Below are 54,936 nucleotides of genomic sequence, written 5' to 3' on the forward strand. Positions count from 1 at the left end.
GTGCGGGTCGAGAACGACGCCCCGCAGGGCCCGTCCGGCACGGCACTGCCCAGCGGCGGCCGCGGGCTGGTCGGGCTGGGCGAACGCGTCGGCGCCCTCGGCGGCAGCTTCACGTCCGGGGGCCTGCCGGGCGGCGGATTCGCCATCGAGGCCACGGTCCCGCTCACCGGCCGCTGAGCGGGACCGCCCCGGGCGGTGCGGCTCAGCCTTCGGCGTCGTGCGCGGGGAAGTCCGCGAACACGGACGCCTGCGGGTGCGCACGGACCCATTCGCGCAGCTCGGGACCGATGTCCCCGTACAGCTCCGCGTGGACCAGCTCCGCGCACTGCGCCACGCGGGCCAGCAGGTCCGCCGCACGCTCCTGGTGCACCATGGCCGCCGCCGTGTCGGTGTACTCCTCCAGCACCAGGTAACTCCCGGCCCCGGCCGAGAACCAGCGGTAGGTCGGGGTGCCGGGCTCCTCCTGCGCCTGGTCGCGCAGGGCCACGGCCAATTCCTCGAATTCGGCGTGTCGTTGGTCTCGGACATCGAAGCGCGCGCGGACGAAAATGCTCATGCGCACACTCCAGCAGACCGCCCGGCCGCGCCCGCAGCCGGGTCCCGCAACCGGGACACGGGGTACGGCCGGCGGTGCGGTGGCGGCTGTGCGGGTTGCCGCGCGGTGCGGTGGCCACGGCGCGGTGGTGGGGCGTTGACAGCGCCCTGCCGGGCTTCTAGCGTCAGCCCTGCTCAGGCTACTAAGCGGTTGCTCACCCAGGGATCGGTGGGGCGGGCCGCTTGTCGAGGTTTCTAGGGTGAGGAGAACCCGCATGTCCACCACCGAGCAGCGCGTCGCCATCGTGACGGGCGCGGCCCGCGGCATCGGCGCGGCCACCGCCGTGCGCCTGGCCGCCGAGGGCCGTGCCGTCGCCGTACTCGACCTCGACGAGGCGGCCTGCAAGGACACCGTCAAGAAGATCACCGAGGCCGGCGGCAAGGCCGTCGCGATCGGCTGCGATGTCTCCGACGCGGAGCAGGTCGAGGCGGCGGTCGCCCGGGTCGCCGCCGAGCTGGGCGCGCCGACGGTCCTCGTCAACAACGCCGGTGTGCTGCGCGACAACCTGCTGTTCAAGATGAGCGAGACCGACTGGGACACGGTCATGAACGTGCATCTGCGCGGCGCGTTCCTGATGTCCCGCGCCTGTCAGAAGCACATGGTGGACGCGAAGTTCGGCCGGATCGTCAACCTCTCCTCCAGCTCGGCGCTCGGCAACCGCGGCCAGGTCAACTACTCGGCGGCGAAGGCCGGCCTCCAGGGCTTCACCAAGACCCTCGCCATCGAGCTCGGCAAGTTCGGGGTCACCGCCAACGCCGTCGCCCCCGGCTTCATCGTCACCGACATGACCGCCGCCACGGCCGAGCGCGTCGGCATGGGCTTCGAGGAGTTCCAGGCCGCGGCCGCCACGCAGATCCCGGTGCAGCGGGTCGGCCGCCCCGAGGACATCGCCAACGCCATCGCCTTCTTCACCGGTGAGGCGGCCGGCTTCGTCTCCGGCCAGGTCATGTACGTCGCCGGCGGCCCGCTCAACTGACCGCCCCACCGACTTCAGGAGTTCTGGACATGACCGAGCAGCACAGCGGCCCGCCCGCGCCGTCCGGCAAGGTGGCGCTGGTCACCGGCGCCAGCCGCGGCATCGGCTACGGCATCGCCGAGGCCCTGGTCGCCCGCGGCGACCGGGTCGTCATCACCGGCCGCAACGAGGACACCCTCAAGGAGGCCGCCGAGAAGCTGGGCGCCGACCGGGTGCTCTGCGTCGCCGGCAAGGCGCACGACGAGTCCCACCAGGCGGTGGCCGTCGAGCGCGCCATGGAGACCTTCGGGCGCGTCGACTACCTCGTCAACAACGCCGGGACCAACCCGGTGTTCGGCCCCATCGCCGACCTCGATCTGGGCGTCGCCCGCAAGGTGTTCGAGACCAATGTCGTCTCGGCGCTCGGCTTCGCCCAGCGCACCTGGCACGCCTGGCAGAAGGACAACGGCGGCGCGATCGTCAACATCGCCTCGATCGCCGGCCTCGCCCCCTCGCCCTTCATCGGGGCGTACGGGATCAGCAAGGCCGCGATGGTGAACCTCACCATCCAGCTCGCCCACGAGTTCGCGCCGGGCGTGCGGGTCAACTCCATCGCGCCCGCGGTGATCAAGACCAAGTTCGCCGCCGCGCTGTACGAGAACCGCGAGGAGGAGGCGGCGGCCGGCTACCCCATGGCGCGGCTGGGCGTCCCGGAGGACATCGGCGGGGCCGCGGCCTTCCTGCTGTCCGACGCCGCCGGCTGGATCACCGGCCAGAACCTGGTCGTCGACGGCGGGCTGTTCCTCAACGCCGGGGTCTGACGGCACCGGGGCGGGGCCGGGGAGGGCATGCCCCGGTCGGTGTGCGCTCTGGGACGCATCCGTGGTGCCGGCCCCGGCGGGGGGCCGGCACCACATGCGTCGGCGGGCCGGCCGGGGGCATGGGACGATGGCGGGCGCGTCTGCCGGCGCGGGGGCGTCCCACGGTGCCGGACCGGGAACGCCCGGCCGCCGGCGGGGGAGCGGTGAGCGGTCCGGGCCGGGGCCCGCGTTGTCAGTGGCCGCCGGTAGGTTCTGTGAGTGAGAACGCACCGCACACCGGAGGTTGTTGACGTGGAGACCGACATGCTGCCCGCATCCTGGCGCGAGGTCCTCGGCGAGGAGTGGGAGAAGCCCTATGTCAAGGAGCTTGCCGACTTCGTCGAGCAGGAGCGGGCGAGCGGCCCGGTCTACCCGCCCCGCGAGCAGGTCTTCGCGGCGCTGGAGGCGACCCCGTTCGACCAGGTGAAGGTGCTCATCCTGGGCCAGGACCCCTACCACGGCGCGGGCCAGGGCCACGGTCTGTGCTTCTCGGTGCAGCCCGGCGTCAAGACCCCGCCGTCGCTGCGGAACATCTACAAGGAGATGCGGGAGGAGCTGGGCCACCCGGTCCCGGACAACGGCTATCTGATGCCCTGGGCCCAGCAGGGCGTGCTGCTGCTGAACGCCGTCCTCACGGTCCGCGAGGGCGAGGCGAACTCCCACAAGGGCAAGGGCTGGGAGAAGATCACCGACGCGGTCATCCGCGCCGTGGCCGCCCGGCCCGATCCCGCGGTCTTCGTGCTGTGGGGCAACTACGCCAAGAAGAAGCTGCCGCTGATCGACGAGGAGCGGCATGCCGTGGTGCAGGGCGCGCACCCCTCCCCGCTGTCGGCGAAGAAGTTCTTCGGCTCCCGCCCCTTCACCCAGATCAACGCGGCCGTCGCCGCCCAGGGCCATGCCCCGATCGACTGGCGGATCCCCGACCTGGGCTGAGCCACCGCCGCCCGGCCGGGGCCGAGGCACCGGCACCGGCCGTCGGGCGGCGCCCGCCGCCCCGGCCCGCCGCCCGGGCGCGTCGCGCACACCGCGCGCGGGTCGCGCCCGGCGGTTAGCGTCGAGGCAACGACATGGCGGTGGTGAACCGATCCGGGAGTGCGCGGTGATGGAGAAGCGGCGGGAGGCGACGTCCGAGGACGGGGTGCTGACCCGGATCGGCCAGGCGATCATGCTGCACCGCGCCGGCGATCGGGAAGAGGCACGCAACCGCCTCACGGCCCTGTGGCACGAGATCGGGCCGCAGGGGGACGCCTTCCACCGCTGCACCCTCGCCCACTACATGGCCGACACCCAGGACGACCCCCGGGACGAACTCGACTGGGACCTCCGGGCCCTGGAGGCCGCCGAGGGCTTCGTCACCGAACGGCCCGGCTGCACCGCCGCCGCGTCCGCCGAGCCGAGGATCGCCGACGGCCCCGGGCCCCGCCACCCCCTCGTCGCGCTCCGGGCGTTCTTCCCCTCGCTCCATCTCAACATCGCCGCCGACTACGCCGCTCTGGACCGTCCGGCCGATGCCCGCGCCCAGCTGCGGCGGGCCAGGGCGTCGGTCAACGCCCTCGCCGACGGCGAGTACCGCCAGGGCCTCCGGGACGCCATCGACCGGCTCCAGCTGCGGATCGACCGCGCGGCCGGCCACCCGCGGTAGGCCCGATCGGGCACCGCGTGACCTCCACGGGAGCGCCGCCCGGTGGCCGAAGACCGGCACGTATGCTTCCGGCACGCCAGGCACCAGCAACGCGGCACAACCCAGGGAGCACGAGTGAAGGTCGGCTGCATCGGACTCGGCGACATCGCCCAGAAGGCGTACCTCCCCGTCCTGGGCACACAACCGGGCCTCCAACTGCATCTGTACACCCGCACCCCGGCCACCCTCCAACGCGTCGGCGATACCCTCCGGCTGCCTCCCGCGCAGCTCCACACCGACCTCGACGCACTGCTCGCCACCGGCCTGGACGCGGCCTTCGTGCACGCCGCCACCGCCGCGCACCCCGAGCTGGTGACCCGGTTGCTCGAAGCCGGCGTGCCGACCTATGTCGACAAGCCGCTCGCCTACGAGTTCGCCGACTCCCAGCGCCTCGTCGCGCTCGCCGAGGACCGCGGCGTGGGCCTGACCGTCGGCTTCAACCGCCGCTTCGCGCCCGCCTACGCCCAGTGCCGCGAGCACGCCCGCGATCTGATCCTGATGCAGAAGAACCGCATCGGCCTGCCCGAGGACCCGCGCACGCTGGTGCTGGACGACTTCATCCATGTCGTCGACACCCTGCGGTTCCTCGTCCCCGGCGAGGTCGACCACATCGATGTGCGCACCCGGATCCGGGACGGGCTGATGCAGCACGTGGTGCTCCAGCTGTCCGGCGACGGCTTCACCGCCGTGGGCACCATGAACCGCCTCAGCGGCTCGGCCGAGGAAGTCCTCGACGTCTCCGGACAGGACACCCGGCGGCAGGTCGTCAACCTCTCCGAGGTCATCGACCACAAGGGGCAGCCGAGCATCCGGCGCCGCGGCGACTGGGTGCCGGTGGCCCGCCAGCGCGGCATCGAGCAGATCGTCCTGGCGTTCCTGGACGAGGTGCGGGCCGGCCGGCAGCCGTCCGCCCGGGACGCGCTGCGCACCCACGAACTGTGCGAACGGGTGATCACCGACGCCCTGACGCAGGCCGCCTGCTGAGCGCCCGCAGCCCCGCGTACCCGCCGGCGAGCAGCAGCGCGCCGATCGCCCCGTAGACGGCCCAGTCACCGAACCGGGTGTACGGGCTGGTGCCCTCGGCCAGCGGCAGGTCGTAGACGGCCGCCGCGCTGCGGTCGGTGCCCAGCCGCTCGCCGATCTGCTCGCCGCGCGGGCCGTACGCCGCGCTGATGCCGGTGAGCGTGGCGTGCACCATCGGCCGCCAGGTCTCCGCGGCGCGCAGCGCGGCCAGCGAGGCGTGCTGCGCGGGCGCCCAGCTGTCCTGGAAGGTCGAGGTCGAGGACTGTGCGACCAGCACCCGCGCACCGTCGCGCGCCAGATGCCGGCTCATGTCGGGGAACGCGGTCTCGAAGCACACCAGCGGCCCGACGCGCAGCCCGCCCGCGGTGGCGACCGGCATCACGACCTGACGGGCGCCCCGCAGCCGGTCGGTGGTGGCCGCCTTGCCCACGTGGGTCGCCCAGCCCAGCACGGACCGGAAGGGTATGTACTCGCCGAAGGGCACCAGCCGCATCTTGGCGTAGCGCTCCCCGGTCGGCCCGTGCGGGCCGATCATGACGGCGCTCTTGTAGATCCCGGCCCGCCCGGCGCGCGGCGAGTCGGCGTTGACCAGCAGGTCCGCCCCGGTCTCCCGGGAGAGGGCGGCGAGGCGGGCGGCGAGCGCCGGACGGTCCGCCGGGTCCTGGTAGAGGCTGCTCTCGCCCCAGACGACCAGGCGCACCCCGCGGCCCGCCAGCGACCGGGTGAGCGCCTCGCTGCGGGCCAGCCGCGCCGAGGGGGTGCCCGTCGGGCCGGGCTGGACGACCGCGAACCGCACCGTGCCCGCAGGGCGGGGGACGGGCGCCCGGAACCATGCCGCGGTGATCGCTAGCGCGCACACCAGCAGCCCCGAGACGGCGGGCCGCCAGGCCGCGGGGCGGGCCAGCAGCTCCGCCACCGCGGTGTTCACCGCCACGATCAGCAGACTCAGCAGCCACACCCCGCCGATCGACGCCAGCCGCAGCGCGGGCGGCACCTGCCACTGGCCGGCGCCCAGCAGCCCCCAGGGGCCGCCCAAGTACTCCCAGGAGCGGACCAGTTCGACCATCAGCCAGCCCGACGGCACCAGCACCAGCGCGGCGGCGAACCGCCCGCCCGTCGCCCGCCGCCCCGCGCCGCCCGCCGCCTCCCGCGGGCCGGGGGACGCCTCGCCCAGCAGCGCACGCACCAGCAGCCCCCACGGCGCCCACAGCGCCCCCAGCAGCAGGGCGAGCACCAGGATGAAGACGTGCAGGCTCGGCAGCAGCCAGTGGTGGACGGCGAGCATGAACCCGGCGCCGCCCAGCCAGCCGTCCAGCGCCGCCCGCTGGTAGCTCGGCGCCGACCGGACCAGCAGCAGCCAGGGGACCAGGGCGACATACGACAGCCACCACCACGACGGCGCGGGAAACGTGAGGGCCGGTACCGCGCCGGCCAGGGCGGCGGCCGGCCCCCGCGTCCAGGGGGAGCCGAGCCACCGCGCCCGGTGGCCGAACGGTGTGCCCATGCCGCCTCCCTCGTCCCGGTGTCCGGCTCTCGGACGGCCAGTGTGCGCGGGTCGGCGGATCAAGGAAAGGGGGTGTCGCCGCAACGGCCGATTGCGGGCCGGCAGGGGCCGGGGGCGGTCAGTCGCCGGGCAGCTCCGCCCGGCGCCACTTCTCGTGGACCACGACCCCGGTCAGCCGCCAGCCGTCGGGGGTGCGGCGGGCGGCGAAGTCGTAGCGCCCGCCGCAGGTGTAATTGGGGGAGACTGCCTCCTCGTCGTCGGTCTCCGAGACAGGACCGGCGACCCGCATCGGGTTGAGGTAGTCGGCCCGGACCGTGGCGGTGTCGGCGGGTGTGCCGTCCGGCCGGGCGAGGCCGACCCGGCGGTTGACGATCAGATGCTGGCGCATCGCGAACTGCCCCAGCATCTGGGCGAGCCAGGCCGCGATGTCCTCGGCGCCGCCCTCGATGCCGCCCGCCGAGCGGTAGTCGGCCCGCCCGTCCGGGGTGAACAGGGCCAGATAGCCGGGCCAGTCCCCGTCGTCCACCGCACGGGCGTAGCCGGTGATCAGATCGTCGAGGGCCAGCCGGTCCATGATCGTGGAGTGTTCCGCGCGCTGCGTCATCGCCACAGTTTTCGGCATGGCGCGGGCCCCCGCCAAGAGGCAGGGGCCCAGGGCGTGTCCGCTACCGGCGGGGCGTCAGTTCGCCAGCGCCGCCAGCGGATCCTGCCCCGCGTCCGGGCGGCCGGCTTCCTCCCCGGTGGCAGGCCCGGCCTCCGGGTGCTCCGGCGCGTCGGTGAACTGGGTCCGGTACAGCTCCGCGTACCGCCCGCCGTCCGCCAGCAGCGCCTCGTGCGTACCGCGCTCGACGATCCGCCCGTCCTCGACGACGAGGATCACGTCCGCGGCCCGTACGGTCGACAGCCGGTGCGCGATGACCAGGGCGGTGCGGCCCTCCAGCGCCTCGGTGAGCGCCTCCTGGACGGCCGCCTCGGAGGTGTTGTCCAGATGGGCGGTCGCCTCGTCGAGGATCACCACCCGGGGGTGGGCGAGCAGCAGCCGGGCGATGGTCAGCCGCTGCCGTTCGCCGCCGGAGAGCCGGTAGCCGCGCTCGCCGACGACGGTGTCCAGGCCGTCGGGCAGCCGGTCGATCAGCTCCGCCAGCCGGGCCCGGCGCAGCGCGTCCCACAGCTCGGCCTCCGCCGCCTCCGGCCGGGCCAGCAGCAGGTTCTCGCGGATCGAGTCATGGAAGAGATGCCCGTCCTGGGTGACCATGCCCAGGACCTCGCGCAGCGAGGCGGCCGTCAGATCGCGCACGTCCACCCCGGCCAGCCGGACCGCCCCGGAGTCGGCGTCGTACAGCCGCGGCAGCAGCTGCGCCACGGTGGACTTGCCGGCCCCCGAGGAGCCGACCAGGGCGACCATCTGGCCCGGCTCGGCGCGGAAGGAGATGCCATGCAGGACCTCCTCGCCGCCGCGGGTGTCGAGGGCGGCGACCTCCTCCAGGGAGGCCAGCGAGACCTTGTCGGCCGCGGGGTAGCCGAAGCGGACGGAGTCGAACTCCACCGACACCGGCCCCTCGGGCACCGCGCGGGCGTCCGGCTTCTCGGTGATCAGCGGTTCGAGGTCGAGCACCTCGAAGACCCGCTCGAAGCTGACCAGCGCGCTCATCACCTCGATATGGGCGCCGGACAGCGCGGTCAGCGGGGCGTAGAGCCGGGTCAGCAGCAGGGCGAGCGAGACGATCGCGCCGGGCTCCAGCCGTCCGTGCAGGGCCAGGAAGCCGCCCAGTCCGTAGACGACGGCCAGCGCCAGGGCGGAGACCAGGGTGAGCGCGGTGACGAAGTACGTCTGGACCATCGCCGAGCGGACCCCGATGTCGCGCACCCGGCGGGCCCGGGTGGCGAATTCGGCCGACTCGCGGGCGGGCCGTCCCATCAGCTTGACGAGGGTGGCGCCGGGCGCGGAGAACCGCTCGGTCATCTGGGTGCCCATCGCCGCGTTGTGGTCGGCGCCCTCCCGGCGCAGGTCCGCCAGCCGGCGGCCGACGCGGCGGGCGGGCAGTACGAACACCGGCAGCAGCACCAGCGCGATCAGGGTGATCTGCCAGGACAGCCCGAGCATCACCACGAGGGTGAGCAGCAGCGTCACGATGTTGCTGACGACGCCGGACAGGGTGTCGCTGAACGCCCGCTGGGCGCCGATCACATCGTTGTTCAGCCGGCTGACCAGCGCGCCGGTGCGGGTGCGGGTGAAGAACGCGAGGGGCATCCGCTGGACGTGGTCGTACACCGTCGTCCGCAGATCGAGGATCAGCCCCTCCCCGATGCCCGCCGACAGCCAGCGGGTCAGCAGCCCCAGCCCCGCCTCCGCGACCGCGATGACGGCGATCAGCCCGGACAGGCCGACGACCACGTCCGGCGGATCGCCGCTCACGATCGCGTCCACCACCCGGCCCGCGAGCAGCGGGGTGGCCACCGCGAGCAGCGCGGTCAGCGAGCTGAGGACGAGGAACCACAGCAGCCGGCGGCGGTGCGGGCGGGCGAACGCCGTGATGCGGCGCAGGGTGGCGCGGGAGAAGCGGCGCCGCCCCTGCTGGGCGGTCATCGTGCTGTGCAGCGCATGCCAGGCGGTGACTTCCATGTCCATTCGTGGCCTCCGAGCCGTCGGGTCGTCACGGGATCGCCGTGCGTGACCGGCGACATGAGAAACCTAGAACCTCAAGCAATGTTGAGGTCAACCGAATCCGGCACGCTCACCCGCACGGGCCGCCACCCGGCCCCGTCGGGTTCCGGCCATGATCAGCGTTCGCCGGACAGTCGGCCCCACCGCCGGGCTACGTTTCCCCGGTGACGCAGACCAGCCCGCACCGTGACACCGCACCGCCGACCACCGACGCCGAGGAGCGGCCGACGCTGCTCGCGTTCCTGGACTACCTGCGGGAAGCGGTGATCGCGAAGGCGCGGGGGCTGACGGAGCAGCAGGCGCGCACTCCCGGGGTGCCTTCGGGCACCAGCATCCTCGGCCTCGTCAAGCACCTGACCGCGGCGGAGCGGTACTGGTTCGTCCGGTCCTTCGCGGGCGAGGACATCGGGCCGGTGGACCTCGGCATGGAACTCGGCGGCGACGACAGCGCCGATGACCTGATCGCCGCCTACCGTGCCGCCGTCGCCCGGTCCAACGCGCTCGTCGAGGCCTGCGACGACCTGCGCCGGCCGTGCGCCCGCCCGGCCGGCGCGGCGAACGTGGTGCGCTCGCTGCGCTGGGTGCTGGTGCACATGATCGAGGAGACCGCCCGGCACGCGGGCCACGCCGACATCCTCCGCGAGCAGGCCGCCGGCGCCGTCGGCAGATGACCCGCCGGCTCAGATCGGGCGTTCCCAGACCGTGGGCTCCTCGGCGCCGACGCCGCTGACCGTCAGCCGTACCGCGGACCGTCCGTCGGGGAGCGTGGCCAGGGCGTCCACGACGACCGTGACGCGGACCGGGCCGGCCGGCCGGGACGCCGACGCCCCGGCCAGCGCCTTGGCCAGCGTCGCCACCAGCTCCTGGCCGCCCTCCTCGTCGAGGCGGGCCTCGATCGGGCCCACGAACCGCACCGACGGCCGGCCGCCGAGCGCGGCGGTGGCGGCGTCGGCCTCCCGCAGCACGCGGGTGCGCAGCCCGGGCGCCGCGGCCGGCCCCTGCTGGAGCGCGATGATCGCCGACCTGATCTCCTGGATCGTCGCGTCCAGCTCGTCGACCGCCCGGCCGACCCCGTCCGCCACCTCCGGCAGCTGGGCCTTGCGCCGGGCGGTCTCCAGCAGCATCCCGGTGGCGAACAGCCGCTGGATGACCAGATCGTGCAGGTCGCGGGCGATGCGGTCGCGGTCCTCGAAGACGGCGAGCCGCTCACGGTCGCGGTGCCGGTCGGCGAGCACGAGGGCCACCGCGGCCTGCGAGGCGAACTGGGTCCCCAGGGTCCGCTCGGTATGGGTGAAGCGGCTCTCGCCGGGCTTGCGGCACAGCGCGAGGGCACCGAGCACCCGCCCGTTGCTGCGCAGCGGCACCAGCATCATCGGGCCGTAGTGGCGCGAGATCGGGGAGATCGAGCGGGGGTCGCCGGCGAAGTCGTCGGAGAACACCGCGAGGCCGGCGCGCACCTGGTGGACGACCGGGCTCTGCGCCGGGATCCGGGCGTGGTGGGCCTCCTCCCGTACCTCGTCGGGCAGCACCGTCGAGATCGCCACGATCTCCATGCCGCCCTCGTCGTCCGGCAGCAGCACCGCCCCGGTCGCCGCCTCGGCCAGCTCCCGGCCCCGCTCGGCGACGACGGTCAGCGCGTGGCTGGTGGTCGAGCCGGTCTCGGGTCCGGCCAGCAGCGCCGTGGTCACGGAGGCGGCCCCGTCGATCCAGCGCCTGCGCTGCCGGGCGGCCGCGTGCATCCGGGCATTGCTCATGGCGATACCGGCCTCGGTGGCCAGCACCCGCACCAGGTGGAGATCCGCGTCCCCGAAGCGGCCGCCGCCGATCTTCCCCGCCACGCACAGCGTGCCGAACAGCTCCCCCTGTACCTGTATGGGCACCTCCAGCAGGGCTTCGCCGGGCTGCCCGACCCCGGGGGAGGCGCCGTGGGTGATCAGCTCGCCGGGGCCGTCGCCGTCCTCGTCGAAGGTGCTGACCTCGGCGCGGCGCGCGCCGGTCAGCGCGGCGGCGGTCTCCGCGAGGCGATCCAGCGCAGGGCGCAGATCGTGATCGGAACCGACTGTGACCAGCGCTTCCAGCAGCTGCGGGAGACGGGAGATCGGCCCGCCCGCCAGCGCGCGCAAGCTCCGCGCGGTGCGGTCGGGGCAATCTCTCGCGGGGTCCGACGGCTTCAGGGCACACCTCTCACTTTCCGGCCGTTCCGACAGTCTAATTCGGCCGAAAGTGTGTTATTCGTACCAGACGGATGAAGTCTCCGGTTAGCCGGGGAGACCATCCCACCTGCGGCGCACCGGTCGGGGCCGGCGATCCGGTCGCTCCGGGGCCGCGCACAAAGGCCTGATCCCTCCCGTCCGGACCTCCCGGAACGGGCCGGCGGTGCGGCCGGCCGACCGGGCCACCGGGCAGGCCACCGGGGGCGGCGGGGCGCGAGCGGTGGCCGGAGACCGCCCCTCGGCGCCCCTTCTCGGCCACACCTGCCATGGGCGACTTTGAGACAACCTGGAGATGGGGCCCGTGCCGGGACTTGAGGCCCCCGGGCTGCGGGTAAGCCGTAGTCAACTACCGGGCACAGCTGCACAAACGCACGGGCACAGCCGACAAGCCACCACACCACCGACGACCCGGAAACGGGCCGAACCCGCCCGGATCGCGCCGGGCGCCCCCCACACGTTCCGAACATCTCCGCCGCAGACGCGTGGCCGTATCCCGCGCCTCGGCATGAAAGTGGGCCGGGCCGATGGATGAAGGTCAGTTCTACCCGAGACTCGTGGGACCCAGCCGCGCGGCGGGCGGCACCACCCTTCTCGAAATCCGCGGTGAGCTGGACATCCTCGCCGTGTCGGTGCTGTCCGACCGGCTCGACGACATCACCGGCGCCCAGGGCGTCGACCTCGTGCTGGACGTGCGCGCGGTGACGTTCATCGACTGCGCCGGGCTCTCCCTGCTCAGCCGCGCCCGCCAGCGCACCCGGCAGCGGGGCGGCAGGCTGCGGCTGACCGGGGCCGGCGGGGACGGGAGCGTGGCGCGGCTGCTGCGCATGACCGGCCTGGAGGGCAGCTTCGACCTCGTCCCCGACGACGCCGCGGCGGACAGCCTCGCCGGGACCGCCGGGCCGGCCGGCGTCACGGACGGTGCCGGCACCGCCGTCGCCTGACGCCGCCCGCGCGGCTGTCCGCCCCGGCCCCGCCCCGCCCCCAGCGGTCCGGGCCCCGGCTCAGGCCGGAAGGGCCGCCTCGATGACGCCGACCAGCTCCTCGGCCTCCGGCTCGGTGCGCGGCCGGAAGCGGCCCGCGATCTCGCCCTCGGGGCCGATCAGGAACTTCTCGAAGTTCCACTGGACGTCACCGGCCGTGCCCTCGGCGTCCTCGGCGGCGGTCAGCGCCGCGTACAGCGGATGCCGGTCCGCGCCGTTGACATCGGTCTTCTCGAACAGCGGGAAACTCACGCCGTACGTCGCCGAGCAGAACGTGGCGATCTCCTCCGCGCTGCCCGGCTCCTGGCCCGCGAACTGGTTGCTGGGGAAGCCCAGCACGGTGAAGCCGCGGTCGCCGTAGCGCTGCTGGAGCCGCTCCAGGCCGGTGTACTGCGGGGTCAGCCCGCACTTGGAGGCCACATTGACCACCAGCAGGGCCTTGCCCCGGTAGTCGGCGAGGGAGGCGGGCTCACCGGTCAGGGTGCGCAGCGGGATGTCGTACAGGCTCACGGTCATGCTCCTCGTTACGGGTCCGCGGAAAGGGACGTCCATCATCGGTCCCAACAGCGGCGCCCGTCCTGATCTTCCCCGGATCGTCGGTCGGCCAGGATACGGCCGGCCGGAGCCGGCCCGCGCGCCACTCCCTGAGCAGCTGGTCGAAGATCGGTGTCTCGCCCTCGGTCGGGCGGCGGGCCTGCGGGGCGGGGGGCGGCAGCGCCGGCGGCTGGTGGGGGAGGGAGAGGCGCTGGAAGGGGTGCGTGACGGGTTTCTTGGCGTCCATGTCCGGACTCAACCGGAATTCGGTCGCCGAGTTGCGGGACATGGCCGGGACGGCTCTGAGAAGCCCCTGCGGTGGTGACGGGCAGAAGATACGTTCGCGCGGCGTGGCAGCCGGGGGAGCGCCCCCGCCGGTTCGCGCCTCGTCGACGGGCGCGCACGCCGCCGGGTCCGGCCGCCGCGTTCCCCGCAGGCGGGGGCCGGGCCGGAGCCGGCCGCGTCGCCCGTGTGGCGGACCCGGCCCGGGCGCGGGTGACTCCGCGTCACGTCCCGCGGCATGTCGCGGCCCTCGTCGACCGCCTTAACGGCCCCTCCCCGTAAGCCTTTTGACGGCCCGAGACGCCCGGCGCCCCGCCCGCCGGTGCGGTCCGCCCGGGGCGCGCTCCGCCGCGGCGTCGGCACCGGGACGACGCGGCCCCCGCGGACCCGCTGTTCGGTACCTGGCGCCCCGAGGTGTCCCCCGTGCGGACGCGGTCGCCCTCACCCGCGCGAGCGCCGGGCGCGGCGCGCTTCCCGGCGCGCGGGGGCCGGGCCCCGTGACGTCCGGCGGGGCCCCGGAGAGCGGGCCGACCAGCGGTTCCGGTGCCCGCGGACCGGGATCCGGCTCCCGGCGGCGGGGCGCCCCGCCCGCTCCAGCGGCTGGGACGGGTACGGCAGATGGCGCACGGACGCCCGGGCGTGTCGCTGTTCGATCACCGTTCACCTGCATGGCTCACAGATCTCGCGCCGCCCGTGGGTCCCGGCCACGATCGAATCCGGGACGCCCCCGGACACCGGGCCGACCGTCCCACCATCCGGCTCAGTCACCGGATCGCACCGGAACTGACGACGCACCACTGGGGCCACCGGGCCCCGAAGGAGATGCGTAGACGATGACCACGCTGTCGGAACGAATATCCCAGTCAGCCTTCGATGGCTCGCGGCTTCGGGTCGTGCTGCTCCTGGACCTCCACGACGGAGCCCAGCAGCGCTTCATGGAAGCCTATGAGCACCTGCGCAACCAGGTCGCGTCCGTTCCCGGGCACATCAACGACCAGCTGTGCCAGTCGATCGAGAACCCCTCGCAGTGGCTCATCACCAGCGAGTGGGAGAGTGCACCGCCCTTCCTCGCCTGGGTCAACAGCGAGGAGCACGTCAAGATGGTCCAGCCGCTGCACAGCTGTGTGCGCGACACCCGGTCGCTGCGCTTCAGCGTCCTGCGCGAGACCTCGAACATCGCCACCCTGACCCCCGAGCCCCCCAAGGGCCGGCTGCAGGCCGCTCCCCGCGTCGGCGACGGCGTCGTCCGGCACGCGCTGACCTTCACCGTGAAGCCCGGCAGCGAATCGATGGTCGCCGAGATCCTCGCCGGCTACGCCTCCCCGGAGCCCCGGGTCGACGACACCACGCGGCTGCGCCGCACCTCCCTGTTCATGCACGGCAACCGCGTCGTGCGCACCGTGGAGGTCCAGGGCGACCTGGTCGCGGCGCTGCGCCACATCTCCCAGCAGCCCGAGATCCGGGCCGTCGAGGAGGCCGTCAACCCGTACCTGGAGCAGGACCGGGACCTGGCCGACCCGAACTCTGCCCGGGTGTTCTTCACCCGCGCCGCGCTGCCCGCCGTGCACCACGTCGGATCGAGCGGGCAGCAGCCCGACGGCGTCCGCCGGCACGCGCTGTTCTACCCGGCCAAGGAAGGCTGCGGAATGGCCCTGGCCAGGATGCTGGCCCACCAGGACGAGCTGGCCGCGGACGACCCGCAGTCGCCCATCACCGGCAGCACCGTCTTCCAGCGCGACGACGTGGTGGTCCGGCTCATCGATCTGCGGATCCCCCTCGACAGCGACCCCATGCTGTCGCTCGGCGTGCGCGGCCCCCGCAAGACGGCGGTGCTGCGGCGTCTCCTCGACACCGATGTGGCCGGCGGCCTGTCGAACGACCGCGAGGTCGCGCGCTTCCTGGAGCGCTCCGACATGGCCCTCGTCACCGACCGCCGATCGCCGGACGCCTGAGCGCACCCGCCCGCGGCGGGCCCCATCCCATCAACCGTCGGCCTCACGCCCCCGGAGGAACAGCCATGACCACGCACCGCCCACGCATCGTGGACCTCAGCGAGACCCAGCCCAACCGCCGGCGCGGAGGTGATCTGCGCGCCATGCTGACACCCAGCGCGGTGGGCGCCACGAGCGGCTTCATGGGCATGGCCCTCGTCCAGCCCGGCGAGCGCATCGGCGAGCACTACCACCCGTACTCCGAGGAGTTCGTGTACGTCGTCCAGGGCGCGCTCGAAGTCGACCTCGACGGGGAGGCGCACCCGCTGCGTCCCGACCAGGGCCTGCTGATTCCCCCTTACATGCGCCACCGCTTCCGCAATGTGGGGGACGTGGAGGCCCGGATGGTCTTCCACCTCGGTCCGCTCGCCCCGCGCCCCGAGCTCGGGCACGTCGACACCGAGGGCACCGAGGAGAGCACCCCCGCCGCACCGCCCGAACGCACGGAGCCGGTGTCATGACCCGCCGCGTGGCGGTCACCGGCGTCGGTATCGTCGCGCCCGGCGGTGTGGGGGTGCCCGCCTTCTGGGACCTGCTGTCCGCCGGACGCACGGCGACGCGTGGCATCACCCTCTTCGACCCGGAGGGGTTCCGCTCACGCATCGCCGCCGAGTGCGACTTCGATCCCGCGGCCCACGGTCTGAGCAGCGAGCAGGTGGCCCGCTCGGACCGGTACGTCCAGTTCGCGATGGTCGCCGCGCAGGAGGCACTGCGCGACGCCGGGCTGGACGCCGGGGCGGAGGATCCCTGGCGCATCGGGGTGTCCCTGGGCACCGCCGTCGGCGGCACCACGCGCCTGGAACACGACTACGTCGCCGTCAGCGGCCGCGGCGAGCGGTGGGATGTCGACCACCGTCCGGCCGGCCGCCATCTGGAGCGGGCGTTCTCCCCGAGTTCGCTCGCCTCCGCGGTGGCCGAGCAGGTCGGTGCGCACGGGCCGGTGCAGACCGTCTCCACGGGCTGCACCTCCGGCCTCGACGCCATCGGCTACGCCTTCCACTCCATCGAGGAGGGCAAGGCCGATGTGTGCATCGCCGGCGCGTCGGACTCACCGATCTCCCCGATCACGGTCGCCTGCTTCGACGCCATCAAGGCGACCTCCGCCAACAACGACGACCCCGCCCACGCCTCACGGCCGTTCGACGCCAACCGCGACGGCTTCGTGATGGGTGAGGGCGGCGCCGTCCTCGTACTGGAGGAGCTGGAACACGCCCGCGCCCGCGGTGCGCACATCCACTGCGAGATCCGTGGCTATGCCACCTTCGGCAACGCGTACCACATGACCGGCCTGACCCAGGAAGGCCTGGAGATGGCCGAGGCGATCAACCGGTCCCTGGCCCACGCCAGGCTCGACGCCACCCAGGTGGACTACGTCAACGCCCACGGCTCGGGCACCCAGCAGAACGACCGGCACGAGACGGCCGCCGTCAAGCGGTCGCTCGGCGAACACGCCCGCAAGATCCCGATGAGTTCCATCAAATCCATGGTCGGCCACTCACTGGGGGCCATCGGCGCGATCGAGATCGTGGCCTGTGTGCTGGCACTCACGCATCAGGTGGTGCCGCCGACGGCCAACTACGAGACTCCGGACCCGGAGTGCGACCTCGACTACGTGCCCAAGACCGCACGGGAGCTGCCGCTGCGTTCGGTGCTCTCGGTCGGCAGCGGCTTCGGTGGTTTCCAGTCCGCGGTGGTACTGACCCGACAGGGTGGGAGGGCATGATGAGCTCCCCGAAGGAACGTCGCTCCGTCGTCACCGGTATCGGTGTCATCGCCCCCAACGGGGTGAGCACCGAGACCTTCTGGAAGGCGACGGTCGAGGGCATCAGCGTCCTCGACCACGTCACCCGCGAGGGGTGTGAGCACCTTCCGCTCAAGGTCGCGGGCGAGGTCCGCGGCTTCGACCCGGCGGATCTGATCGAGGAGCGCTACCTCGTCCAGACCGACCGGTTCACCCACTTCGCCATGGCGGCGGCCAACCTCGCTCTGGACGACGCCCGGATGGGCCGTGCCGACTACAACGACTCGCCGTTCGCGGTGGGTGTCGTCACGGCCGCGGGCTCGGGCGGCGGCGAGTTCGGCCAGCGGGAGCTGCAACGGCTCTGGGGCCAGGGCTCCCGGTACGTCGGCCCGTACCAGTCCATCGCCTGGTTCTACGCGGCGAGCACCGGCCAGATCTCCATCCGCGGCGGCTTCAAGGGGCCCTGCGGCGTGGTGGCCAGCGACGAGGCCGGCGGCCTGGACGCGCTGGCGCATGCCGCCCGCACCATCCGGCGCGGCACCGACGCCGTCGTCGTGGGCGCCGCGGAGGCACCGCTGGCCCCCTACTCCGTCGTCTGCCAGCTCGGCTACGAGGATCTGAGCCGGCTCGACGATCCGGCCCGCGCCTACCGCCCGTTCACCAGCGGCGCGTGCGGATTCGTGCCCGCCGAGGGCGGCGCGATGCTGATCGTCGAGGAGGAGGCGGCGGCCGTCGACCGCGGGGCGTCCGTCCGGGCCGTCCTGGCCGGGCACGCCGCGACCTTCACCGGGGCCTCCCGCTGGGAGGAGTCCCGGGAGGGGCTGGCGCACGCGATCCGCGGCGCACTGCAGGACGCGCGGTGCGCCCCGGAGGAGATAGACGTGGTGTTCGCCGACGCGCTCGGTGTCCCTGCGGCCGACCGGGCCGAGGCGCTGGCGCTCGCGGACGCCCTGGGACGGCACGCCGCGCGGGTCCCGGTGACGGCACCCAAGACCGGCACCGGCCGGGCGTACTGCGGTGCCCCCGTTCTGGACGCCGCGGCCGCGGTGCTCGCCATGGAGCACGGCGTCGTGCCGCCCACCCCCAACGTCGTCAACGTCTGCCATGACCTGGACGTGGTGACCGGCCGGGCCCGCCCCGGCGAGTTGCGGACGGCGCTGGTGCTGAGCCGGGGACTGATGGGCTCGAACGCGGCGATGGTGCTGCGGCAGGGCTCCCCGTCCCCCTCGTGAGAAGGAGAACACCGCATGAACGCACAACTGACGCTCACCGAGCTGGCCGCGCTGATGAAGTCCGCCGCCGGCCTCACCGTCGACCCGAAGGAGCTGGCGAACCGGCCCGACGCGACCTTCGCCGAGTTCGGCCTCGACTCGCTGGGCCTGCTCGGCATCGTGGGCGAGCTGGAGAACCGGCAGGGCCGGCCGATGCCCACCGACGCGGAGCGCTGCAAGACGCCCCGCGACTTCCTCGCCCTCGTCAACACCGCCCCCGACACCGCCCCCGAATCCGTCCCCACGACAGGAGCCTGACATGTCCGGCCACACCGAGAACGACATCACCATCGCGGCGCCCCTCGACCTCGTCTGGGACCTCACCAACGACATCGAGAACTGGCCGCAACTGTTCAGCGAGTACGCCTCGGTCGAGGTGCTGTCCAGGGAGGGCGACAAGACCACCTTCCGCCTGACGATGCACCCGGACGACAACGGCACCGTCTGGAGCTGGGTCTCGGAGCGGACCGTCGACCGCGAGGGCCGCACGGTGCGCGCCCGCCGCGTGGAGACCGGTCCCTTCGCGCACATGGACATCCACTGGAAGTACGCCGAGATCCCCGGCGGCACCTCGATGCACTGGACCCAGGACTTCGCGATGAAGCCCGACGCCCCGGTCGACGACAAGGGCATGACCGAGATGATCAACCGCAACTCCCGGATCCAGATGGAGCTCATCCGGGACAAGATCGAGCAGCGGGACCGCGAGCTCCGCTCCGTCACCGCCGGCTGACGGCCCGCCAGGACGTGCCCGGACCGCCACCCGGCGGCAAGGAAGGGACCCCTCTGATGCATCACGCTCTGATCGTCGCCCGCATGGCACCCGGCTCCGCCCCGGACATCGCCGAGGTCTTCCAGGCCTCCGACCGTACGGAGCTGCCCCACCTGGTCGGGGTCAAGCGGCGGACCCTCTTCCAGTTCGGTGAGGTGTATCTGCACCTCATCGAATCCGACCGGCCGCCCGGCCCGGAGATCGCCAAGGTGGCGGAGCACCCCGAGTTCCGCGCCGTCAGCGAGCAACTCTCCGCCTACGTCAGCGCCTACGACCCGAAGACCTGGCGCAGTCCCAAGGACGCGCAGGCCCAGCAGTTCTACAGCTGGCAGCGCGAGGGCTGACACGCACGCGGAGCCGGGGCGGCCCCCCGGCTTCCGCGCCGTCCCGGGCAGGGGCAAGGCCGCCCGGCGAGGAGGCTCCTCCTCGCCGGGCGGCCTGCCGTGCCCGCCAGGGGTCATTCGGGGACGGTGCACTCGAAGGCGTGCAGGTACGGGTTGACGACCCGCAGCTCGCCGACCTTCAGGCCGGCGTCCGTCATCCGGCTCACCAGGCTGGCCCTGGTGTGCTTGGCGCCGCCGACGTTGAGGAGCAGCAGCAGGTCCATGGCCGTGGTGAACTTCATCGACGGGCTGTCGTCGACGAGGTTCTCGATGACCACGACGCGGGCGCCGGGGCGGGCGGCCCCGACGACGTTGTGCAGCGTGCGCCGGGTGCTCTCGTCGTCCCACTCCAGGATGTTCTTGATGATGTAGACATCGGCCTGGACCGGGATCTCCTGCCGGCAGTCACCGGGCACGATCCGCACCCGCGAGGCGAGCGCGCCGCCCTCCCGCAGCCGCGGGTCCGGGTTCGCCACGACCGTGGGCAGGTCGAGCAGCGTGCCCTGCATCGAGGGGTACTTCTCCAGCAGGCTGGCGAGGACGTGCCCCTGGCCGCCGCCGATGTCCGCCACCGACGACGCCCCGGTCAGATCGAGCAGCTGGGCGATGTCCTGCGCCGACTGCTTGCTGGAGGTGGTCATCGCCCGGTCGAAGACCTCGGCGGACTCCGGTGCGTCCTGGTGCAGGTACTGGAAGAACCCCTTGCCGTAGAGGCCCTCGAAGACATTGCTGCCGGAGCGCACCGCCTCGTCGAGCCGCGGCCAGGCGTCCCAGGTCCACGGCTCGGTGCACCACAGGGAGATGTAGCGCAGGCTGTGCGGGTTGTCCTCGCGCAGCAGCCGCGACATGTCCGTGTGGACGTACTTGCCGTCGTCGGTCTCCGCGAAGATGCCGTAGCAGGACAGGGTGCGCAGCAGCCGGTCCAGCGGCCGGGCCTCGGCCCGCACCGCGGTGGCCAGCTCTTCGGCGGTGGTGGGCCGCTCGCCGAGCGCGTCGGCGACGCCCAGGCGGGCCGCCGCCCGCACGGCCGCCGCACACGCGGCACCGAAGATCAGCTCACGCAGCTGCATGGCCGGCTGGGGGGTGGGACTTACGGTGGTCATTCCGCCTCTATTCTCCCGTTGACGACGGGTGCACGCGGTGCACCCGGTGCGGCCGTGGGCACAGCCCGGCCGGCTGCGAGGTGCGGCACACGTTCCGCAGGAACCGGTTGTTGCGGCCGGCGCGGTCCCGGTCGGCCAGGTCCAGGGGCTTGTTGCGCAGCACGATGTTGTCGCTGATGACGTTGCGCTCGTTGAGCGACTTCACGAAGCTGGGGAAGAGCACGACGCCGCCGGAGAACGGCGAGGTGCCGCGGTTCTCGCGGATCAGGTTGTGCCGCACCAGCGCCCGCTCGGTGCCGGTGAGCAGGACCCCGACGCCCTGGATGAACGGCAGCCGGCCGTTGGCGGCGCAGCGCCTGTTGTTCCTGATGATGCTGTTGTCCCGCACCGTCAGCGCGCCCGCCCGGGGCCGGGATTCGTCGCCAACGACGAAGATGCCGCCGCAGTTCCCGCCGATGTCGTTGTGGGCGACCGTCAGGTTCCTGATGCGCTGGAGGGTGATGCCGATGCGGTTCCGGAAGAGCCGGTTGCCCACAACCACGGCGCCCCGGTTGTCGGTGGCGCCGCCCTCCCCCTTGGCGATGTTGGAGAGGTAGATGCCGGAGTCGCGGTTCCCGGTGACGGTGTTGTCCCGGATCACCGCGCGGGTGGACCTCTCCTGGCCGATGCCCCACACGCCGTTGTTCCGCGAGGTCACGCCGTGCACGGTCAGCCGGTCGGTGCCGGAGGCCCAGATGCCGGACTTCTTGAAGCCCTGGACGGTCAGCCCCTGGAGGGTGACGTCCCGCAGCCGCCTGCCGCGCCCGCCGAGGACGCAGATGCCGTTGCCGCTGCGCCCGCAGGCGTTGCCGGCCCGCTTGCCGGACGGCCCGATCACCGTGCGGCGGCCCGCGCCGACGAGGCGCAGCCGCGGCTTGGTGATCAGCACGCTCTCCCGGTAGCGGCCGGGCAGGATGAGGACGGTGTCGCCGGGCCGTGCCCGGTTCACCGCCCGCTGAATCGATTCGCCCGGGTGGACGACGTGACGTCCCTGCGGTTCGCTCGGTGCCGCCGCGCCCAGTCCGCCGACCAGCATCGCGGCGACGCAGCTCAGGTATTTCATCTGTCGTAGCGCCATGAGGCGAAGCTATGGGCGATCTTGCTCGCTCGCCACATGTGGTGACCCGTTGATGACGGTGTGTAGGGCGGCCGGTGTGCGACACGCCGTCAGGTCCGGTCAGCGGCCTGGCACCCGACCGCCCATCAGGGCCGGTCAGCGGGGTCGGACGGGCTCTCGCCGCCGTTGGCGGGGGCCTCGCCGCCCGGCCGGGAAGCGGCCGGCCGGGAATCAGCTGACCGGGTATCGGGTCGGCTGCCGGGCCGTGTGGTCGGCGCGTCGGAGCGGTCCTCGGGGGCGGGCTCCGACGGGGCATCAGCCGGCCCGTCCGGCCCGGCCTCGGTCAGGAACCCCGCGAGGCTGGTCGGCAGAAACCACGGTCGGGCACGGAAGACGGTCACGGTGGCACAACGCGCCAGGCCCGGCGGACGACACCGGCCCGCAGGCAGCGGGGCCGCCGGATCACCCCAACGGCCGTGGGGGAGGAGCCGCCCCGCCGGACGCGTCCGCCCTCCGCGCCCGGCGGCCGGGCACGCCGGGCGGCCGCCGCCCGGTCCGGAAGGCCGTTGCGCCGCAGGTCAGCCCACCCGCTCCGCCGCACTGCGCTCCACACAGAACTCGTTGCCCTCGGGATCGGCCAGCGTCGCCCAGCCGCTCCCGTCCGCCCTGCGGTGGTCGGCCACCAGGGTCGCGCCGAGCGCCAGCAGCCGCTCGACCTCCTCGTCCCGGGTCCGGTCCTGCGGCTCCAGGTCCAGATGCACCCGGTTCTTCACGGTCTTGGCATCGGGCACCGTGAGGAACAGCAGCGCGCCGCCCGAGGCCGTGACCGTGGCCTCCGGGTCGCCCGGCAGGTCGTCCTCGGCCAGTGTGCCGTCCAGCACCTGCGCCCAGAAGCCGGCCAGGCGGTAGGCGTCGGTGCAGTCGATGGTGGTGTGCCGTACCCGTGAAGTCATGGACGTCACTATGCGGTTGGGAGGCGGGGGTGTCCACGGAGAATGTCCGGGCGGGCGGCGGCCGTGCGAGGTTCCGGCGTACCGGCCGCGCAACTACCATGGCAAGCGGAGCCGTTGGGCCGGACCATGGCCGGCGGCGGTCCGGCGGGGTGCATCCGGGCGCCGGAAGGATCCCGGGCACGGGGTGGGACGGGTACACCCGTTCAATTCGCCCGCCCCCGTCGTCTACAGTTGCAGAATTCCGCAATTCAACAGATGACGCGACGGCCGGTCGGCCTGAACGCGGAGGACATGCGTGGGCGGTTTCGCCGAATCGGTGAGGGAACGAGTGCGTGTGACGCGGTCCGCGCCCCGTCCCGGGGGCGGGGTGCGAGGGTGAACGGCGCCTGGGTTCCGCTGTGTCAGGCCAAGGCCGAGTTCTTCCGGATGCTCGGCCACCCGGTCCGCATCCGGGTCCTGGAACTCCTCCAGAGCGGACCGATGCCGGTGCGCGGCCTGCTCTCCGCGATCGGGGTGGAACCGTCCGCCCTCTCCCAGCAACTGGCGGTGCTGCGCCGCTCGGGCCTGGTCACGGCCACCCGCAGCGGCTCCACCGTCGTCTACGAGCTGGCCGGCGGCGAGGTCGGGGAGCTGCTGCGGTCCGCCCGGCGGGTCCTCGGCGAGGTGCTCGGCGGGCAGCACGCGCTGCTGGCCGAGCTGCGGCGGGCCGACTCCGGCGCACTGCCCGCGGCCGAGGGCGTGGGGGCGGCCTCGTGATCCGCCCGCGCCGCTGCCCGCACGGTGGCCGGACGGGAACGCTCCGCTCGTCGCGTGCCGGAAAAGGGTGAGCGCTGATGTCCGGCGCAGCAAGGCGCAAGGGACCGCCGCCGTGGCGCGCGGTCCGCTCCCGAACCTGCATACCCACGCCCTCCGGGCAGGGTCACCGTCCCGGGGGCCACCCCTGCCGCGGTCGGCCCCCCGGACGGGGACCGCTGCGCACCGCACCCGGCCACGGCCGGGCCTGCCCGGAGAGCGCCACCCGGCATACCGCCGCGCCGCGCTGCGGCATCCGGCACTCCCGTACGGCCGCGGTCCGGCCCGGCGCCCAGCTGGCGCGGCTGCCCGGCGCGGTGCTGCTCACCCACCAGGCCTCCCGGCGCAGCCGGTGGCGGCGGGTGCTGCTCCAGATGCTGGTGACCCAGCTCCTGCTGCTCTTCCTGGCGATGGTCGTCTATCTGGGGCGGCACGCCGGGACGTGACGGATCACGCGGGAACGCGCCGCGCGCCGCCGCGGGTCGCGTCCGCCGCGCCCGCCCGGTCCCGGACCCGCCACAGCCACCCGACATCACGCCCGAACGACCACACCAGGAGCGCCAGCGCCACCGCCACCGCGGCGGCCGCCGAGGCCTGCGGCAGGATCCCGGCCGCGGCCACCACCAGCACGACGCCCTGGAGCGCCGCCACGGTCTTGCGCGCCATGCTGTGCGGCAGCGCCCCGCGCAGCCACGGCAGCACCCAGGAAGCCGCGACGAAGGCGTACCGCATGAGGCCGATGGCCAGCACCCAGGCGCCCAGCGGCACCGCGAGGTGGACGCACAGCACCAGGATGAGGAACGCGTCGACCTCCATGTCGAAGCGCGCCCCGAGCGGCGTCGCCGTTCCGGTGTGCCGCGCCACCTTCCCGTCCACCCCGTCGAGCACCAGCGCCACGGAGGCGAAGGCGATCAGCACGGCGGCCGGGACGTGCCGGCCGAAGGAGTCCGCGACCATCGCCGTCACCCCGCCGACCAGGATGGTGCGGGCCAGCGTGACGCGATTGGCCGGGCCGAACGTCAGGGTCCATGACCGGCGCACCGCGACGGTGAGGACCGCCCAGGTGGCCACCGCGAAGACCAGACCCGTCAGCCAGCCCATGAAGCTCAGGCCGACCGCGCGGCACAGCACCTCCAGCAGCAGCAGCTGAAGGCCCATTCCGGCCGTAATGTCCGGTCCGAACAGCCTTGTGTCGTAGCGCTCTTGTACGGCCACCAGGCCTCCCGTGATGTGTGGCGGAGTCGAAGGGTGTTGCGTATCGTGACGGCGTCCCCATGATCCCCAGCATTGATGAACCATCCGTGTAGCGTCCAGGAGGATCCCCATGCCGCGCGCTGCTTGTGCCTTTTGGCTAAGCGTTTCTGGCCAGGGCGAAATCCGGACGGTGCCGTTGCCGGAGCCCCGTGACGACGAGGTCGTGGTGCGCACGCTCTACTCCGGTGTGAGCCGCGGCACAGAGACCCTCGTCTTCCGCGGCGGCGTTCCCGAGAGCCAGCACGCCGTGATGCGGGCGCCGTTCCAGGAAGGCGACTTCCCGGCACCGGTCAAATACGGCTACCTCAACGTCGGAGTCGTCGAGCAGGGCCCGTCCGCCCTGCTGGGCCGCACGGTCTTCTGCCTCTATCCGCACCAGACGCACTATGCCGTCCCGGCGAGCGCGGTCACCCCGGTACCGGACTCCGTCCCCGCCTCCCGCGCCGTCCTCGCGGGCACGGTGGAGACCGCGGTGAACGCCCTGTGGGACGCCGCGCCGCTGGTCGGGGACCGGATCGCGGTGGTCGGCGCGGGCATGGTGGGCTGCAGCGTGGCCGCGGTCCTCGCCCGCTTCCCCGGCGTCCGGGTCCAGCTCGTCGACGCCGACCCGGCACGCGCCGCCACCGCCGAGGCGCTGGGGGTGGACTTCGCGCTGCCGCCGGACGCCCTCGGCGACTGCGACCTCGTCGTGCACGCCAGCGCCAGCGAGGCGGGGCTGACCCGCTCGCTCGAACTCCTCGCCCCGGAGGGCACCGTCATCGAGCTGAGCTGGTACGGCGACCGGCAGGTCAGCCTGCCGCTGGGGGAGGCCTTCCACTCCCGCCGGCTGGTCGTGCGCAGCAGCCAGGTGGGCGCCGTCTCGCCGGCCCGGCGCGCCCGCCGCACCTTCGCCGACCGGCTGGCGATCGCCCTCGACCTGCTCGCCGATCCGGCCTTCGACGCGCTGATCACCGGCGAATCCGCCTTCGAGGACCTGCCGCGGGTGATGCCCCGGCTCGCCTCCGGCGACCTCCCCGCGCTCTGCCACCGCATCCGGTACACCCCGGCGGACGGCTGACGCCCCCCGGGCCGGCCCGCGGGCACCCTCTTGCGACACCTCACCGAGACCGACATCACACCGGAGGAACGGTTTGTTCAGCATCACCGTCCGCGACCACCTCATGATCGCCCACAGCTTCCGCGGCGAGGTCTTCGGCCCCGCACAGCGCCTGCACGGCGCGACCTTCCTCGTGGACGCCACCTTCCGCCGGCCGGAGCTGGACGAGGACAACATCGTGGTCGACATCGGCCTGGCCACCCGGGAACTCAACGCCGTGGTGGGGGAACTGAACTACCGCAACCTCGACGACGAACCCGACTTCGCCGGCATCAACACCTCGACGGAGGCCCTGGCCAAGGTGATCGCCGACCGGCTCGCCGACCGCATCCAGGCGGGCAACCTCGGCGAGGGCGCCCGTGAGCTGGCCGGTCTCACGGTCACCCTCCATGAGTCCCACATCGCCTGGGCGACCTACGAGCGCACTCTGTGACCCGTACCGGTGCCACGGCGGTGGACGAGCGCGTGGTGCACATGATCCTGCCCGGGGATGTCGACGATCCGGCGGCGCCCAGCGGCGGCAACACCTACGACCGCCGGGTGTGCCGCGACCTCCCGGCGGCGGGCTGGCGGGTGGATCCCCGCGCCGCGTCCGGAAGCTGGCCGCGCCCGGACGACGCCGCCCGCGCGGGGCTGGCGCGAGAGCTGGCACAACTGCCGGACGACAGCGTTGTCCTGCTCGACGGACTCGTCGCCTGCGGCGTCCCGGAGGTGATCGGCCCCGAGGCGGACCGGCTGCGGCTCGCCGTCCTGATCCATCTGCCGCTGGCCGACGAGACCGGCCTCGACCCCGCGGTGGCCGCCGAGCTGGACGCCCGCGAACGCCGCACCCTGCACGCCGTGCGGGCCGTGGTGGCCACCAGCGAGTGGGCCGCCCGCCGGCTCGTCGACCACCACGAACTGCCCGCCGCGCGCGTCCGTGTCGCCCGGCCCGGGGCCGACCCCGCGCCCGTCGCGGCCGGCACCGACGGCGCCACCGGGCTGCTGTGCGTCGCCTCGGTCACCCCCCGCAAGGGCCAGCACCTCCTGGTGGAGGCGCTGGCTGAGATCGCCGAACTCCCCTGGCGCTGCACCTTCGTGGGAGGCCTCGCGGGCGCTCCCGACTACGTCGGCCAACTGCGGCGGCGGGTGGACGAGCTGGGCCTCGGCGACCGGATCACCTTCACCGGGCCGCGGGCCGGCGCCGAACTGGACGCCGCCTACGCCGCCGCCGACCTGCTGCTGCTCGCCTCGTACGCCGAGACCTACGGCATGGTCGTCACCGAGGCGCTGGGGCGCGGGATTCCGGTACTGGCCACGGACGTGGACGGCCTACCGGAAGCGGTCGGCCGGGCCGCGGACGGCACGGTGCCCGGAATCCTGGTACCGCCGGGACAGCCGTCGGCGCTCGCCGGCGCGCTCCGTGACTGGCTCGGTCAGCCGCGACTGCGCGGCCGGCTGAAGGAAGCGGCGCGCGAGCGGCGTGCCATGCTGGAGGGGTGGGAGATGACGTCGCACAGTCTGGCCGGCACACTCGAACGGCTTCGGCACGAACCACGGAGCGCACGATGAGCGACCCCGGCCGGCCCCGATTCGCCCCCGACTGGCTGGAGTTGCGCGAGCGCGCCGATGCCTCGGCCCGCGCACCGGAACTGCTGCGCCCGCTGCGCGAACGCCTCGTGGCGCAGCCGGCCCCGGACGGCGGCCCCCGGGGCCTGGTGATCCGCGACCTCGGCTGCGGCACCGGTTCGATGGGCCGCTGGCTCGCCGTCCGGCTGCCCGGCCCGCAGCACTGGATCCTGCACGACCACGACCCGCTGCTGCTCACGCACGCCGGGGCGCGGATGCCGGTGACCGCCGCCGACGGCACGCCCGTCCGGGCCACCACCGCGCGCGGCGATCTGGCCGACCTCGGCGCCGACGACCTCGCCGGCACCTCGCTGGTGACCGCCTCCGCGCTGCTCGATCTGCTCACCCGCGACGAGATCGAGGAGCTCGCCGAGGCCTGTGTCGGCGCGGGCTGCCCGGCGCTGCTGGCGCTCTCGGTCGCCGGGCGGGTCGAGCTGTCCCCCTCCGACCCCCTCGACGACGCGCTCGCCGAGGCCTTCAACGACCATCAGCGCCGCACCGACCAGGGCCGCGCGCTGCTCGGTCCGGACGCCATCGCGGCGGCCGTCGAGGCGTTCGAGCGGCGCGGGGCGACGGTCCTGGTGCGGTCCAGCCCCTGGCGGCTCGGCAGCGTCGAGTCCGCGCTGATCTCCGAGTGGCTGCGCAGCTGGGTCGGCGCCGCGCACGCCCAGCGCCCGGAGCTGGCACCCGAGGCCGTGGCCTATCTGCGCCGCCGGCTGGAGGAGTGCGCGGCGGGGGAGCTGAACGTCGAGGTGCACCACACCGATCTGCTGGCGCTGCCCCGGCCGTTGTCCGGGAGCGTGTGATGGACCGGTCCCGCTGGGCGGCATGGCTCAGGATGCTCGCGGGGCTGGCGATCCTGGTGGCGCTGGGCTGGCATCTGGGGTCCGGTGCCTTCGTGTCGGGCCTGCGCCGGATCGACGCCGGCACGCTGCTGGCCGGGCTCGGCATCGGCCTGCTGACCACGGTGTGCAGCGCCTGGCGCTGGTCGCTGGTGGCCCGCGGCCTGGGCCTGCGGCTGCCGCTGGGCCGGGCCGTCGCGGACTACTACCGGGCGCTGTTCCTCAACGCGGCCCTGCCCGGCGGGGTGCTGGGCGATGTGCACCGCGCGGTACGCCACGGGCAGTCCTCCGGTGACCTGGGCCGCGGCGTCCGCGCGGTGGTCCTGGAGCGCACGGCGGGCCAGCTCGTCCTGCTGGTCGCGGGGGCGGCGGTGCTGCTCGCGCGGCCCTCCCCGGTCCTGGCCCCGGTCGCCCGTTTCCTCACCTCGCCGGCCGTCGCGCTGTCCGCGGCAGCGGTGGCCGTGCTGCTGGCGGTGGCCGCGCTGCGGCTGCGGGCGCGCCGGGGTGCCTCACGGGCCGAACGCGCGGTCCGCCGCACGCTGGCCGAGGTGCGCCAGGGGCTGCTCGCCCGCGCGGTGTGGCCCGGTGTCGCGCTCTCGTCCGTGGCGGTCCTGACGGGCTATCTCGGGATGTTCGTGCTGGCCGCCCGGGTGGCCGGAGCCACCGCGCCGGTCGCCGAACTCGTGCCGCTGGTGGTGCTGGCGCTGCTCGCGATGGCGCTGCCGCTGAACGTCGGCGGCTGGGGCCCACGCGAAGGCGTCGCCGCGTGGGCCTTCGGCGCCGCCGGGCTAGGGGCTGCGCAGGGGCTGACCGCCGCTGTCGTCTACGGCGTGCTGGCCTTCGTGGCGAGCCTGCCCGGCGCCGCGGTCCTGCTCGTCCGACGCTCCGTCACCCGCCGCGGCGAGCGGCCGCAGATCGCACTCGAAGAGCGTGTCCTCGCCGAGCAGGGCGCGGCGCAGCGGCGGGCGTAGCGCCTCCCGCATCACCGGCGTGCCGGGGAACCGCAGGCCGGGCACGCCGTCACCGAGCAGTACCGGCGCCACAGTGACGTACAGCCGGTGCAGCGCGCGGTCCTGGAGGAACCGCGACACGGTGACCCCGCCGCCCTCCATCAGCACCCGGCCCAGACCGCGCCCGGCCAGGGTCTCCAGCAGCCGCACCGGGGCGAACGCCGCCGCGTCCGGCAGCACCAGGACCTCGACCCCGTGCGGCGGGGACGCGGGGGCGGCGTCCGGGCCCACCAGCCAGAGCGTCGGCGCCGCCCCGTCGGTGAACACCCCGCTGTGCAGCGGCACCCGGCCCCGCGGATCGAGCACCACCCGCACCGGGTTGTCCCCCGTGCAGGCGCGCACCGTCAGCCGCGGATCGTCCGCCACCGCGGTGCCCGCGCCGACCACCACCGCGTCGGCGAGCGCCCGCAGCCGGTGCAGATGGCAGCGGTCCTCCGGGCCGGTGACGAAGTCGGCATCGCCCGTACGCGTCGCGATGAAGCCGTCCAGGCTCTGCCCGAGCTGGGCGAAGGCGAAGCGCGGGCCGGCCAGGCACAGCGGCAGATAACGGGCGGCGAGTTCGGCCGCCTCCGGGGTGGCGGGCACCGCCCACCGCAGCGTGCCGTCGTCGCCGGGCACCAGCCCGGCGGCCTGCGCCTCCGCTGCCGTACGGATCCGCCGCAGCCGCTCCCAGGCGGCCGCCGCGTCGAGCGACTCAGTCACGGTCCGCCGCCCCCGCGCCGAAGAGTGCGGCATATTCGCCGAATGTCGCGGTCAGTCCGGCCAGCAATTCCCGCCCCTTGTCGGCGGATGCCAGCGAAGGCCGTCCGATGACGCCGGATTCGGTATAGGCCGACATGCCCAGCGTCAGGAGGTGCTTCCGGTCATCGGCGACACAATCCGCCGATTCGTAGCCTTCCTTGACCAATTCGGGATGGGCATGCAGCAGAATGGACGTCTCGGCCTCTCCGGCATGCATATCGGTGTGCCCGGACGTCACTACCCCGGCCCGGGTGCGCGCCCGGTCCCAGTCGGCCGATCCGGGGAACAGCGCCATCCGCACACCGCTCCCGGCGGATTCCTGAACGACATTGCGCAGGACGTAATTGCCGCCGTGCCCGTTGACCAGAATGAGGGTGTCGATACCCGACCGGCGGAGCGAATCGGCGATGTCCGTGACGACCGCGTGCAGGGTGCGCGCCGAAATGCTGACGGTCCCCGGCCAAGCGGCGTGTTCATGGGAACAGGACACGGTCAGCGGCGGCAGCAGCTGGACGGGGTGGGCGGCCGCCAGCTCCCGGGCGATGGCGCAGGCGATCACGGTGTCGGTGGCCAGCGGCAGGAAGGCGCCGTGCTGTTCGAAGCTGCCGATGGGCAGCACGGCCATCGCCGGCCGCCGCGCCCGTACGTCCTCGGTGGTGTCGGCCGGCCACGGGCCGGGGGGCGAAGTCGGGTGTCCCGAAGCGGTCATGGGTGCTGCGGCCTTTCGTCGCTGACTCACCGAGTCATGGACTTCGCAGCATACTTGTTGTGTTCTGAGCGAGTCCTGCCCATCATTTCCTCGCGCGGGTACGATCACGCCATGATGGACCCCGACGACGACGCCGTGCGCAACCTCCGTGTCGCATTCGATGACGGCCCTGCCCAAAAACCGGGGGTGGAACGGGTGGTGGAGGTCAGGCTGCCCACCACTTACGGCGAATTCCTCGCCGTGGGTTATCTCGACCACCGCACCGGCATCGAGCAAGTGGCGCTGGTCCACGGCGATGTCGCCGGTGAGCGGACGCTGACCCGGATGCATTCCGAATGTCTGACCGGCGACGCCTTTGCGTCCACCCACTGCGAATGCGGCGACCAATTGTCCGCGGCGCTGCGCGCCATCGTGGCGGAAGGCCGCGGCATTCTGGTCTATCTCCAGGGCCACGAGGGCCGGGGTATCGGGCTGCTGGCCAAACTCCAGGCGATGCGGCTCCAGGAGGGCGGGCTCGACACGGTGGAGGCCAACATCGCCCTCGGGCTGCCCGTCGACGCCCGCGACTACGGTGCCGCCGCGGAGATCCTCAAGGATCTGGGCGTGCGGTCGGTGCGGCTGATGTCGAACAATCCGCGCAAGCGCGAGGCGCTGGTGCGCCGCGGCCTTCCGGTCGCCGAACAGGTCCCGCTGCTGATGCCGCCCCGCGCGGAGAACATCCGCTACCTCCGCGCCAAGCGCGAGCGCCTCGACCACGATCTGCCGCATCTGGACGGCATCACCGGCCTGTCCTGACCCGGCCGGCGGGCCCCTCGGGCGGCGCACACGCCACGAGGGAGGGTCCACGACCTCGCGGTCGCTGGACCCTCCCTCGGTGACCGGCCGGCCGGGGGCCGCCGGATCAGGAGACGGCGGCGGTCGCCCGCCCGTCCGCGGCGGCTTCCTGCCGCGCCGGCAGGACCCGCTCCGCGAGGTGGCCGAAGACCAGCCCGAACGCCGCCCACAGCACCAGCTGGATGGCGATCGCCGACAGCCGGAACTGCCAGAGCAGGGTGGCCGAGAAGTCGGACGGCACCTCGTTGATGGCGGGCAGGAACGCGTACGCGAGGCCCACGGCGACCACGAACGCGGCGCCGGCCGCGACCGTGGCGTACCAGTTGCCCAGCTTGGGCGCCAGCCGCCGCCCGAGGATCGTGGCGGCGACGGCCAGCAGGATGCCGAGCAGCATCATCAGGAAATACAGCGCGGTGCGCTTGCCGATGGTGTCGGGGTCACCGACGGACGGCGGGTTGGCCGGGTACTTCAGGAACGGGACGACGTAGACGGCCAGCAGCGCCGCTCCGGAGAGCAGCACGGCCGTGGCGCGGGCACCGAAGCGGCCGATCCGCCCCAGCGCGAAGCAGAAGGCCAGTGCGGCGATCCCGCCCAGTGCCACGCCGTAGACCAGGACGCCGGTCGCCAGCCCCGCGGTGGACTGCAGACCGCGGCTGACGACCTCCATCTCGTGCTCGTGGCTGTGTGCTTCCTCGAACGCGATGGCGGCGTCCACCCGCGGTTCGCCCAGCAGATAGGCGACGACGAGGGCCAGGACACCGGCTGCCAGACCGGCGAGCATCCCGCGCACCAGAAGGGCTCTGATGGTGACGGAGTTCATGGGTGCGCTGTCCGATCAGTGGCAGGGGAAACCGAGGAGGTGGCGTCCGTCGTGGACCCACTCGTGGACCTCGGTGCCGGACAGCAGCGAGGTCGCGCCCTGTTCCGCGCCGATGAAGTACAGCAGGACGAGCATGAGGACGCCGAAGAACAGGGCCCAGGGGGCGATGGCCTTGAGCGGGATCGGGGTGGGGGTGACGGCGCCGGTGGCCGGGGGTGCGATGGTCTGAGCCATGGCAGTACCTCCTGTGCGGGGAACTCGCGTCCCTTGTCGGTGGAGAGCGTGACGACATGCCGGGTCTGGCTCGCCCGGTTCCGTCCCTGCTGGGCTGGAAAAAACCGGACATACAGTGGCGCGACCGCGCCGGGATCCCACCGGCTTCCGTCATGTCGTCGTCAATATCATCGGGAAGGTACCGCGAACCGACCCCCGGGCCAAGGCCGCCGAGGGGGCGGAGTGGTGCAGGACAGGGCGCGCCGGACGGGCAACTCCTGTGCGGATCAGAGCGGTTACCGTCGCGGACGGCAAGGGGGAGAAGGAGACATGACAACGCGGGTGATGTTGGTCTCAGCGGCCGCGGGACAGGCGCAGCGCGAGGTGCGCTTCGACGACGACGGTCCGCTGAGCGAGGCCGGGAAGCGCCGGGCGCGGGCCGCCGCCGGGGCACTGCCGGCCGCCGGCCGGGGCCTCGTCTCGCCCTCCGTCCGGTGCCGGGAGACCGCCGGGGAGCTGGGGCTGGCGGTCCGGACCGCGTCGGAGCTGGCGGGTTGTGCGATGGGCGCGTGGCGCGGCCGGACCCTGGCCGAGGTCGGCGACGGCGATCCGGCCGCGGTGTCCGCCTGGCTCTCGGACCCGGACTTCGCGGCGCACGGCGGGGAGTCGCTGCGGCAGCTGTGCGCGCGGATCGCGGGCTGGCTGGCACGGGAGGCCCAGGAGGCGGGCCGGGTGGTGGCCGTCGTCGAGCCGGATGTCGTACGGGCCGCGGCGGTGTGCGCCCTCGGCGTCCCCGAGGAGGCGTTCTGGCGGCTGGACGTGCCCCCGCTGACCGTGACCGAGCTGAGCGGCCGCGGCGGCCGCTGGAATCTGGGGCTCGGACGGCCGCTCGACCGCAGGTGAGAGCGGGTGCGGCGGCACGCACTCACAATTCGCCTGTCCGCTCATCTACACATAAAGGCGACATAAGCGCAGAATAAAGAGAGCGCGGCCCGAAGCCACGCGGGAACGGCCAGTTCTGCGAACGAAGGAGGCGAGTCGCATGGCCGACGTCTCACACCACAGGGGAGATCTCGCCGGTCACCCCGATGCATCGGAGATGCAGGCCCGGTACGACCGGGTACTCGGCGGGCGGGACGTGGTACTCGTCGACGGGCCGGTGTTCCTGGTCGGCCTGTACTGCGCCGTCTCGCCGTGGATCCTCCACTTCACGGCCGCACAGCCGGCGCTCGTGACGCACAACCTCATCCTCGGTATCGCGATCGCCCTGCTGGCGGTCGGGTTCACCGTGACACCTGAGCGGATGTACGGCCTGAGCGGCGCGATGTGCGCGATCGGCGTGTGGATGATCATCTCGCCCTGGATCGTCGGCAGCGCTCCGGACGCCGGCGTCATCTGGAACAACGTCGTCATCGGCGCCCTGACGTTCCTGCTGGGTGCCATGTGTGTCGCCGCGGCGTCGAAGAGCCGCCGCGTCACCTGAGACGCGCTCCCCGCGGGGGGCGAGTGGCGGGCCGCCGACCGTACGTCCCCCCGGGGGCGCGCCGGCCGGCGGCTGCGCGCGCGGACCCGTACGGCTCGGCGCCGCGGGCCCTCACCCGGGCCGGCGGGGCGCTCGGGACCTCACACCCGCCCACGGCGGTCGCCGCCGGTGAGGAAGCGCCCCAGCAGCCCGGCCAGCACCAGCCCGCACGCGAGCAGCAGACCGTGCGCCAGGGCCACCCCGGCGACCAGGCCGGCGGCCGCGGCGGCCGGCAGCAGCCAGGCCGGGCCGCGGCGCGTCGGCCGCGCCGGGAGCGGGCGGCGGGCGGACGGGGTGCGGGCGCGGTGCGCCGCCTCGTGCCGGAACGGCTCGGTGAACTCGCCGAAAGCGCGGTCGTCATACGGGGACAGCGGAGTCCCTCCTTTGGGGCGTGCGGACGGCCGCGCCAGGGCGGCGGGGCGAGTGGTGTGGTGCTCCGGTCGTCGCGCGGCGCCGGCCTGCCGGATCACGGACCCGGGCGGCGGCGCCGTCGGCCGCGGGCTGCGGCTGTCGGTGGTGTGGTGCCCTGCCGGGCCCCGCCCGTAACGCCGTTGAGGCCAGGTGCCGCACCGCCGTACGGAATTCGGCCGGCGGCCGGGCCCGTCGCCCGCCGCGGGCGCCCGGCCGCTCCGGGCCCGCTCGCCGAGGGCCCAGGCATGCGGCAACCGGGTAAATTCGGTTAAATCGGTGACATGGGTCCTCCGACTGTGGCCCCTCGCCCCGGAGAGGTGGCGTCCCGTGAGCGCTGTGCCCGTGGATGATCACGAAGACTTCGCCGACGCCGACCGCGGCTTCATCGCGGCGCTCGATCCGCCCGAGGTCACCATGGACGACGGCCGGGTGGTCTGGGACGCCGAGGCTTACGGATTCCTGGCCGGCAACTGCCCCGACACCGCGCACGAGAGCCTGTGGCGGCAGGGCCGGCTGGTGAGCCGGCAGGGGCTGTACGAGGTCACCGACGGCATCTACCAGGCACGCGGTCTGGACCTGGCCAACATGACGCTGGTCGAGGGCGACCACGGCGTCCTCGTCATCGACCCGCTGCGCTCCGCCGAGACCGCCGCCGCGGCCCTGGAGCTCTACCGCAAGTACCGCGGCGACCGGCCGGTCACCGGCCTGCTCTACACCCACTCGCACGGCAACCACTTCGGCGGGGCCCGCGGCGTCCTGCCGCACGGCCACCACCCCGTGCCGGTGCTCGCGCCGGCCGGCTTCCTCGCGCACGCCGTCGGCGAGGACGTCCACGCCGGCGTCGCGCACCGCCGGCGCGCCGTCTACCTGTACGGGACCGGGCTCCCCAAAGGACCGGACGGCCAGATCGGCTGCGGCCTGGGCACCCTGCCCTCCACCGGCACCATGACCCTCATCCCGCCGACCGTGGACATCACCAGCACCGGCCAGGAGGAGATCGTCGACGGCGTCCACCTCGTCTTCCAGCTCACCCCCGGCACCGAGGCGCCCGCCGAGATGAACTTCGGCTTCCCGGCGCACCAGGCGCTGTGCCTGGCCGAGAACGCCACCCACACCCTGCACACCGCACTGCCCCTGCGCGGCGGCGCCGTCCGCGACACCCGGGCCTGGGCCCGCTACCTGGGCGAGACGCTGGCCCTGTTCGGCGACGGCACGGAGGTCGCCTTCGCCTCCCACCACTGGCCGACCTGGGGCAAGGAACGCGTGCGGACCCTGCTGGCCGGGCAGCGCGACCTCTACGCCTATCTGCACGACCAGACCGTGCGGCTGCTCAACGAGGGGCTCACCGCGACCGAGATCGCCGAGGAGCTGCGGCTGCCGCCGGAGCTGGAGCGGGTCTGGGCCCACCACGGCTACTACGGTTCGCTGGGCCACAACGTCCAGGCGATCTACCAGCGCTACCTGGGCTGGTTCGACGGCAACCCCGCCCATCTGTGGGAGCACCCGCCGGTCGAGCAGGCCCGGCGCTACGTCGACACGCTGGGCGGCACCGAGGCCACCGTGGACGCGGGCAAGCGCTACGCCGCCGACGGCGATCTGCGCTTCGCCGCCACCCTGCTCAACCACGCCGTCTTCGCCGACCCCCACAACCTCCGCGCCCGGCGCGAACTCGCCCTGGTCTACGAACGGCTGGGCCACGGCTCCGAGAACGGCGCCGCGCGCAACTTCTACCTCACCGGTGCGATGGAACTGCGCGGCACCCTCGCCGAGACCCGGCCGGACACCGTCGGCCCCGACCTGGCCCGGGCCCTGACCGTCGACCAGCTCCTCGACTCGCTCGCCCTGCGCATCGACGGCCCCCGCGCCTGGTCCACCGCGCTCACCCTCGACCTCTACCTCCCCGACGAGGACCGGACCTGGCAGCTGACGCTCTCCCACGGCGCCCTCACCCACCTCAGCGCACCCGGCGCGCCCGCCCCGTCCAAGGAACGCACCCCGGACCTCACCCTGACCCTCACCAAGCCCCAATTGACGGACCTGCTCGACGGCCGCGGAGCGGGCGACGAGGCCGCACAGGACGGCGAGACCGGCGCACTGCGCCAACTCCTGGGCCTCCTGAGCACCCCGCACCCCACGTTCCCCGTCGTCACCCCCTGACGGCCGTCCGCGGGGCGCGCCGTCAACCTCGTGCCCCGGTCCGCCGCCACCACCGGGCTCCTCCGGACGCCGCGGCTGGGGCAAACTGGGCCGGTGGTGAGCAACATTCCCGAGGAGTCGACCACCTTCATCGGTCGACGAGCCGAACTGCGCCGGATCGACAACGACTTGACGGAGCACCGGCTGGTCACCCTGACCGGCCCCGGTGGTGTGGGCAAGACCCGGATCGCGATGCGGGCCGCCCGCGCGGCCGCGCCCCGCTTCCCCGACGGGGTCTGCTGGGCCGATCTGTGGCCCCTCCAGGGGGACGGGCTGCTGGTGGCGGGCGTCTGCGATGCCGTGGGGCTGGCCGACCACTCGGCGCGGACGCCGGTGGCGGCGCTGTGCGCCTGGCTCGCCGACAAGCGGATGCTGCTGGTGCTGGACTCCTGTGAGCATCTCGTCGCGGCCTGCCGGGACCTCCTCGGCGATCTGCTGACCGCCGCCCCGGGCGTGACCGTGCTGGTCACCAGCCGGCAGCCGCTGGAGATCGCCGGCGAGTGGACCACCGGCATCGGACCGCTGCCCTGCACGGGCGACAACGACGCGCTGGCCCTGTTCACCGACCGGGCCGCGGCCGCCGCCCCGGGCCTGCGGCTCACCGCCCCGCGCAGCGCCGCGGCCGCCGCCGCCATCTGCCGGCGCCTCGAAGGCATCCCGCTGGCCCTGGAACTCGCCGTCGCGCAGCTGGCCCACAGCTCCGTCGAGCGCATCGCCGCCCGGCTCACCTCCCGCTTCGACGCCCTCGACGGCGACGGCCCGATGCGGCCGCCGCGGCACCGCACCCTGCGCTGCGCGATCGGCTGGAGCCATGAGCTGTGCGCCCCGCTGGAGCGGCTGCTGTGGGCCCGGCTGTCCGTCTTCCGCGGCACCTTCGACGAGGAGTCGGCGAGCGCCGTGTGCGCCGGCGGACCGCTCACCGGGCCGCAGGTGCGCACCGCGCTGGCCGCCCTGACCGCCAAGTCGGTGCTCACCCGCGAGGGCTCCCGCTTCCGGATGCTCGACACCCTGCGCGAGTACGGCCGGATGTGGCTGGCCGAACTCGACGAGACGGCGGCCCTCGCCGACCGGCACGCCGCCCACTTCGCCGCCCTCGGCCGCCGGGCCGAACGGGGCTGGCTGGGCCCCGACCAGCTCGCCTGGTACGGCCGGATCGCCGACGCCCATGTCGACCTGTGCACCGCCCTGGACCACCTGCTGGCCACCGACCCGGAAGGCGCCCAGGAACTCAGCGCCTCGATCGGCTTCTTCTGGAGCTGCTGCGGCCATCTGTACGAGGCCCGCGAGTACGTGGCCCGGGCCCTGGCCGCCCACCAGGGCACCGGCCCGGTCCGCACCCGGGCGCTGTGGACGCTGGGCGTCGCCGTGCTGCTCCAGGGCGAACTCGACGCCGCCGAGGAGCTGGGCCGCGAGTGCGCCCGCGCCGCGCGGGCGTCGCGGGACGCCGAGGCGGTGCTCCAGGCCGGCTACCTCATCGGCCTCACCCATCTGATGGCCGGCCGCCCGATGTCCGCGCACACCGTCGCGGAGCAGGTGCTCGGCCCGCCGCCGCACTCCCCGTTCGACTCTCCCGGGCGGCTGCGCTGCCATCTCGTGCAGATCTTCGCGCTCACCGGTCTGGGCCGGCTCGACGAGGCCCGCGCCGCGGCGACCGCACTACGCCGCGGCTGCGAGCAGCGCGGCGAGTTCTGGACCCGCTCCTACACCGACTACCAGCTCTCCCTGATCTCGCTGTTCCAGGACCGGCCCCAGGAGTCGGCCGAGCACGCCCGGGCGATGCTCGCGGCCAAGCAGGGCATCGGCGACAAATTCGGGATCGCGCTCGGCCTGGACCTGCTCGCCGCCGCGGTGGCGGCCCAGGGTGACGGCGCGGCCGCCGCCCGCGTCTACGGCAGCGGCCAGGCCGTCTGGCGCACCGTCGGACACCCCCAGCGCGGCACCCCGGAGCTGCGCGCGGTGCGTGCGCAGTGCGAGCAGCGGGCCCGCGCCGCGATCGGCGACGAGGCGTACGCCGACGCCTTCCACCGGGCCAGCGAGGAGTGCCCGGGCACCTCCCTGGCCCGGATCCTGGCGGGCGAGCTGTGAGCGGCCGGGCCGCGGCCGCGGGTCAGTCGGCGGACTCGCCGGCCAGCGCGTACAGCAGGTCGTAGGCGGTGTCCGCCATCCGGCAGGTCCGGCCGCGGCGGGTGGCCAGCGCGACCAGGCCGGTGTGCGACGCCGGGTGGTAGCCCAGGAACGCCTGCTGGCCGAAGGTCGCGCCGAGGTGGAAGAGCAGCGGCCCGCGCGGCGCCGGGTGCTGATACCACGTCAGGGTGTGGGTGTGGCGCTTGCGCCAGCCGCGCCGCAGCAGCGGCACCTGCACGTCCCGCAGCGCCCCGGCCAGCGGGGTCTCGTCGGGGGAGAGGAGCGCCTCCAGGTAGGTGAGCAGATCATGGGGGGTGGAGCGGACCGCGCCGGCGGCGACGAAGGCGCCCATCTCGGTACTGCGCACCGGCGTCGTACCGTTCGTCCGGTGGCCGATCGCGTCGGTGCCGGTGGTGCCGGGCGCCAGCGTGGTGCCGGTCAGCCCGAGGGGGCCGAGCACCTGGTCGGTGAGCAGGGCGGGGTAGCCGTCGCCCGCGGCGCGGGACATGGCGGGGCCGAGCAGCGCCAGTCCGAAGTTGGAGTAGCGCCAGCGGCTGCCGGGCCGGCTGCGCGGCCGGGTGCGGGCGAAGGCGCGCAGCAGCCGCTCGGTGTCGTAGCGGGCGTAGCCGTTGGCGTACGGCTTGACCAGCGCGCCGGGGATCAGATCGGCGGGGATGCGCGGCAGCCCGGAGGTGTGGGTGGCCAGCTGCCGCAGGGTGATCCGGCGCGAGCGGGGATGGGCCGGCGGCGGCCCGGGCAGATGGACGGTGAGCCGGTCGTCCAGGGACAGCGCCCCGGCCCGCGCCAGCTCGGCCAGCAGCAGCACGGTGAACGTCTTGGACAGCGAGCCCAGTTCGTAGTGCAGCGCATGGCGCGAGGTGGGCGGCGCGAGGGCCGAGCCGCCGGTCCGCACGGTCCGCCGGCCGTGCCGGGTGACGGCCAGCACCACGTCGGGGGCGTCGATGCGGGTGACGGCGTCGGCCAGGCGGTCACCGAGCGCCGGTCCCTGGAGGCCGGGGGTCATCCGACCGCGGACATGGCCCGGGAGGTGGCCATCGCGGAGGCGAACGCGGCGACCAGGGTGGGGTGGTGCACCTGGTCGAAGACCTGCGCCGGGTCGCCCTGCGGCATCCCGTGGTGGATGGGCATCGCACCGCCGGGCGACTGCGCGGCGGCGTAGCGCTCCCACAGCTCCGCGTCCAGGGCGGGCCGCGGCAGGCAGGCGTCGACGACGAGGAGTTCGCCCAGCAGGTCCCAGTGTTCGAGGTCCGCCCAGTCCTCCAGCCAGGCCGGCAGATACCGCGTCAGATACTCGGCGACGGCCGGCGGGATGCGGTCGGGGGCCTCGCCCCAGTTGGTGAGGTGGAAGACGGTGTGGGTGATGTCGTAGGCGATGTGCAGCTGCACCGTCCACGGCTCGGGCAGCTGCCCCAGCCAGGTGCGGGCCATGGCCTCGTCGAAGTCGCTGCTGGGCGCGAGCCCCAGCTTGCGTTCGGCGTTGAGCACCCCGAGCCGCCGGTTGGGCACCATCTCCAGCGTCGTCCAGGTGGTGGTGCGCCGGCTGACCGCGAGCGTCTCCTCCAGCCCCGGGTGCCGCCGGCCCAGCTCGTGGAAGGTCGCGTAGATCTCCAGCGGCACCGGGGACAGCGGCTCGTCGTGCTGGAGGCGGGCCAGCACGTTGCCGCCGTCCAGCAGCTCGCGCCAGGCGAAGTCCAGCAGCTGGCCGGCGCGCGCCTTCTGCCGGGAGCCGGCCACGCCCTCCCGGAACAGCACCTGCATGTTGAGCCCCAGCTCCCCGATGGGCTTGAGCCGCTCGGTGACCGTGGCGTTGTCGGCGAAGTCGCCGGGGGCCAGCCGGAAGCGCTCGCGGTTGTTGTCGAGCCAGGTCAGAGCCCGGTCGCCGACAGCGTGCAGCAGGGCGGGGGACGCGGCCGTCACGGTCACGGGGCACTCTCGCTTTCGCAGGGGGTCCGCCCGCCCACCAGCGCCGGATCCCCGGTCGCGGGACCGGCCTCGGCCTCGTCGCAGGCGATCCGGGCGAGGGTGGCGGCGAACGCGGTCACCAGGGTGGAGTGGTAGCAGGCCAGAAAGGTCTCGGCCGGGTCGCCCGAGGTCGGCGCGGCGCCGATCTCGGGCACGCTGCCGTCGGCCGCCTGGACGGCGGCGAGCCGCTGCCAGGCCTCCGCGTCGTAGGGGGCGTCGGGCAGTGTGGCCGTCACGGCCAGCAGCTCGCCCGCCAGGTCCCACGTCTCCTCCTCCAGCCAGGTGTCCAGCCAGGAGGGCAGCCACAGCCGCAGATAGCCGGTGGCCTCGGGGGACAGCCGCTGCCGGTTGCGCCCCCAGTCGGTGAGGTGGAAGACGTCATGGGTCAGGCCGTACACCGCTTTGCGGTCCAGCGTCCAGGGCTCCGGCAGCCGGCCGAGGCCGGTCAGGGCCAGCACGGCGGCGAAGTCGGCGTGCTGGCGCAGGCCCAGCCGGCGCTCGGCGTTGAGCACGTTGAGGGTGCGGGTGTGATCCTCGCGGGCCACCCGCCAGCCGCGCAGCCGGGTCGTGGTCGCCACCAGCTCGTCCGCGTCGGCGTGCCGCAGCCCGGCCTGGGCGAAGGTCGCGTACAGCTCCACGGGGTAGGTGGCGAACGGCTCGCCGCGGATCAGCTCGGCGAACAGCTCACCGTCGCGGGTCTCGTTCCACGCGAACGCGAACAGCCCGCGGGCGGACTGACGGATCTCGTCCCGCGGGTGCAGCACCCCGATGAGCTGGGTCAGCTCGGCGAGTTCGCCGAGCGGTTTGAGGGTCAGGTTCGGATCGGCGTCCGTCGTCACGTTCGGGGGCAGGCGGAAGAAGCCGCGTGCCTCGTCCAGCCACCCCAGGCTGCCGCGGACCATCCGGTCCAGCAGCCCGGGGTCGCCCCGCCCGCCGGTCACCAACCCCGTCCGTGGAAGCGCTGCGCGGCCACGATGTGCAGCGTCACCCGCGGGTCCGCGCCACCCATCTGGCGGACGAACGCCAGCCCGCTGTCGAGCCCCAGGGTCGGCGCCACGTCGGGCAGCCGGGCCAGCCAGCGCCCCAGACCGGCCGCCTGGAGCCAGTCCCTGCGGCGCACCGCCCGCACGAAGCCGCGCGACAGGTCGTCGGTACGGGCGGCGAGCTGCTCGGCGAGACCGGGCGCCAGCCCGGGCAGCGCGAGCGCGGCGAGTTGCGAGACCCGGTGCGACAGCCGGGGCCACGGGGTCTGCGCGACCCATCCGGTGCCGGCCTCGGGCGGTGCCGGCCAGGGCTGCGCGCCCGCGGGCAGAAACGCGTGCGAGGCCTCGACCAGGCCCCGGTAGGTCCACGCCGATACCTCCGTGGCGTCCGCGCCCGGCGGATAGGCCGCCAGCGCCTGCCGGACCACCGCTTCGTCCTCGGGGCCGGCCTGCGCCCCGCGGTGCTCCATGGCGTACGGCGCGAGCGCGTCGGCGCCGAGCACCCGGACCGCCGCCGGGGTCAGCGCATCACCGTGCCGCAGAATGCCGGACAACGCATAAGGGCCGCCCTCACCCCGCAGGGCGAGGGCGACCCCGGTTGCGGCATCGGCGATCACAGCGCTGAGCGGGACTGCTCCTTGCGTCTGTTCAGCCAACGCTTTCCCCTCAGCCTTATCGGTTGTCAGTCTTGGGCCGGGGGGTGGGCGGCGAGATCAGCAGCAGCCCGAAAATCAGCAGCGCTGAGCTGCACTCACGGGTATCGCGGAAAACACCGTCGGCCTCGGCGGGTGCAAGCAGTCCCTCGACCTCGGCGGCCAGGGTGGCCGTCTCGACCGGCGCTGTGCGATCCGTAACCATGCGATCAACTCCTTCGACGAATGGGACACCAGATTCACATCGTCATTTATCGGACGCAATGGGAGAAATCGGACGAGTGCTCATCTTTCGGGCGATGGTGATGAGGGCTCAGCCCCGCGCCCGTTCTCAACTCCCTTGCGGCAGCCGGAAGATGATGATCAAGAGAGCGGGAACGGCGGAGCAGTGCGGTGTGGCGCCCCGGGTGACATTGCCGCACCGATGGCGGATCGGGCTGCTCTGTTCGGATGCATCCACCTGGCGGCGCCGCAGGCCGGGAGTGGCGCCGGAGCGCCTCCCGGGGGCGGGCCGGGGTGCGTCTCGGGGCCGGGCCGAGGCGTGTCACGGGGGCCGGGCGGCGGGTCGCGGCGGCGGCGCGCGGCCCCCTGCGGACGGTCTCGCCCGACCACGGTCCACCCCTGGCCGGACGCGCGCGGTGCGAGGTAAATTGGTTGATGTCAAGCAAGTGAAAATCCCGGTGGGAAGTGGTGTCCCGTGGGAAGAACCGCTGCTGATTCCGGTGACCGGACCGCATCCGGCCCCCGGCCCCGCCCTGCGCCGGGCCCGGGCTACAAATGGGTCGCCCTGTCGAACACGACCCTGGGCGTGCTGATCGCCACCATCAATATGTCGATCATGCTCATCGCGCTCCCCGACATCTTCCGGGGCATCGGCGTGGACCCGCTGCAGCCCGGCAACACGGGCCTGCTGCTCTGGCTGATCATGAGCTACCTCGTGGTCACCGCCGTGCTGGTGGTCAGCTTCGGCCGGCTCGGCGACATGTACGGCCGGACCCGGATGTACAACCTCGGTTTCGCCGTCTTCACGGTCTTCTCCGTACTGCTGTCGGTGACCTGGCAGCACGGCACGGCCGGCGCCCTGTGGCTGATCGCCATGCGGGTCCTCCAGGGCGTCGGCGGCGCGATGCTGATGGCGAACTCCAGCGCGATCCTCACCGACGCCTTCCCCGCCCGGCAGCGCGGCCTGGCCCTGGGGCTCAACCAGGTCGCCGGCATCACCGGCTCCTTCATCGGGCTGGTCCTGGGCGGCCTGCTCGGGCCCGTCAACTGGCGGCTCGTCTTCCTGGTGTCGGTGCCGTTCGGGCTGTTCGGCACGGTCTGGGCGTACCGGAAGCTGCGCGACACCGGCCTGCGCACCCCGGCCCGGCCGGACTGGTGGGGCAACCTCACCTTCGCGGCCGGTCTGATCGCCGTGCTCACCGGGATCACCTACGGCATCCAGCCCTACGGCGGGCACACCATGGGCTGGGGCAACCCCGCGGTGCTCGGCGCGCTGGGCGGCGGGGTGCTGCTGCTGGCCGTCTTCTGCGTGGTCGAGGCGCGGGTGCCGGATCCGATGTTCCGGCTGGGGCTCTTCCGGATCCGGGCCTTCACCGCCGGCAACCTCGCCGGCCTGCTCGCCTCGCTCGGCCGCGGCGGCCTGATGTTCCTGCTGATCATCTGGCTCCAGGGCATCTGGCTGCCCCGGCACGGCTACGGCTTCGCCGAGACCCCGCTGTGGGCCGGCATCTACATGCTGCCGCTGACGCTGGGCTTCCTGGTGGCGGGGCCGGTCTCCGGATGGGCGTCGGACCGGTTCGGCGCCCGCACCTTCGCCACCGGCGGGATGCTGCTGGCGGCCGGCACCTTCGTCGCGCTGCAGACGCTGCCGGTCGACTTCGCCTACCCGGGCTTCGCGCTGATCCTGCTGCTCAACGGCATCGGCATGGGCCTGTTCGCCGCCCCCAACCGGGCCGCGGTCATGAACAGCCTGCCGGCCGACCAGCGCGGGGTGGGCGCCGGCATCAGCACCACCTTCCAGAACTCGGCGATGGTGCTGTCCATCGGCATCTTCTTCTCCCTGATGATCGCGGGCCTGGCCCGCTCGCTGCCGCACGCCCTCAGCACCGGGCTCACCGCACAGGGCGTCCCGGCCGCCGACGCCGCCAAGATCGCCGCGCTGCCGCCGGTCGGCGTGCTGTTCGCCTCCCTCCTGGGCTACAACCCCGTCCAGACCCTCCTGGGACCGCAGGTCCTGCACCACCTGCCGCCCGGGCACGCCGCCTACCTCACCGGCCGGGAGTTCTTCCCCCAGCTGATCTCCCAGCCGTTCCACGACGGGCTGGCCGTCGCCTTCGGCTTCGCCACCGCCGCCTGCCTGATCGCCGCCGTCGCCTCGCTGCTGCGCGGCGGGCGCTACGTCCACGACGACCGGCCGCGCACCCGGGCACTGCCGGCACCGGCACCGGTCGCGGCGGCCGTCGACGGGGCACCCCCGCCGGCACCCGCCGCCGGAGACGGAACCCCCGCCGGCACCGGCCCGGCGGCCCCCGCGCCACCGCCACCACACCCCGGGAGCCCGTGATGGAACAGTCCGCCGAGCCGCCCCGGCGGCCGTCGTCCCCCGCCGAACCGGCGGAGCTGGCCGGGCGGCTGCGCGCGGTCGTCCAGCAGCTGCTGCCCCTGCTCCGCGGACAGCAGCAGAACCGCGATCTCACCCCCAGCCGCACCGCCGCCCTCGCGGCGCTCGCCGCCCACGGCCCGCTGCGCATCAGCGAACTCGCCGCCCGGATGAACATCGCGCTGTCCACCACCTCCCGCATGGTGGATCTGCTCGACGGCCATGGCTGGCTCGCCCGCCGCCCGGACCCCGCCGACCAGCGCGCCAGTCTGATCAGCCTGAGCGACGAGGGGCTGGCGCTGCTGCACGAGGTCCGCCGGGAGACCACCGGACTGCTCGCCGAGCGGATCGGCCAGCTGCCCCCCGACCGGCAGCGGCTGCTCCGGGACGCGCTGCCGGCGCTGGAGGAACTCGTCGCATGGACACCGCCGGACGGCACGTCGCCGCGACGGCCGGGCGCCGGCGCAGCCGATCCGGTGAACTGACCGCCGCGTCCGGCCCGCGGGAGCGGAGCGGGCCGGACGGGGGCGGCGGCGCACCTCCGGGGACGGTGGAGGCACCCTCTAGAGTGCGGGGGTGCCGACGTACAGCATTGGTCAGGCAGCGGGGCTGCTGGGAGTGAGCGCGGAGACCGTCCGCCGCTGGGCCGACGGCGGCCAGCTCCACATGGACCGGGACGGTGCGGGAAACCGCGTGATCGACGGGGTGAGCCTCGCGGCGTTCGCCAAGGAGCGCGGCACGGGGCTGCATCCGGTGCCGGGCGAGGTGCTGACCTCGGTGCGGAACGCGTTCGCCGGGATCGTCACCCGAGTGACCCTGGACGAGGTGCTCGCCCAGGTCGAGATCCAGTCCGGGCCGCACCGGCTGGTCTCCGTGGTCAGCCGCGAGGCCGTCGAGGAGCTGGGCATCGAGGTCGGGGTGACCGCCACCGCACGGGTGAAGTCCACCCATGTGCACATCGACCTGCCCGACGGGAGATGAGCCGCCCGCACCCGCCGGCGCTCAGCGGCACAGCAGCGCCGCCTGGAGGTCCAGCTTGTGATCGAGCCGGGAGAGGTCCCGGCCGGTGAGCCGCTCGATGCGCTGGACGCGGTAGTGCACCGTGTTCACGTGCAGATGCAGCTGCTCGGCGGTCCGGGCCCATGAGCCGTGCTGGGCGAGGAAGGTCTCCAGCGTCTCCAGCAGCATCCGGTGCGAGGCACTGCCGCCGTGCGCCAGCGGGCCCAGCACCCGGGTGCTGAAGGCCGTCCGGACGTCGGCGGGGACCCCGGCCAGCAGCGCGCCCATCGTGCTCAGATCCTCCACGCACGTCACCCCGGCGCCGTCCGGATCCCCGCGGCGGGCCGCCGCCAGCGCGTAACGTGCCTGATGCAGGGCCGAGTTGAGGCCCTCGGCGCCGGACACCAGGCCGCTGACACCGGCGTGCAGCGGGACCCGCGGCCCGCAGGCGTGCACCAGCGGCCACAGCTCACCGAGCGGGCCGCCGTCTCCCGCATCGGGGTCCACCCGGACGACCGCGGCCGCCTCACCACCGGGCAGCCGCCCGGCCGCGAACGGCTCACCGGGGGAGTGCCGCAGCGCCTCCGCCAGCGCCTCCACCGCGAGGCCGTCGTCCCCGCCGCCCGCCGTCGCCACCACCGTCCGGTACGGCCCGGTGGCGGGCAGCCCGCAGGCGTGCAGCGCGGCCCGGAGCGCCGTGGCCTCGGCCGGACCGTCCCCGGCGAGGGCGAGCAGCTCGCCCGCCGCCCGCCGGCCGGCCGTGTGCCGCCGCTCGTCGCGCCGGCGGCACCGGGCGAGGACCTCGGCGATCTCGTGCAGCACCCGCGGCGGGACATCGGCCGTGTCCGGCAGGTGCAGCTGCCAGCTGTCGTACGGGCCGCACTCGCCGTCGATGCGCAGGCCGGTGCCGGTCGTGCCGGCCAGCTCCCGGACGGCCTGCCGCGCCGTCAGTTCCGGGGCCGCGGGGGTGCGCGCGATCGTCCGCCCGGTCGCCGTCAGCAGATGGCACGGCGGCCCGCCCAGGTGGGCGAAGGCCCGCTCCAGCAGGATCTCCGCGGCCGCGTCGGCGGCGAGCAGGCCGGCGAGTTCGCCGCGGACGTTCTCCGGCAGCGCGTAGTGCCCGTGCGGGCGCCGGCTCAACTCGCCCCACTGGCGCAGATACACCGCCTCCGTCACCTCCCGGAAGCTGGTCTGCGCGGGCACCGCCACCAGCACGACGCCGTGCGCACGGCAGGACTCGGCCAGCACGTCGGGCACCGTGCCGTGGGTCTCCTCGCCGGCCAGCAGCGCGGTGGCCCCGGCCGCGCGCAGCGCCGAGACGAAGCGGTCGGCCCCGGCGCGGCCGTCCCCGGGCGCCCACCACACCAGTCCGCTCAGCACCAGCTCGCCCGGCTGCAGGAACCGGGCCGGGTCCGCCAGGCCGGTGGCGGTGACACCACTGACCTCCCGGGTGAGCAGCGGCCCCTCGCCCCACAGCAGGGTGAGGCCGAGCGCGTCGAGCTGGAGGAGGTCTTGGACGTGCATGTGCGGACTCCTTGGACGGCTGCCGGGCACCGGGCCCGGCATCTCACATTCACGAGGCGAATGCGAGTCCCAGCATGGTAAATGCCAGCCGATCAGGACCGAAGCCCTCTTGGTTGATCCTCCAGATCCCGGGCCCCGCGATGGTGTTTTTCCGTGCTGCGCACCAGTCGTGCCGAGCCGTGCCGCGTTGCTTCACTCGGCGGCATGGATCTGAACACGGTGCGCGACATCTGCGACGCCCGGCGGCACGCCCCCTGGCGCACCGGCGACGCCTGGCTCGGGGGCGGCACCTACCTCTTCTCCGAACCGCAGCCGCATCTGCGGCGCCTGGTGGACCTGAGCCGGATGGGCTGGCCGCCGCTGACCCGGCTGCCGGACGGCTCCCTGGAGATCGCCGCCACCTGCACCATCGCCCAGCTCTCCGACTTCGCGCGGTCCTACGACGCCCCGGCGGCACCGCTGTTCGAGCAGTGCTGCCGCGCCTTCCTCGCCTCGTTCAAGATCTGGAACATGGCCACCGTCGGCGGCAACCTCTGCAACGCGCTGCCCGCCGGACCGATGATCTCGCTGACCGCCGCCCTCGACGGCACCGTGCTGCTCCGCGCGCAGGACGGCTCGCTGCGCCGCCGCAAGGCCGCCGACTTCGTCACCGGCGCCGGCCGCAAGGACCTCCGCGAGGGCGAACTCCTCCGCTCGGTCACCCTGCCCGCCCGCGCGCTGCACTGCCGCACGGCCTTCCGGCAGGCCTCCCTCTACGGGCTCGGCCGCTCCGGCGCCCTGGTCATCGGCGCCCTCGACCCGCAGGACGGCTCGCTGGCGGTGACCCTCACCGCCGCCACCGTACGGCCGTTCCACCTCTGGTTCCCGCTGCCGCCGTCCGCCGACGAGCTGCGCGCCGCGCTCGACGGGGCCGTCGGCGCGCTCGACTGGTACGACGACCTGCACGGACTGCCGGTCTGGCGCCGGCACATGGCGCTGCGGCTGGCCGAGGAGATCCGCCGCGAACTGACCGGGGAGGCCGGGCGATGAGCTTCTCGATCCACGTCAACGACCGGCCCTTCGACGCCGAACCGCGACCCGGGCAGTGCCTGCGCACCTATCTGCGCGACCGCGGCTGGTTCGGGGTGAAGAAGGGCTGCGACGCCGGGGACTGCGGGGCGTGCACCGTGCACGTCGACGGCGAGCCCGTCCACAGCTGCCTCTACCCGGCCCGGCGCGCCGAGGGCCGCTCGGTCACCACCGTCGAGGGGCTCGCCGAGCCGGGAGGCGAACTCCATCCCGTGCAGCAGCAGTTCCTCGACGCCCAGGGCTTCCAGTGCGGCTTCTGCACCGCGGGCTTCCTGATGACCACCGCGAAACTGACCGAGGACCAGCTGGCGGACCTGCCGCGGGCCCTGAAGGGCAACCTCTGCCGCTGCACCGGCTACCGGGCGATCGAGGACGCCGTCCGCGGGGTCCGGCACGTGGAGGCGCCCGGCCCGGGGCGGTCGGTCGGCCGCAGCCCGGGCGCGCCGGCCGGACCGCAGGTGGTCACCGGCACCGCCCGCTACACCTTCGACGTCGAGATCGAGGGGCTGCTGCACATGAAGCTGCTGCGCTCCCCGCTGGCCCACGCCCGGATCGTCTCCCTCGACACCTCCGCGGCGCTGCGGGTCCCCGGCGTGCACGCCGTCCTCACCCACCACGACGCCCCCGAGCGGCTGTTCTCCACGGCCCGGCACGAGCACCCCACCGAGGACCCCGACGACACCCGGGTGCTGGACGACGTGGTGCGGTTCGCCGGGCAGCGGGTCGCGGCCGTGGTCGCCGACAGCGAGGCGGCCGCCGAGGAGGGCTGCCGCCGGATCGTCGTGGAGTACGAGGAACTGCCCCATGTCCTCGACCCGGAGGAGGCGATGCGGCCCGGCGCCCCGGTGCTGCACGCCAAGGGGCCCGAGAGCCGGATCGCCCGGCCGGAGAACAACGTGGCCGGCGAGGTGCACGGCGAGACCGGCAGCGTCGCCGAGGGCCTCGCGCGGGCCGACGTCGTGTACGAGGGCACCTTCCGCACCCAGCGGGTGCAGCACGCCAGCCTGGAGACCCATGGCGCCGTCGCCTCCTTCGAGCCCGACGGGCAGGGCGCCGAGCGGATCGTGGTCCGCTCCAGCACCCAGGTCCCGTTCCTGACCCGCCGCGCCCTGTGCGCGCTGTACGACCTCCCGCCGGAAGGGGTGCGGGTGGTCGCGGGCCGGGTCGGCGGCGGCTTCGGCGGCAAGCAGGAGATGCTGGTGGAGGACATCGTGGTGCTGGCCGTGATGCGGCTGCGGCGGCCGGTGAAGCTGGAGTTCACCCGCGCCGAGCAGTTCTTCGGCGCCACCACCCGGCACCCGTTCACCATCGGCGTCACGGCGGGCGCCACGCGCGACGGGACCCTGACGGCGCTTCAGCTGCGGGTGGTCGCCAACACCGGCGCCTACGGCAACCACGGCCCCGCCGTGATGTTCCACAGCGTCGGCGAGTCGATGGCCGTCTACCGCGCGCCGCACAAGAAGGTCGACGCCTACTCCGTCTACACCAACTGCGTCCCGGCCGGTGCTTTTCGCGGCTACGGGCTGGGCCAGGTCACCTTCGCGGTGGAGTCGGTGATGGACGAGCTGGCCCGCCGGCTGGACATCGATCCGCTGGTCTTCCGGGAGCGCAACATCATCGGCCCCGGCGAGCCGATGGTCAGCCCCGGCGGCGAGGAGGAGGACCTGCACATCGCCAGCTACGGCCTCGACCAGTGCCTCCAGGTCGTCCGCGACGCCCTGGCGGAGGACCGCAGCGCGGCAGAAGCCCCGGCGGGCTGGCTGGTCGGCCAGGGCAGCGCGATGTCGATGATCGCCACCGGACCGCCCGGCGGGCACTTCGCCGACGCGGCGGTCACCCTGCTGGCGGACGGCACCTACGACATCGCGGTGGGCACCGCGGAGTTCGGCAACGGCACCACCACCGTGCACCAGCAGATCACCGCCGGCGCGCTGGGCACCACCGTGGACCGGATCACCGTCCGCCAGTCCGACACCGACGTGGTCGGCCACGACACCGGCGCCTTCGGCTCGGCCGGGACGGTGGTGGCCGGCAAGGCCGTACTACGGGCCGCCAACGGCCTGGCCGAACGGCTCCTGACGTTCGCCGCCGAGCACGCCAGGACCCCGCGCAGCCTGTGCCGGCTGCGGGCGGACGCGGTGGAGTGCGACGGGCGTACCGTGCCGCTCAAGGAACTCCACGAGGCGGCGCGGCGCGCGGACGTGAGCCTGACGGCGGACGGGCACTGGGGCGGCTCGCCCCGCTCGGTGGCCTTCAACGCCCAGTGGTTCCGGGTCGCCGTCGACCCCGGCACCGGCGAGATCAGGATCCTGCGCAGCGTCCACTCCGCCGACGCGGGCAAGGTCATGAACCCCCTCCAGTGCCGCGGCCAGGTCGAGGGCGGCGTCGCCCAGGCACTCGGCGCGACGCTCTTCGAGCAGGTCCTCGTCGACGACCGCGGCAAGGTCGTCACCCCGGCGTTCCGCCGCTACCGGCTGCCCGCGTACGCCGATGTGCCGCGCACCGAGGTGCACTTCATGCAGACCTCGGACGCCATCGGACCGCTGGGCGCCAAGTCGATGAGCGAGAGCCCGTTCAACCCGGTGGCCCCCGCCCTGGCCAACGCCCTGCGCGACGCCACCGGGGTGCGCTTCACCGAACTCCCGCTGCTGCGGGACGCGGTGTGGCTGGCCCTCACCGAGCATCGCGCCGCCGGTGCCGCCCCGGGCACACCGTCCGGACCGCGCCCGCCACGCGAAGGCGCGAGGTGACCCGCCCCGGCCCCGCCGCCTCCGAGCAGCCGACCTGACCGCACATACCGCGCAACTGGCCCCTTACCCTTCCCGCCAGCGAGCTGAAGATGCCAATATCCCTGGCATCCGTGATTCGGCGGTGGGCCGGTCGGGCATCACAGGGAGGCAGCCGCCGCCGCACGGAGCGCCTCAAGGGGGTCTCGCATGAGCCGTCCCGTCCCGCCGTCCCGCGCCACCACCGTCCGCCGGGCACCCGGCGAATCCGCACCCGCCGTCCGCCCGGCACCTGGCGGAGCCGCACCCGCCCGGCCCCGGCGCCTGCTGATCCGCGGTCAGCTGCGGCGGCCGCTCGCACTGACCGTCGCGGAGCTGCGGGAGCGGTGGCCCCAGCGGCGCACCGAGGTGGTCTTCGACTGCGCCAAGGAAGGGCTCCGGCGCCACACCTTCGACGGGCCCCTGCTGCGGGACGTCCTCGACACCGCGCGCCCGGCCTTCGACGCCCGCCGGCGCAAGGACCGCTCCCGCTTCCTGCTGTCCGTCACGGGCGGGGACGGCCATCACACGGTGCTGTCCTGGGCGGAGATCGACGCCGACTTCGGCGACGCGCCCATCCTGCTGGCCACCGCTCTCGACGGGCACCCGCTCGACGGGACGGGCAGCCAGCTCGTGGTCCCCTCCGACCGCTGCGGGGCGCGCTACATCAGCGCGATCACCGCCATCTGGGTCGGCGCCTGGGACCCGACGGACCGGGCTTAGCCTGTCCTTCAACCCGCCATATCCGCCCAGTGCTTCAGCACTGCAGAACTCCAGACTCCAGCACTTCAGATGGAGCATGGCCTACTGGTCGGCCGTCCGGCGTGGTGCATGAGGGCGGCATGCGGCAGAGCGCTTCGGAGCGAGCATCGAGATCAGCCTTCCCCGCGGCAGCCGGGTGACGATGCTCCGTTGCCCTCCTGAGCAGGATATGGCCGACTGGCTCAGCGGTTCCCCTCACGTCCCGGTGCTGGGTGTACCCGGGGTGATTTCGACAACGGCGAGGGGCCCCGCCCCGCCGTCACCCCGCTGCCGGCTCCGGGTCCGTGGCCAATCGGGCGTGCGTTTCCACGTCGTAGCGGGCGCCGTCGTAGGTGAGTTTCTGGCGTTCCAGGCCCTCCACGGGGAAGCCGGCGGAGCGGGCCACCTTGCACGAGGCGGGGTTGTCCACGCGGTGGCCCAGTTCCAGTCGGAAGAGGCCGAGGTCGGTGAAGGCCCAGTGGGCCAGGGCGCGGCAGGAACGGGACGCGGTGCCGCGGCCCCGGGCGGGCGGGGTCGTCCAGTAGGAGACCCAGCCGTTGGCATGGCGCGGATCCACCGGGCCGACCGACACCTGGCCCAGCACGGTGTCCGCGCCGTCGACCACGGCGAAGGCGAAGGCGGACCCGTCGGCCCAGCGGGCAGTCCGCTGGGCGATCCGCCGCTCGGCGGCCGACGGCGTGTCCACCGGGGTGACGGACTGCGTGCGTATCAGCGGGTCCGCGAACGCGGCCAGTACGGAGGCCGCGTCGCCGCCGGTCCAGCGGCGGAGCACCAGTCCCGAGGGTGTTTCCACACGGTCGCGCATGAGGCGAGTCTCGCGTGCCGAGCCCGGCGCTGTCACCTGGTTCTCCGGCGGTTCTGCGCACGGACGGACCGCGGCCGCCCGGGCCCGGCCCCTCTCAGGCCGTCGCGAGCGAGACCTCCGTCGACTTGATCAGTGCGGTGACCTCCGAACCGGCCGCGAGGCCCAGGTCGTCGACCGCGTCCCTGGTGATGGCCGCGGTCAGCTCGCCGCCGGCGACGGCGACCTTGACGCCGGCCATCGCGCCGCCGGTCGCGACCTCGGTGACCGTGCCGGGGATCCGGTTGCGGATGCTGACGCCCTCGACCGCGCGGGTGGCGAGCGCGACCTCGGTGGACTTGATCAGGGTGCGCACCGCGGAACCCGCCGCGAGGCCGAGCTCCCGCACCGCTTCCAGGGTGATGGCGGCGGTGATTTCCTGACCGCCTTCCAGCCGCACCTTGACGGTTGCCATGACCTCGCCGGGGGTGACGGAGAGAACGGTGCCGGGAATCTGGTTACGGATGCTCAGGCTCATGGAATGTGCCTCACCGGGAGGGGAAAACCTGGGGGTTTCCTGGCGTGGTTTTCTGTTCTGTCGGCGGCACTCTAGTCGCCTTCCGGCCGGTCGCCAGGGCGCACCTCGCGGGCACCGGGGGGATATCCGACGGCGTCCCACACCGCTGCCGGACGGAGAATTCGTCCGGCATTCACGACGGCCGACCGCCGGCTGCCGTAATGGCCGTCAGTTCCTCCAATGGAGCTGGCATCTGCCATGGAGCTTCGCCTGATGGATTGCAAATGCGAGCTGCTTTTGCCTATCTTGCTGCACATGCAGTCCTATACGATCGGGCAGGCGGCGCGGCTCCTGGGCGTCAGCCCGGACACCGCCCGCCGCTGGGCGGACGCCGGCAGGGTCGCGACCCATCGCGACGACGGCGGCCGCCGCCTCATCGACGGCCGTGATCTGGCCGCCTTCTCCATCGAGGTGGCGCAGAACGGCACCGGCGAGGACGACACCGCGTACACCTCCGCGCGCAACGCCTTCCCGGGCATCGTCACCGCCGTCAAGCTCGGCGATGTCGCCGCCCAGGTCGAGATCCAGGCCGGGCCGCACCGCCTGGTGTCCCTGCTGACCCGGGAAGCGGTGGAGGAACTGGGACTGGAGGTCGGCATGCAGGCCACCGCCCGCGTGAAGTCCACCAGCGTGCACATCGACCGCACCTGACCCGGCGCGGCCGTCCCCCGCCCGGAGCGCAACCACCATCCCCACCGGCAGGCTGCCCCACCCCAGCGGCGTCGCCCGTCCACGGCGCGGCTTTTCCCAACCACCCGGACGGCACCCGCCGTCCGCGTCCCAAGGAGTCCCGCCTCATGACCCAGTTCCGCACCGGGCGCCGCGCCGCCGCCGCGATCGTGACCGCCGCCCTCCTCGTCCCGCTGACCGCCTGCGGTGGCAACGGCGACACCAAGAAGGACGAGGGCGCCACGAAGTCCGGCGGCAGCGCGGCCAAGGCGGACCTCACCGTGCTCGCCGCCTCGTCGCTGACCGACGTCTTCAAGAAGGCCGGCGCGGTCTATGAGAAGGAACACCCGGGCACCGAGGTGCACTTCTCCTTCGCCGGCTCCCAGGAACTCGCCTCCCAGGTCAAGAACGGCGCCCCCGCCGACGCCCTGGTCACCGCCGACACCAAGACCATGGACGGGCTCAAGGCCGACGCCGGCAAGCCCACCGTGATCGCCAAGAACCGGCTGGTGATCGCGACCGGCGCGGGCAACCCGAAGAAGATCGAGAACCTCAAGGATCTCACCGACAGCAAGCTGAAGGTCGTCCTCGCCGCCCCCGAGGTGCCGGTCGGCCGCTACAGCAAGCAGGTCCTGGACGCCCAGAAGCTGACGGTCAAGCCGGTCTCGCAGGAGCCCAACGTCCGCGCGGTGCTCAGCAAGGTCGAACTCGGCGAGGCCGACGCGGGCCTCGTCTACAAGACCGACGCCGCCACCGCACCGGACAAGGTCGACGCGGTCGACATCCCCGATGCGCA

General features: G+C 73.7%; 57 protein-coding genes and 1 pseudogene (2 of these 58 running past the window's edge). 35 read left to right on the forward strand and 23 right to left on the reverse strand.

What is annotated here, in order from left to right:
• Positions 1–177, forward strand: the final stretch of a protein-coding gene (locus IEY78_RS21860; RefSeq protein ID WP_229700108.1) for a sensor histidine kinase. 1,581 nt of this gene lie to the left of the window's left edge; only the last 177 of its 1,758 coding nucleotides appear in the window; its start codon lies off the left edge, out of view; its stop codon occupies positions 175–177.
• 25 nt (positions 178–202) lie between these two features.
• Here the strand turns inward: IEY78_RS21860 and IEY78_RS21865 are convergent, their stop codons facing one another.
• On the reverse strand, positions 203–556 hold the full coding sequence (locus IEY78_RS21865; RefSeq protein ID WP_189100830.1) for a putative quinol monooxygenase: 354 nt from the start codon (positions 554–556) through the stop codon (positions 203–205).
• 253 nt (positions 557–809) lie between these two features.
• On the opposite strand from IEY78_RS21865, the gene fabG reads away from it, so the two are divergent.
• The 5 genes from fabG (at position 810) to IEY78_RS21890 (ending at position 5,075) form a co-directional block, all read left to right on the forward strand.
• Positions 810–1,571 carry a 3-oxoacyl-ACP reductase FabG gene (gene fabG / locus IEY78_RS21870; RefSeq protein ID WP_189100831.1) on the forward strand — a complete coding sequence of 254 codons (762 nt, stop codon included), beginning with the start codon at positions 810–812 and terminating at the stop codon, positions 1,569–1,571.
• Positions 1,572–1,600: 29 nt separating this feature from the next.
• Positions 1,601–2,371, forward strand: a complete 771-nt coding sequence (locus tag IEY78_RS21875) for an SDR family oxidoreductase (RefSeq protein WP_189100833.1) — start codon at positions 1,601–1,603, stop codon at positions 2,369–2,371.
• A gap of 303 nt (positions 2,372–2,674) precedes the next feature.
• Positions 2,675–3,343, forward strand: coding sequence for a uracil-DNA glycosylase (locus tag IEY78_RS21880; RefSeq protein ID WP_189100835.1), 669 nt, complete (start codon positions 2,675–2,677; stop codon positions 3,341–3,343).
• 169 nt (positions 3,344–3,512) lie between these two features.
• Complete coding sequence (locus IEY78_RS21885) at positions 3,513–4,052, forward strand: hypothetical protein (RefSeq protein WP_189100837.1); 540 nt, start codon at positions 3,513–3,515, stop codon at positions 4,050–4,052.
• Positions 4,053–4,166: 114 nt separating this feature from the next.
• Positions 4,167–5,075 (forward strand): Gfo/Idh/MocA family protein, encoded by a 909-nt coding sequence (locus tag IEY78_RS21890; protein WP_189100839.1) that lies wholly within the window; start codon positions 4,167–4,169, stop codon positions 5,073–5,075.
• Here IEY78_RS21890 and lnt read toward each other — a convergent pair.
• The 3 genes from lnt to IEY78_RS21905 form a co-directional block, all read right to left on the reverse strand.
• Positions 5,044–6,618, reverse strand: coding sequence for an apolipoprotein N-acyltransferase (gene lnt, locus IEY78_RS21895; RefSeq protein WP_189100841.1), 1,575 nt, complete (start codon positions 6,616–6,618; stop codon positions 5,044–5,046). The genes IEY78_RS21890 and lnt overlap by 32 nt on opposite strands.
• 118 nt (positions 6,619–6,736) lie before the next feature.
• Positions 6,737–7,222, reverse strand: a complete 486-nt coding sequence (locus tag IEY78_RS21900; protein ID WP_189100843.1) for a nuclear transport factor 2 family protein — start codon at positions 7,220–7,222, stop codon at positions 6,737–6,739.
• A gap of 75 nt (positions 7,223–7,297) precedes the next feature.
• Positions 7,298–9,247, reverse strand: a complete 1,950-nt coding sequence (locus IEY78_RS21905; protein WP_189100845.1) for an ABC transporter ATP-binding protein — start codon at positions 9,245–9,247, stop codon at positions 7,298–7,300.
• A 200-nt stretch (positions 9,248–9,447) separates the two neighbouring features.
• Between IEY78_RS21905 and IEY78_RS21910 the strand changes: the two genes are divergently transcribed.
• Entirely contained in the window at positions 9,448–9,954 is a 507-nt protein-coding gene (locus IEY78_RS21910; RefSeq protein WP_189100847.1) for a DinB family protein, read from the forward strand.
• A gap of 9 nt (positions 9,955–9,963) precedes the next feature.
• Here the strand turns inward: IEY78_RS21910 and IEY78_RS21915 are convergent, their stop codons facing one another.
• Complete coding sequence (locus IEY78_RS21915; RefSeq protein ID WP_189100849.1) at positions 9,964–11,406, reverse strand: GAF domain-containing protein; 1,443 nt, start codon at positions 11,404–11,406, stop codon at positions 9,964–9,966.
• Positions 11,407–12,050: 644 nt separating this feature from the next.
• Here IEY78_RS21915 and IEY78_RS21920 point away from each other — a divergent pair.
• Positions 12,051–12,437 (forward strand): STAS domain-containing protein, encoded by a 387-nt coding sequence (locus IEY78_RS21920; RefSeq protein WP_189100851.1) that lies wholly within the window; start codon positions 12,051–12,053, stop codon positions 12,435–12,437.
• 60 nt (positions 12,438–12,497) lie between these two features.
• Here the strand turns inward: IEY78_RS21920 and IEY78_RS21925 are convergent, their stop codons facing one another.
• Entirely contained in the window at positions 12,498–12,986 is a 489-nt protein-coding gene (locus IEY78_RS21925; RefSeq protein WP_189100960.1) for a glutathione peroxidase, read from the reverse strand.
• A gap of 1,139 nt (positions 12,987–14,125) precedes the next feature.
• On the opposite strand from IEY78_RS21925, the gene IEY78_RS21930 reads away from it, so the two are divergent.
• From IEY78_RS21930 to IEY78_RS21960, 7 genes are all read left to right on the forward strand, one after another.
• Positions 14,126–15,244 (forward strand): SchA/CurD-like domain-containing protein, encoded by a 1,119-nt coding sequence (locus tag IEY78_RS21930; RefSeq protein WP_189100852.1) that lies wholly within the window; start codon positions 14,126–14,128, stop codon positions 15,242–15,244.
• A 65-nt stretch (positions 15,245–15,309) separates the two neighbouring features.
• The gene (locus IEY78_RS21935) at positions 15,310–15,744 is read left to right on the forward strand and encodes a cupin domain-containing protein (protein ID WP_093481893.1); all 435 of its coding nucleotides are present in this window, start codon (positions 15,310–15,312) and stop codon (positions 15,742–15,744) included.
• On the forward strand, positions 15,741–17,006 hold the full coding sequence (locus IEY78_RS21940; protein WP_189100854.1) for a beta-ketoacyl-[acyl-carrier-protein] synthase family protein: 1,266 nt from the start codon (positions 15,741–15,743) through the stop codon (positions 17,004–17,006). Before IEY78_RS21935 ends, IEY78_RS21940 begins: the two co-directional genes overlap by 4 nt.
• Complete coding sequence (locus IEY78_RS21945; protein WP_189100962.1) at positions 17,006–18,256, forward strand: beta-ketoacyl synthase N-terminal-like domain-containing protein; 1,251 nt, start codon at positions 17,006–17,008, stop codon at positions 18,254–18,256. The genes IEY78_RS21940 and IEY78_RS21945 overlap by 1 nt, the downstream gene beginning before the upstream one ends.
• 15 nt (positions 18,257–18,271) lie before the next feature.
• On the forward strand, positions 18,272–18,553 hold the full coding sequence (locus IEY78_RS21950; protein ID WP_189100856.1) for an acyl carrier protein: 282 nt from the start codon (positions 18,272–18,274) through the stop codon (positions 18,551–18,553).
• Between the two features lies 1 nt (position 18,554).
• The gene (locus IEY78_RS21955) at positions 18,555–19,028 is read left to right on the forward strand and encodes an SRPBCC family protein (RefSeq protein ID WP_189100858.1); all 474 of its coding nucleotides are present in this window, start codon (positions 18,555–18,557) and stop codon (positions 19,026–19,028) included.
• Positions 19,029–19,084: 56 nt separating this feature from the next.
• Positions 19,085–19,411 carry a TcmI family type II polyketide cyclase gene (locus tag IEY78_RS21960; protein WP_189100860.1) on the forward strand — a complete coding sequence of 109 codons (327 nt, stop codon included), beginning with the start codon at positions 19,085–19,087 and terminating at the stop codon, positions 19,409–19,411.
• Positions 19,412–19,524: 113 nt separating this feature from the next.
• Here the strand turns inward: IEY78_RS21960 and IEY78_RS21965 are convergent, their stop codons facing one another.
• The 3 genes from IEY78_RS21965 to IEY78_RS21975 all read right to left on the reverse strand — a co-directional run bounded on the left by IEY78_RS21965 (position 19,525) and on the right by IEY78_RS21975 (position 22,602).
• Positions 19,525–20,553, reverse strand: a complete 1,029-nt coding sequence (locus IEY78_RS21965) for a methyltransferase (protein WP_189100862.1) — start codon at positions 20,551–20,553, stop codon at positions 19,525–19,527.
• A gap of 7 nt (positions 20,554–20,560) precedes the next feature.
• Complete coding sequence (locus tag IEY78_RS21970) at positions 20,561–21,670, reverse strand: right-handed parallel beta-helix repeat-containing protein (RefSeq protein ID WP_229700109.1); 1,110 nt, start codon at positions 21,668–21,670, stop codon at positions 20,561–20,563.
• A 557-nt stretch (positions 21,671–22,227) separates the two neighbouring features.
• Positions 22,228–22,602, reverse strand: a complete 375-nt coding sequence (locus tag IEY78_RS21975; protein ID WP_189100864.1) for a VOC family protein — start codon at positions 22,600–22,602, stop codon at positions 22,228–22,230.
• Positions 22,603–22,977: 375 nt separating this feature from the next.
• Between IEY78_RS21975 and IEY78_RS21980 the strand changes: the two genes are divergently transcribed.
• Together IEY78_RS21980 and IEY78_RS21985 are read left to right on the forward strand one after the other, a co-directional pair.
• Positions 22,978–23,358: an ArsR/SmtB family transcription factor gene (locus IEY78_RS21980; protein WP_268240309.1), complete on the forward strand. Its 381-nt coding sequence runs from the start codon at positions 22,978–22,980 to the stop codon at positions 23,356–23,358.
• Between the two features lie 77 nt (positions 23,359–23,435).
• Positions 23,436–23,840: a hypothetical protein gene (locus IEY78_RS21985; protein WP_189100865.1), complete on the forward strand. Its 405-nt coding sequence runs from the start codon at positions 23,436–23,438 to the stop codon at positions 23,838–23,840.
• A gap of 4 nt (positions 23,841–23,844) precedes the next feature.
• On the opposite strand, the gene IEY78_RS21990 is transcribed toward IEY78_RS21985, so the two are convergent.
• Positions 23,845–24,609: a CDP-alcohol phosphatidyltransferase family protein gene (locus tag IEY78_RS21990; RefSeq protein ID WP_373294211.1), complete on the reverse strand. Its 765-nt coding sequence runs from the start codon at positions 24,607–24,609 to the stop codon at positions 23,845–23,847.
• Between the two features lie 109 nt (positions 24,610–24,718).
• On the opposite strand from IEY78_RS21990, the gene IEY78_RS21995 reads away from it, so the two are divergent.
• From IEY78_RS21995 to IEY78_RS22015, 5 genes are all read left to right on the forward strand, one after another.
• Positions 24,719–25,705: a zinc-dependent alcohol dehydrogenase gene (locus tag IEY78_RS21995; protein ID WP_189100867.1), complete on the forward strand. Its 987-nt coding sequence runs from the start codon at positions 24,719–24,721 to the stop codon at positions 25,703–25,705.
• 73 nt (positions 25,706–25,778) lie between these two features.
• Positions 25,779–26,177 carry a 6-pyruvoyl trahydropterin synthase family protein gene (locus IEY78_RS22000; protein ID WP_189100869.1) on the forward strand — a complete coding sequence of 133 codons (399 nt, stop codon included), beginning with the start codon at positions 25,779–25,781 and terminating at the stop codon, positions 26,175–26,177.
• Positions 26,174–27,295: a glycosyltransferase family 4 protein gene (locus IEY78_RS22005; RefSeq protein ID WP_229700110.1), complete on the forward strand. Its 1,122-nt coding sequence runs from the start codon at positions 26,174–26,176 to the stop codon at positions 27,293–27,295. Before IEY78_RS22000 ends, IEY78_RS22005 begins: the two co-directional genes overlap by 4 nt.
• Positions 27,292–28,158, forward strand: coding sequence for a class I SAM-dependent methyltransferase (locus IEY78_RS22010; protein ID WP_189100871.1), 867 nt, complete (start codon positions 27,292–27,294; stop codon positions 28,156–28,158). The genes IEY78_RS22005 and IEY78_RS22010 overlap by 4 nt, the downstream gene beginning before the upstream one ends.
• Positions 28,158–29,165, forward strand: a complete 1,008-nt coding sequence (locus IEY78_RS22015; RefSeq protein ID WP_189100873.1) for a lysylphosphatidylglycerol synthase transmembrane domain-containing protein — start codon at positions 28,158–28,160, stop codon at positions 29,163–29,165. Before IEY78_RS22010 ends, IEY78_RS22015 begins: the two co-directional genes overlap by 1 nt.
• Before the next feature lie 102 nt (positions 29,166–29,267).
• Here IEY78_RS22015 and IEY78_RS22020 read toward each other — a convergent pair.
• A pseudogene (locus IEY78_RS22020) lies at positions 29,268–29,939 on the reverse strand (RibD family protein); the annotation flags it as partial.
• Positions 29,899–30,654 (reverse strand): creatininase family protein, encoded by a 756-nt coding sequence (locus IEY78_RS22025; protein ID WP_189100972.1) that lies wholly within the window; start codon positions 30,652–30,654, stop codon positions 29,899–29,901. The gene IEY78_RS22025 and the pseudogene IEY78_RS22020, both read right to left, overlap by 41 nt.
• Positions 30,655–30,768: 114 nt before the next feature.
• Between IEY78_RS22025 and ribA the strand changes: the two genes are divergently transcribed.
• Positions 30,769–31,449 (forward strand): GTP cyclohydrolase II, encoded by a 681-nt coding sequence (gene ribA / locus IEY78_RS22030; protein ID WP_372509016.1) that lies wholly within the window; start codon positions 30,769–30,771, stop codon positions 31,447–31,449.
• Between the two features lie 106 nt (positions 31,450–31,555).
• On the opposite strand, the gene IEY78_RS22035 is transcribed toward ribA, so the two are convergent.
• Together IEY78_RS22035 and IEY78_RS22040 are read right to left on the reverse strand one after the other, a co-directional pair.
• A complete protein-coding gene (locus IEY78_RS22035; protein ID WP_189100877.1) occupies positions 31,556–32,308 on the reverse strand; it encodes a CbtA family protein in 753 nt (250 codons plus the stop codon).
• A gap of 15 nt (positions 32,309–32,323) precedes the next feature.
• Positions 32,324–32,542 carry a CbtB domain-containing protein gene (locus IEY78_RS22040; RefSeq protein WP_189100879.1) on the reverse strand — a complete coding sequence of 73 codons (219 nt, stop codon included), beginning with the start codon at positions 32,540–32,542 and terminating at the stop codon, positions 32,324–32,326.
• 324 nt (positions 32,543–32,866) lie between these two features.
• On the opposite strand from IEY78_RS22040, the gene IEY78_RS22045 reads away from it, so the two are divergent.
• Both IEY78_RS22045 and IEY78_RS22050 read left to right on the forward strand, forming a co-directional pair.
• The gene (locus IEY78_RS22045) at positions 32,867–33,424 is read left to right on the forward strand and encodes a histidine phosphatase family protein (RefSeq protein ID WP_229700111.1); all 558 of its coding nucleotides are present in this window, start codon (positions 32,867–32,869) and stop codon (positions 33,422–33,424) included.
• A 139-nt stretch (positions 33,425–33,563) separates the two neighbouring features.
• Positions 33,564–34,004: an SPW repeat protein gene (locus IEY78_RS22050; protein ID WP_189100882.1), complete on the forward strand. Its 441-nt coding sequence runs from the start codon at positions 33,564–33,566 to the stop codon at positions 34,002–34,004.
• 140 nt (positions 34,005–34,144) lie between these two features.
• On the opposite strand, the gene IEY78_RS22055 is transcribed toward IEY78_RS22050, so the two are convergent.
• A complete protein-coding gene (locus tag IEY78_RS22055) occupies positions 34,145–34,513 on the reverse strand; it encodes a hypothetical protein (RefSeq protein ID WP_189100883.1) in 369 nt (122 codons plus the stop codon).
• Positions 34,514–34,781: 268 nt separating this feature from the next.
• Here IEY78_RS22055 and IEY78_RS22060 point away from each other — a divergent pair, with 268 nt between their 5' ends.
• Together IEY78_RS22060 and IEY78_RS22065 are read left to right on the forward strand one after the other, a co-directional pair.
• The gene (locus IEY78_RS22060) at positions 34,782–36,611 is read left to right on the forward strand and encodes an alkyl/aryl-sulfatase (RefSeq protein ID WP_189100885.1); all 1,830 of its coding nucleotides are present in this window, start codon (positions 34,782–34,784) and stop codon (positions 36,609–36,611) included.
• A 93-nt stretch (positions 36,612–36,704) separates the two neighbouring features.
• Entirely contained in the window at positions 36,705–38,735 is a 2,031-nt protein-coding gene (locus IEY78_RS22065) for an ATP-binding protein (protein WP_189100887.1), read from the forward strand.
• 22 nt (positions 38,736–38,757) lie between these two features.
• Here the strand turns inward: IEY78_RS22065 and IEY78_RS22070 are convergent, their stop codons facing one another.
• The 5 genes from IEY78_RS22070 to IEY78_RS22090 are packed head-to-tail and all read right to left on the reverse strand — an operon-like array spanning position 38,758 to position 42,598.
• Entirely contained in the window at positions 38,758–39,798 is a 1,041-nt protein-coding gene (locus IEY78_RS22070; protein ID WP_189100889.1) for a serine hydrolase domain-containing protein, read from the reverse strand.
• Entirely contained in the window at positions 39,795–40,718 is a 924-nt protein-coding gene (locus tag IEY78_RS22075) for a DUF6895 family protein (protein WP_189100891.1), read from the reverse strand. The genes IEY78_RS22070 and IEY78_RS22075 overlap by 4 nt, the downstream gene beginning before the upstream one ends.
• Positions 40,715–41,698: a DUF6895 family protein gene (locus IEY78_RS22080; protein ID WP_189100893.1), complete on the reverse strand. Its 984-nt coding sequence runs from the start codon at positions 41,696–41,698 to the stop codon at positions 40,715–40,717. The genes IEY78_RS22075 and IEY78_RS22080 overlap by 4 nt, the downstream gene beginning before the upstream one ends.
• Complete coding sequence (locus tag IEY78_RS22085) at positions 41,695–42,396, reverse strand: hypothetical protein (RefSeq protein ID WP_229700112.1); 702 nt, start codon at positions 42,394–42,396, stop codon at positions 41,695–41,697. Before IEY78_RS22085 ends, IEY78_RS22080 begins: the two co-directional genes overlap by 4 nt.
• 16 nt (positions 42,397–42,412) lie before the next feature.
• The gene (locus IEY78_RS22090; protein WP_189100894.1) at positions 42,413–42,598 is read right to left on the reverse strand and encodes a hypothetical protein; all 186 of its coding nucleotides are present in this window, start codon (positions 42,596–42,598) and stop codon (positions 42,413–42,415) included.
• 603 nt (positions 42,599–43,201) lie between these two features.
• Here IEY78_RS22090 and IEY78_RS22095 point away from each other — a divergent pair.
• From IEY78_RS22095 to IEY78_RS22105, 3 genes are all read left to right on the forward strand, one after another.
• Entirely contained in the window at positions 43,202–44,959 is a 1,758-nt protein-coding gene (locus IEY78_RS22095; RefSeq protein ID WP_373294213.1) for an MFS transporter, read from the forward strand.
• Positions 44,959–45,480 (forward strand): MarR family winged helix-turn-helix transcriptional regulator, encoded by a 522-nt coding sequence (locus tag IEY78_RS22100; RefSeq protein ID WP_189100898.1) that lies wholly within the window; start codon positions 44,959–44,961, stop codon positions 45,478–45,480. The genes IEY78_RS22095 and IEY78_RS22100 overlap by 1 nt, the downstream gene beginning before the upstream one ends.
• 91 nt (positions 45,481–45,571) lie before the next feature.
• Positions 45,572–45,976 (forward strand): TOBE domain-containing protein, encoded by a 405-nt coding sequence (locus tag IEY78_RS22105; protein WP_189100900.1) that lies wholly within the window; start codon positions 45,572–45,574, stop codon positions 45,974–45,976.
• Positions 45,977–45,997: 21 nt separating this feature from the next.
• Here the strand turns inward: IEY78_RS22105 and IEY78_RS22110 are convergent, their stop codons facing one another.
• A complete protein-coding gene (locus IEY78_RS22110; protein WP_189100902.1) occupies positions 45,998–47,518 on the reverse strand; it encodes a helix-turn-helix domain-containing protein in 1,521 nt (506 codons plus the stop codon).
• 204 nt (positions 47,519–47,722) lie between these two features.
• Here IEY78_RS22110 and IEY78_RS22115 point away from each other — a divergent pair, with 204 nt between their 5' ends.
• From IEY78_RS22115 to IEY78_RS22125, 3 genes are all read left to right on the forward strand, one after another.
• On the forward strand, positions 47,723–48,547 hold the full coding sequence (locus IEY78_RS22115) for an FAD binding domain-containing protein (protein WP_189100904.1): 825 nt from the start codon (positions 47,723–47,725) through the stop codon (positions 48,545–48,547).
• Positions 48,544–51,336 (forward strand): molybdopterin-dependent oxidoreductase, encoded by a 2,793-nt coding sequence (locus IEY78_RS22120; protein ID WP_189100906.1) that lies wholly within the window; start codon positions 48,544–48,546, stop codon positions 51,334–51,336. Before IEY78_RS22115 ends, IEY78_RS22120 begins: the two co-directional genes overlap by 4 nt.
• 186 nt (positions 51,337–51,522) lie before the next feature.
• Positions 51,523–52,074: a molybdopterin-dependent oxidoreductase gene (locus IEY78_RS22125; RefSeq protein ID WP_189100908.1), complete on the forward strand. Its 552-nt coding sequence runs from the start codon at positions 51,523–51,525 to the stop codon at positions 52,072–52,074.
• A gap of 298 nt (positions 52,075–52,372) precedes the next feature.
• Here IEY78_RS22125 and IEY78_RS22130 read toward each other — a convergent pair whose 3' ends face one another.
• The gene (locus tag IEY78_RS22130) at positions 52,373–52,918 is read right to left on the reverse strand and encodes a GNAT family N-acetyltransferase (protein WP_189100910.1); all 546 of its coding nucleotides are present in this window, start codon (positions 52,916–52,918) and stop codon (positions 52,373–52,375) included.
• Positions 52,919–53,012: 94 nt separating this feature from the next.
• On the reverse strand, positions 53,013–53,432 hold the full coding sequence (locus IEY78_RS22135) for a TOBE domain-containing protein (RefSeq protein WP_189100912.1): 420 nt from the start codon (positions 53,430–53,432) through the stop codon (positions 53,013–53,015).
• 294 nt (positions 53,433–53,726) lie between these two features.
• On the opposite strand from IEY78_RS22135, the gene IEY78_RS22140 reads away from it, so the two are divergent.
• Positions 53,727–54,122: a TOBE domain-containing protein gene (locus tag IEY78_RS22140; protein WP_189100914.1), complete on the forward strand. Its 396-nt coding sequence runs from the start codon at positions 53,727–53,729 to the stop codon at positions 54,120–54,122.
• Positions 54,123–54,268: 146 nt separating this feature from the next.
• Positions 54,269–54,936: the 5' portion of a molybdate ABC transporter substrate-binding protein gene (gene modA / locus IEY78_RS22145; protein WP_189100916.1), read on the forward strand. 136 nt of this gene lie beyond the right edge of the window; the window shows 668 of its 804 coding nt (coding positions 1–668); the start codon lies at positions 54,269–54,271; its stop codon lies off the right edge, out of view.

This window comes from Streptomyces kronopolitis (genome assembly GCF_014646275.1).
Classification (GTDB): Bacteria; Actinomycetota; Actinomycetes; order Streptomycetales; family Streptomycetaceae; genus Streptomyces; species Streptomyces kronopolitis.

Excerpts from the sequence above, each read along its gene's own strand:
- IEY78_RS21975 (WP_189100864.1), bottom strand. The coding sequence starts at position 22,602 with ATGACTTCACGGGTACGGCACACCACCATCGACTGCACCGACGCCTAC.
- IEY78_RS22120 (WP_189100906.1), top strand. The coding sequence starts at position 48,544 with ATGAGCTTCTCGATCCACGTCAACGACCGGCCCTTCGACGCCGAACCG.
- IEY78_RS21940 (WP_189100854.1), top strand. The coding sequence starts at position 15,741 with ATGACCCGCCGCGTGGCGGTCACCGGCGTCGGTATCGTCGCGCCCGGC.
- IEY78_RS21880 (WP_189100835.1), top strand. The coding sequence starts at position 2,675 with ATGCTGCCCGCATCCTGGCGCGAGGTCCTCGGCGAGGAGTGGGAGAAG.
- IEY78_RS21935 (WP_093481893.1), top strand. The coding sequence starts at position 15,310 with ATGACCACGCACCGCCCACGCATCGTGGACCTCAGCGAGACCCAGCCC.
- IEY78_RS22070 (WP_189100889.1), bottom strand. The coding sequence starts at position 39,798 with ATGACCCCCGGCCTCCAGGGACCGGCGCTCGGTGACCGCCTGGCCGAC.
- IEY78_RS22010 (WP_189100871.1), top strand. The coding sequence starts at position 27,292 with ATGAGCGACCCCGGCCGGCCCCGATTCGCCCCCGACTGGCTGGAGTTG.
- IEY78_RS22045 (WP_229700111.1), top strand. The coding sequence starts at position 32,867 with ATGTTGGTCTCAGCGGCCGCGGGACAGGCGCAGCGCGAGGTGCGCTTC.
- IEY78_RS21865 (WP_189100830.1), bottom strand. The coding sequence starts at position 556 with ATGAGCATTTTCGTCCGCGCGCGCTTCGATGTCCGAGACCAACGACAC.
- IEY78_RS21970 (WP_229700109.1), bottom strand. The coding sequence starts at position 21,670 with ATGGCGCTACGACAGATGAAATACCTGAGCTGCGTCGCCGCGATGCTG.
- ribA (WP_372509016.1), top strand. The coding sequence starts at position 30,769 with ATGGACCCCGACGACGACGCCGTGCGCAACCTCCGTGTCGCATTCGAT.
- IEY78_RS21985 (WP_189100865.1), top strand. The coding sequence starts at position 23,436 with ATGTCCGGCGCAGCAAGGCGCAAGGGACCGCCGCCGTGGCGCGCGGTC.
- lnt (WP_189100841.1), bottom strand. The coding sequence starts at position 6,618 with ATGGGCACACCGTTCGGCCACCGGGCGCGGTGGCTCGGCTCCCCCTGG.
- fabG (WP_189100831.1), top strand. The coding sequence starts at position 810 with ATGTCCACCACCGAGCAGCGCGTCGCCATCGTGACGGGCGCGGCCCGC.
- IEY78_RS22025 (WP_189100972.1), bottom strand. The coding sequence starts at position 30,654 with ATGACCGCTTCGGGACACCCGACTTCGCCCCCCGGCCCGTGGCCGGCC.
- IEY78_RS22015 (WP_189100873.1), top strand. The coding sequence starts at position 28,158 with ATGGACCGGTCCCGCTGGGCGGCATGGCTCAGGATGCTCGCGGGGCTG.
- IEY78_RS22135 (WP_189100912.1), bottom strand. The coding sequence starts at position 53,432 with ATGAGCCTGAGCATCCGTAACCAGATTCCCGGCACCGTTCTCTCCGTC.
- IEY78_RS21950 (WP_189100856.1), top strand. The coding sequence starts at position 18,272 with ATGAACGCACAACTGACGCTCACCGAGCTGGCCGCGCTGATGAAGTCC.
- IEY78_RS21965 (WP_189100862.1), bottom strand. The coding sequence starts at position 20,553 with ATGACCACCGTAAGTCCCACCCCCCAGCCGGCCATGCAGCTGCGTGAG.
- IEY78_RS21885 (WP_189100837.1), top strand. The coding sequence starts at position 3,513 with ATGGAGAAGCGGCGGGAGGCGACGTCCGAGGACGGGGTGCTGACCCGG.
- IEY78_RS22115 (WP_189100904.1), top strand. The coding sequence starts at position 47,723 with ATGGATCTGAACACGGTGCGCGACATCTGCGACGCCCGGCGGCACGCC.
- IEY78_RS21960 (WP_189100860.1), top strand. The coding sequence starts at position 19,085 with ATGCATCACGCTCTGATCGTCGCCCGCATGGCACCCGGCTCCGCCCCG.
- IEY78_RS21945 (WP_189100962.1), top strand. The coding sequence starts at position 17,006 with ATGAGCTCCCCGAAGGAACGTCGCTCCGTCGTCACCGGTATCGGTGTC.
- IEY78_RS22090 (WP_189100894.1), bottom strand. The coding sequence starts at position 42,598 with ATGGTTACGGATCGCACAGCGCCGGTCGAGACGGCCACCCTGGCCGCC.
- IEY78_RS21900 (WP_189100843.1), bottom strand. The coding sequence starts at position 7,222 with ATGACGCAGCGCGCGGAACACTCCACGATCATGGACCGGCTGGCCCTC.
- IEY78_RS21955 (WP_189100858.1), top strand. The coding sequence starts at position 18,555 with ATGTCCGGCCACACCGAGAACGACATCACCATCGCGGCGCCCCTCGAC.
- IEY78_RS21875 (WP_189100833.1), top strand. The coding sequence starts at position 1,601 with ATGACCGAGCAGCACAGCGGCCCGCCCGCGCCGTCCGGCAAGGTGGCG.
- IEY78_RS22050 (WP_189100882.1), top strand. The coding sequence starts at position 33,564 with ATGGCCGACGTCTCACACCACAGGGGAGATCTCGCCGGTCACCCCGAT.
- IEY78_RS21995 (WP_189100867.1), top strand. The coding sequence starts at position 24,719 with ATGCCGCGCGCTGCTTGTGCCTTTTGGCTAAGCGTTTCTGGCCAGGGC.
- IEY78_RS22100 (WP_189100898.1), top strand. The coding sequence starts at position 44,959 with ATGGAACAGTCCGCCGAGCCGCCCCGGCGGCCGTCGTCCCCCGCCGAA.
- IEY78_RS22035 (WP_189100877.1), bottom strand. The coding sequence starts at position 32,308 with ATGAACTCCGTCACCATCAGAGCCCTTCTGGTGCGCGGGATGCTCGCC.
- IEY78_RS22125 (WP_189100908.1), top strand. The coding sequence starts at position 51,523 with ATGAGCCGTCCCGTCCCGCCGTCCCGCGCCACCACCGTCCGCCGGGCA.
- IEY78_RS22040 (WP_189100879.1), bottom strand. The coding sequence starts at position 32,542 with ATGGCTCAGACCATCGCACCCCCGGCCACCGGCGCCGTCACCCCCACC.
- IEY78_RS22140 (WP_189100914.1), top strand. The coding sequence starts at position 53,727 with ATGCAGTCCTATACGATCGGGCAGGCGGCGCGGCTCCTGGGCGTCAGC.
- IEY78_RS22110 (WP_189100902.1), bottom strand. The coding sequence starts at position 47,518 with ATGCACGTCCAAGACCTCCTCCAGCTCGACGCGCTCGGCCTCACCCTG.
- IEY78_RS22130 (WP_189100910.1), bottom strand. The coding sequence starts at position 52,918 with ATGCGCGACCGTGTGGAAACACCCTCGGGACTGGTGCTCCGCCGCTGG.
- IEY78_RS21905 (WP_189100845.1), bottom strand. The coding sequence starts at position 9,247 with ATGGACATGGAAGTCACCGCCTGGCATGCGCTGCACAGCACGATGACC.
- IEY78_RS21930 (WP_189100852.1), top strand. The coding sequence starts at position 14,126 with ATGACCACGCTGTCGGAACGAATATCCCAGTCAGCCTTCGATGGCTCG.